This is a genomic window from Bradyrhizobium sp., from assembly GCF_036735945.1.
GTDB lineage: Bacteria > Pseudomonadota > Alphaproteobacteria > Rhizobiales > Xanthobacteraceae > Bradyrhizobium.
The window spans coordinates 1-57,111 of record NZ_DAINNI010000030.1; the positions used below are offsets into that span (position 1 = coordinate 1).

The 57,111-nt window shown below is 64.3% G+C and carries 48 protein-coding genes and 3 pseudogenes; 32 read left to right on the forward strand and 19 right to left on the reverse strand.

What is annotated here, in order from left to right; genetic code table 11:
• The first annotated feature begins 306 nt into the window (after positions 1-306).
• The 9 genes and pseudogenes from V7E26_RS13040 to V7E26_RS13080 all read left to right on the forward strand — a co-directional run.
• Positions 307-1,578 (forward strand): cytochrome P450, encoded by a 1,272-nt coding sequence (locus tag V7E26_RS13040; protein ID WP_324416458.1) that lies wholly within the window; start codon positions 307-309, stop codon positions 1,576-1,578.
• 42 nt (positions 1,579-1,620) lie between these two features.
• Positions 1,621-2,895, forward strand: a complete 1,275-nt coding sequence (locus V7E26_RS13045) for a cytochrome P450 (RefSeq protein WP_324416460.1) — start codon at positions 1,621-1,623, stop codon at positions 2,893-2,895.
• A gap of 231 nt (positions 2,896-3,126) precedes the next feature.
• Entirely contained in the window at positions 3,127-3,639 is a 513-nt protein-coding gene (locus V7E26_RS13050; protein ID WP_324416462.1) for a hypothetical protein, read from the forward strand.
• A gap of 500 nt (positions 3,640-4,139) precedes the next feature.
• The gene (locus V7E26_RS13055; RefSeq protein WP_324416464.1) at positions 4,140-4,841 is read left to right on the forward strand and encodes a c-type cytochrome; all 702 of its coding nucleotides are present in this window, start codon (positions 4,140-4,142) and stop codon (positions 4,839-4,841) included.
• Positions 4,842-4,851: 10 nt separating this feature from the next.
• Positions 4,852-6,108, forward strand: coding sequence for a c-type cytochrome (locus tag V7E26_RS13060; RefSeq protein ID WP_324416466.1), 1,257 nt, complete (start codon positions 4,852-4,854; stop codon positions 6,106-6,108).
• A 7-nt stretch (positions 6,109-6,115) separates the two neighbouring features.
• On the forward strand, positions 6,116-6,295 hold the full coding sequence (locus tag V7E26_RS13065; RefSeq protein WP_324416467.1) for a hypothetical protein: 180 nt from the start codon (positions 6,116-6,118) through the stop codon (positions 6,293-6,295).
• Positions 6,292-6,855 carry a cytochrome C oxidase subunit II gene (locus V7E26_RS13070; protein ID WP_324416469.1) on the forward strand — a complete coding sequence of 188 codons (564 nt, stop codon included), beginning with the start codon at positions 6,292-6,294 and terminating at the stop codon, positions 6,853-6,855. Before V7E26_RS13065 ends, V7E26_RS13070 begins: the two co-directional genes overlap by 4 nt.
• Positions 6,842-7,450: pseudogene (locus V7E26_RS13075) on the forward strand (cbb3-type cytochrome c oxidase subunit I); the annotation flags it as partial. The gene V7E26_RS13070 and the pseudogene V7E26_RS13075, both read left to right, overlap by 14 nt.
• Positions 7,443-8,015: pseudogene (locus V7E26_RS13080) on the forward strand (c-type cytochrome); the annotation flags it as partial. The pseudogenes V7E26_RS13075 and V7E26_RS13080, both read left to right, overlap by 8 nt.
• Positions 8,016-8,045: 30 nt before the next feature.
• Here V7E26_RS13080 and V7E26_RS13085 read toward each other — a convergent pair.
• The 3 genes from V7E26_RS13085 to V7E26_RS13095 all read right to left on the reverse strand — a co-directional run bounded on the left by V7E26_RS13085 (position 8,046) and on the right by V7E26_RS13095 (position 9,773).
• A complete protein-coding gene (locus tag V7E26_RS13085; RefSeq protein WP_324416471.1) occupies positions 8,046-8,177 on the reverse strand; it encodes a hypothetical protein in 132 nt (43 codons plus the stop codon).
• A 156-nt stretch (positions 8,178-8,333) separates the two neighbouring features.
• Positions 8,334-8,510 carry a hypothetical protein gene (locus V7E26_RS13090; RefSeq protein WP_324416473.1) on the reverse strand — a complete coding sequence of 59 codons (177 nt, stop codon included), beginning with the start codon at positions 8,508-8,510 and terminating at the stop codon, positions 8,334-8,336.
• A 42-nt stretch (positions 8,511-8,552) separates the two neighbouring features.
• A complete protein-coding gene (locus V7E26_RS13095; RefSeq protein ID WP_324416475.1) occupies positions 8,553-9,773 on the reverse strand; it encodes an ABC transporter substrate-binding protein in 1,221 nt (406 codons plus the stop codon).
• Positions 9,774-10,084: 311 nt separating this feature from the next.
• Here V7E26_RS13095 and V7E26_RS13100 point away from each other — a divergent pair, with 311 nt between their 5' ends.
• A complete protein-coding gene (locus tag V7E26_RS13100; RefSeq protein WP_324416477.1) occupies positions 10,085-11,653 on the forward strand; it encodes a DUF3300 domain-containing protein in 1,569 nt (522 codons plus the stop codon).
• Positions 11,654-11,795: 142 nt separating this feature from the next.
• Here the strand turns inward: V7E26_RS13100 and V7E26_RS13105 are convergent, their stop codons facing one another.
• Both V7E26_RS13105 and V7E26_RS13110 read right to left on the reverse strand, forming a co-directional pair.
• Positions 11,796-12,059 (reverse strand): hypothetical protein, encoded by a 264-nt coding sequence (locus tag V7E26_RS13105; RefSeq protein WP_324416479.1) that lies wholly within the window; start codon positions 12,057-12,059, stop codon positions 11,796-11,798.
• Positions 12,060-12,289: 230 nt separating this feature from the next.
• Positions 12,290-13,642 (reverse strand): tetratricopeptide repeat protein, encoded by a 1,353-nt coding sequence (locus V7E26_RS13110; protein WP_324416481.1) that lies wholly within the window; start codon positions 13,640-13,642, stop codon positions 12,290-12,292.
• Positions 13,643-14,054: 412 nt separating this feature from the next.
• Here V7E26_RS13110 and V7E26_RS13115 point away from each other — a divergent pair, with 412 nt between their 5' ends.
• Complete coding sequence (locus V7E26_RS13115) at positions 14,055-18,287, forward strand: VCBS domain-containing protein (RefSeq protein WP_324416483.1); 4,233 nt, start codon at positions 14,055-14,057, stop codon at positions 18,285-18,287.
• Between the two features lie 133 nt (positions 18,288-18,420).
• Here the strand turns inward: V7E26_RS13115 and V7E26_RS13120 are convergent, their stop codons facing one another.
• Positions 18,421-19,344, reverse strand: coding sequence for a LysR family transcriptional regulator (locus V7E26_RS13120; RefSeq protein WP_324416485.1), 924 nt, complete (start codon positions 19,342-19,344; stop codon positions 18,421-18,423).
• 129 nt (positions 19,345-19,473) lie between these two features.
• On the opposite strand from V7E26_RS13120, the gene V7E26_RS13125 reads away from it, so the two are divergent.
• The 6 genes from V7E26_RS13125 to mdlC all read left to right on the forward strand — a co-directional run bounded on the left by V7E26_RS13125 (position 19,474) and on the right by mdlC (position 27,233).
• On the forward strand, positions 19,474-20,640 hold the full coding sequence (locus V7E26_RS13125) for an acyl-CoA dehydrogenase family protein (RefSeq protein ID WP_324416487.1): 1,167 nt from the start codon (positions 19,474-19,476) through the stop codon (positions 20,638-20,640).
• A 9-nt stretch (positions 20,641-20,649) separates the two neighbouring features.
• A complete protein-coding gene (locus tag V7E26_RS13130; RefSeq protein ID WP_324416489.1) occupies positions 20,650-21,777 on the forward strand; it encodes a CaiB/BaiF CoA transferase family protein in 1,128 nt (375 codons plus the stop codon).
• Entirely contained in the window at positions 21,774-22,634 is an 861-nt protein-coding gene (locus tag V7E26_RS13135) for an FAS1-like dehydratase domain-containing protein (protein WP_324416491.1), read from the forward strand. The genes V7E26_RS13130 and V7E26_RS13135 overlap by 4 nt, the downstream gene beginning before the upstream one ends.
• Positions 22,635-22,779: 145 nt before the next feature.
• The gene (locus V7E26_RS13140) at positions 22,780-24,516 is read left to right on the forward strand and encodes a flavin-containing monooxygenase (protein WP_324416493.1); all 1,737 of its coding nucleotides are present in this window, start codon (positions 22,780-22,782) and stop codon (positions 24,514-24,516) included.
• A gap of 32 nt (positions 24,517-24,548) precedes the next feature.
• Positions 24,549-25,511 (forward strand): dihydrodipicolinate synthase family protein, encoded by a 963-nt coding sequence (locus tag V7E26_RS13145; RefSeq protein ID WP_324416495.1) that lies wholly within the window; start codon positions 24,549-24,551, stop codon positions 25,509-25,511.
• 99 nt (positions 25,512-25,610) lie between these two features.
• Complete coding sequence (gene mdlC, locus V7E26_RS13150; RefSeq protein ID WP_324416497.1) at positions 25,611-27,233, forward strand: benzoylformate decarboxylase; 1,623 nt, start codon at positions 25,611-25,613, stop codon at positions 27,231-27,233.
• Positions 27,234-27,359: 126 nt separating this feature from the next.
• Here mdlC and V7E26_RS13155 read toward each other — a convergent pair whose 3' ends face one another.
• Together V7E26_RS13155 and trhA are read right to left on the reverse strand one after the other, a co-directional pair.
• Positions 27,360-28,154 carry an SDR family oxidoreductase gene (locus V7E26_RS13155; RefSeq protein ID WP_324416498.1) on the reverse strand — a complete coding sequence of 265 codons (795 nt, stop codon included), beginning with the start codon at positions 28,152-28,154 and terminating at the stop codon, positions 27,360-27,362.
• A gap of 27 nt (positions 28,155-28,181) precedes the next feature.
• The gene (trhA, locus tag V7E26_RS13160) at positions 28,182-28,880 is read right to left on the reverse strand and encodes a PAQR family membrane homeostasis protein TrhA (RefSeq protein ID WP_324416500.1); all 699 of its coding nucleotides are present in this window, start codon (positions 28,878-28,880) and stop codon (positions 28,182-28,184) included.
• A 208-nt stretch (positions 28,881-29,088) separates the two neighbouring features.
• On the opposite strand from trhA, the gene V7E26_RS13165 reads away from it, so the two are divergent.
• A complete protein-coding gene (locus V7E26_RS13165) occupies positions 29,089-30,552 on the forward strand; it encodes a YcjX family protein (protein ID WP_324416502.1) in 1,464 nt (487 codons plus the stop codon).
• Positions 30,549-31,580 carry a YcjF family protein gene (locus tag V7E26_RS13170; RefSeq protein WP_324416504.1) on the forward strand — a complete coding sequence of 344 codons (1,032 nt, stop codon included), beginning with the start codon at positions 30,549-30,551 and terminating at the stop codon, positions 31,578-31,580. Before V7E26_RS13165 ends, V7E26_RS13170 begins: the two co-directional genes overlap by 4 nt.
• A gap of 111 nt (positions 31,581-31,691) precedes the next feature.
• On the opposite strand, the gene V7E26_RS13175 is transcribed toward V7E26_RS13170, so the two are convergent.
• A complete protein-coding gene (locus tag V7E26_RS13175; RefSeq protein ID WP_324416555.1) occupies positions 31,692-33,191 on the reverse strand; it encodes a glycosyltransferase family 39 protein in 1,500 nt (499 codons plus the stop codon).
• 303 nt (positions 33,192-33,494) lie between these two features.
• On the opposite strand from V7E26_RS13175, the gene V7E26_RS13180 reads away from it, so the two are divergent.
• From V7E26_RS13180 to V7E26_RS13190, 3 genes are all read left to right on the forward strand, one after another.
• Entirely contained in the window at positions 33,495-35,225 is a 1,731-nt protein-coding gene (locus V7E26_RS13180; RefSeq protein WP_324416506.1) for an adenylate/guanylate cyclase domain-containing protein, read from the forward strand.
• 201 nt (positions 35,226-35,426) lie between these two features.
• Positions 35,427-35,669, forward strand: coding sequence for a hypothetical protein (locus V7E26_RS13185; RefSeq protein ID WP_324416508.1), 243 nt, complete (start codon positions 35,427-35,429; stop codon positions 35,667-35,669).
• 353 nt (positions 35,670-36,022) lie between these two features.
• Positions 36,023-36,223, forward strand: a complete 201-nt coding sequence (locus tag V7E26_RS13190) for a cold-shock protein (RefSeq protein WP_028351035.1) — start codon at positions 36,023-36,025, stop codon at positions 36,221-36,223.
• 144 nt (positions 36,224-36,367) lie between these two features.
• Here the strand turns inward: V7E26_RS13190 and V7E26_RS13195 are convergent, their stop codons facing one another.
• Positions 36,368-37,027 (reverse strand): hypothetical protein, encoded by a 660-nt coding sequence (locus V7E26_RS13195; RefSeq protein ID WP_442893398.1) that lies wholly within the window; start codon positions 37,025-37,027, stop codon positions 36,368-36,370.
• A gap of 245 nt (positions 37,028-37,272) precedes the next feature.
• Between V7E26_RS13195 and putA the strand changes: the two genes are divergently transcribed.
• The 3 genes and pseudogenes from putA to V7E26_RS13210 form a co-directional block, all read left to right on the forward strand.
• Positions 37,273-40,284, forward strand: coding sequence for a bifunctional proline dehydrogenase/L-glutamate gamma-semialdehyde dehydrogenase PutA (putA, locus tag V7E26_RS13200; RefSeq protein WP_324416519.1), 3,012 nt, complete (start codon positions 37,273-37,275; stop codon positions 40,282-40,284).
• Positions 40,285-40,381: 97 nt separating this feature from the next.
• The gene (locus tag V7E26_RS13205; protein ID WP_324416521.1) at positions 40,382-41,587 is read left to right on the forward strand and encodes a CaiB/BaiF CoA transferase family protein; all 1,206 of its coding nucleotides are present in this window, start codon (positions 40,382-40,384) and stop codon (positions 41,585-41,587) included.
• An 11-nt stretch (positions 41,588-41,598) separates the two neighbouring features.
• Positions 41,599-41,709 (forward strand): annotated as a pseudogene (locus V7E26_RS13210) (glutathione S-transferase); the annotation flags it as partial.
• Here V7E26_RS13210 and V7E26_RS13215 read toward each other — a convergent pair.
• From V7E26_RS13215 to V7E26_RS13225, 3 genes are all read right to left on the reverse strand, one after another.
• The gene (locus V7E26_RS13215) at positions 41,702-41,869 is read right to left on the reverse strand and encodes a hypothetical protein (protein WP_324416523.1); all 168 of its coding nucleotides are present in this window, start codon (positions 41,867-41,869) and stop codon (positions 41,702-41,704) included. The pseudogene V7E26_RS13210 and the gene V7E26_RS13215 overlap by 8 nt on opposite strands.
• 53 nt (positions 41,870-41,922) lie before the next feature.
• Positions 41,923-43,434 carry a hypothetical protein gene (locus V7E26_RS13220; RefSeq protein ID WP_324416525.1) on the reverse strand — a complete coding sequence of 504 codons (1,512 nt, stop codon included), beginning with the start codon at positions 43,432-43,434 and terminating at the stop codon, positions 41,923-41,925.
• Between the two features lie 90 nt (positions 43,435-43,524).
• On the reverse strand, positions 43,525-44,532 hold the full coding sequence (locus tag V7E26_RS13225; protein WP_324416527.1) for a hypothetical protein: 1,008 nt from the start codon (positions 44,530-44,532) through the stop codon (positions 43,525-43,527).
• Between the two features lie 240 nt (positions 44,533-44,772).
• Between V7E26_RS13225 and V7E26_RS13230 the strand changes: the two genes are divergently transcribed.
• The 3 genes from V7E26_RS13230 (at position 44,773) to V7E26_RS13240 (ending at position 46,698) form a co-directional block, all read left to right on the forward strand.
• Entirely contained in the window at positions 44,773-45,147 is a 375-nt protein-coding gene (locus V7E26_RS13230; RefSeq protein ID WP_324416529.1) for a Crp/Fnr family transcriptional regulator, read from the forward strand.
• Positions 45,144-45,956 (forward strand): MBL fold metallo-hydrolase, encoded by an 813-nt coding sequence (locus V7E26_RS13235; protein ID WP_324416531.1) that lies wholly within the window; start codon positions 45,144-45,146, stop codon positions 45,954-45,956. Before V7E26_RS13230 ends, V7E26_RS13235 begins: the two co-directional genes overlap by 4 nt.
• Before the next feature lie 127 nt (positions 45,957-46,083).
• Entirely contained in the window at positions 46,084-46,698 is a 615-nt protein-coding gene (locus V7E26_RS13240; RefSeq protein ID WP_324416533.1) for a glutathione S-transferase family protein, read from the forward strand.
• 97 nt (positions 46,699-46,795) lie between these two features.
• On the opposite strand, the gene V7E26_RS13245 is transcribed toward V7E26_RS13240, so the two are convergent.
• Both V7E26_RS13245 and V7E26_RS13250 read right to left on the reverse strand, forming a co-directional pair.
• Complete coding sequence (locus tag V7E26_RS13245; protein ID WP_324416535.1) at positions 46,796-47,104, reverse strand: hypothetical protein; 309 nt, start codon at positions 47,102-47,104, stop codon at positions 46,796-46,798.
• 1 nt (position 47,105) lies between these two features.
• The gene (locus V7E26_RS13250) at positions 47,106-47,399 is read right to left on the reverse strand and encodes a hypothetical protein (RefSeq protein ID WP_324416537.1); all 294 of its coding nucleotides are present in this window, start codon (positions 47,397-47,399) and stop codon (positions 47,106-47,108) included.
• 314 nt (positions 47,400-47,713) lie between these two features.
• On the opposite strand from V7E26_RS13250, the gene V7E26_RS13255 reads away from it, so the two are divergent.
• Complete coding sequence (locus tag V7E26_RS13255; protein ID WP_324416539.1) at positions 47,714-50,770, forward strand: AAA family ATPase; 3,057 nt, start codon at positions 47,714-47,716, stop codon at positions 50,768-50,770.
• An 11-nt stretch (positions 50,771-50,781) separates the two neighbouring features.
• Here V7E26_RS13255 and V7E26_RS13260 read toward each other — a convergent pair whose 3' ends face one another.
• From V7E26_RS13260 to V7E26_RS13270, 3 genes are read right to left on the reverse strand one after another with little or no spacing between them, the layout of a single operon-like run.
• On the reverse strand, positions 50,782-51,279 hold the full coding sequence (locus V7E26_RS13260) for a TPM domain-containing protein (RefSeq protein ID WP_324416541.1): 498 nt from the start codon (positions 51,277-51,279) through the stop codon (positions 50,782-50,784).
• 1 nt (position 51,280) lies between these two features.
• Positions 51,281-52,168 (reverse strand): TPM domain-containing protein, encoded by an 888-nt coding sequence (locus V7E26_RS13265; protein WP_324416543.1) that lies wholly within the window; start codon positions 52,166-52,168, stop codon positions 51,281-51,283.
• A gap of 21 nt (positions 52,169-52,189) precedes the next feature.
• Complete coding sequence (locus V7E26_RS13270) at positions 52,190-52,798, reverse strand: LemA family protein (protein WP_324416545.1); 609 nt, start codon at positions 52,796-52,798, stop codon at positions 52,190-52,192.
• Positions 52,799-52,971: 173 nt separating this feature from the next.
• Here V7E26_RS13270 and V7E26_RS13275 point away from each other — a divergent pair, with 173 nt between their 5' ends.
• Genes V7E26_RS13275 through V7E26_RS13285 form a run of 3 tightly spaced genes read left to right on the forward strand, consistent with a single transcriptional unit; the run spans position 52,972 to position 56,202 of the window.
• A complete protein-coding gene (locus V7E26_RS13275; protein WP_324416547.1) occupies positions 52,972-53,820 on the forward strand; it encodes an enoyl-CoA hydratase in 849 nt (282 codons plus the stop codon).
• Between the two features lie 21 nt (positions 53,821-53,841).
• On the forward strand, positions 53,842-54,990 hold the full coding sequence (locus tag V7E26_RS13280; RefSeq protein WP_324416549.1) for an acyl-CoA dehydrogenase family protein: 1,149 nt from the start codon (positions 53,842-53,844) through the stop codon (positions 54,988-54,990).
• Positions 54,991-55,005: 15 nt separating this feature from the next.
• On the forward strand, positions 55,006-56,202 hold the full coding sequence (locus V7E26_RS13285; protein ID WP_324416551.1) for an acyl-CoA dehydrogenase family protein: 1,197 nt from the start codon (positions 55,006-55,008) through the stop codon (positions 56,200-56,202).
• Between the two features lie 40 nt (positions 56,203-56,242).
• Here V7E26_RS13285 and V7E26_RS13290 read toward each other — a convergent pair.
• Positions 56,243-57,111 (reverse strand): xanthine dehydrogenase family protein molybdopterin-binding subunit (locus V7E26_RS13290; RefSeq protein WP_324416553.1); only part of this gene is annotated, 869 nt, incomplete at its 5' end.

A 57,111-nucleotide genomic window follows, 5' to 3' on the forward strand; every position in this document is an offset into this window, starting at 1 on the left:
AACGCATGCACCGTCTCGCGGATCGCATCCGCGGTCTCGCCGAGGTCGAAATTGAACATCCGATGGGCGTTGGAGATCATGGTCGCCTCCCGGCGGTATCAAATGATGTTTCAAACAGACTTATTCCGCGGAAATGCCGTTGTCACGCGGCGAAATGCGCTCCGTTTGCCCAACGACAGGGTTCGGCGCCGAAGCGGCCGAATTCACCCAACTCCTGCTTGCGCCGGCGCACGGCTCGGGATGTAATAGGGTAAAACATCGTGCCGCCGGCGCGCTTCGGCGGAACAACGGTCAGGGAGGAAGCGGATGCAGGGAACCATCGATCTCGCCGGGGACGCGCAGGCGCGTGATGCGCGCGAGAAGGCCAATTCACTTGCCCTCGCCGATTTCGACGTCGGGAATCCCGAGTTGTTCAAAACCGATACGTTCTGGCCGTATTTCGACCGGCTGCGCCGCGAAGAGCCGGTGCATTACTGCAAGGACTCGATGTTCGGCCCCTACTGGTCGGTGACCAAGTACAACGACATCATGGACATCGAGACCAACCACGCGGTGTTCTCCTCGGCGTCCCTGCTTGGCGGCATCACCATCCGCGACATCGCACCGGACCTGCGCCGCGAGAGCTTCATCTCGATGGACCAGCCACGCCACTCCGCGCAGCGCAAGACGGTGGCGCCGATGTTCACGCCGACGCATCTCGACCAGCTCGCGATCAACATCCGCAAGCGCTCTGCCGAATGCCTGGACCATCTGCCTGTTGGCGACGAGTTCGACTGGGTCGACCAGGTCTCGATCGAACTCACCACGCAGATGCTCGCGGTGCTGTTCGATTTCCCATGGGAAGATCGCCGCAAGCTGACGCGCTGGTCCGACATCGCGACCACCATCCCCGGCTCCGGCGGCCTCGTCGCCACGGAAGAGGAGCGCATGGCGGAGCTTTCGGAATGCGCGGCCTATTTCGCGCGTCTCTGGAAGGAGCGCGTCAACCAGCCGCCGAAGAGCGACCTGCTGTCGATGATGGCGCATAGCCCCGCCACGCGCGACATGAACCCGAAGAACTTTCTCGGCAATCTGATCCTTCTGATCGTCGGCGGCAACGACACCACGCGCAACACGCTTTCGGGCAGCGTCTATGCGCTCAACAAGAATCCGGACCAGTATCGCAAGCTGCGCGACAATCCCGATCTGATCGACAGTTTCGTCCCCGAGGTGATCCGCTGGCAGACGCCGCTGGCCCATATGCGCCGCACAGCCCTCGAAGACATCGAATTCCGCGGGCGGCAGATCAGGAAGGGCGACAAGGTCGTGATGTGGTACGTCTCCGGCAATCGCGACGAAGAGGTGATCGACCGGCCCTACGAATTCATCATTGACCGCTCCCGCCCCCGCACCCACCTTTCCTTCGGCTTCGGCATCCATCGCTGCGTCGGGATCAGGCTGGCCGAGCTGCAACTCAGGATAATCTGGGAAGAAATTCTCAAGCGGTACGAAAATATTGAGATGGTCGGGGACCCGAAGCGGGTATATTCGAGTTTCGTCAAGGGTTACGAGACCCTGCCGGTCCGCATCGCCGCCTAGCCGTTCTCGTCTGCTTTCAGCGCCACCCGGGATGATCGAACCATGAACGTCCAGACATCAATCAGAGCCGACAGGAAAGAGCTTCTGCGTGCCGCGCGCGAAGAAGCCTATTCGACGCCGCTGAAGGATTTTCATCCCGGTGCGCCAAGATTATTCCAGAACGACACGCTGTGGCCGTGGTTCGAGCGGCTGCGCAAGGAAGAGCCGGTGCATTATTGCACCAATGCGCCGATCGAGCCCTACTGGTCGGTCACCAGATACAACGACATCATGCATGTCGACACCAACCACGGCATCTTCTCCTCCGATTCCACCCTCGGCGGCATCTCGATCCGCGACGTACCGCCCGGCTACGACTATCCGAGCTTCATCGCGATGGACCAGCCGCGCCACTCGGCGCAGCGCAAGACGGTGTCGCCGATGTTCACGCCGACGCACCTCGACGAACTCGCCAAGCTGATCCGCGAGCGCTCGCAGAAGGTTCTGGACAACCTGCCGCGCAACGAAACCTTCAACTTCGTCGAGCGCGTCTCGATCGAACTGACCACGCAGATGCTGGCGACGCTGTTCGATTTCCCCTGGGAGGAACGGCGCAAGCTGACGCGCTGGTCCGACGTCTCGACCGCACTGCCCAAGAGCGGCGTGGTGGACTCGCCCGAGCAGCGCCGGCAAGAGATGGACGAATGCTACGCCTATTTCTCGAAACTGTGGAACGAGCGCGTCAACGCGCCGCCGAGGAACGACCTGCTATCGATGATGGCGCATAGCGACGCGACGCGGCACATGGACCCCGACAATCTGATGGGCAACATCATCCTGCTCATCGTCGGCGGCAACGACACCACCCGCAACACCATGAGCGGCTCGGTGCTGGCGCTGAACGAGCACCCGGACCAGTACCAGAAGCTGCGCGAAAACCCCGCACTGATCGACACCATGGTGCCGGAGGTGATCCGCTGGCAGACCCCGCTCGCGCATATGCGGCGCACCGCTCTGGTCGACACCGAGATCGGCGGCAAGAAGATCAGGAAGGGTGACCGCGTCGTGATGTGGTACGTCTCGGGCAACCGCGACGACGAGGTGATCGACCGTCCGGAGGAGTTCATCATCGACCGCGCACGGCCGCGCATCCATTTGTCGTTCGGCTTCGGCATCCATCGCTGCGTCGGCATGCGCCTTGCCGAGTTGCAGCTCAGGATCGTCTGGCAGGAAATGCTCAAGCGCTTCGACCGCATCGAGGTGGTGGGCGAGCCGAAGCGGGTCTATTCCAGCTTCGTGCGCGGCATCGAGCAGCTCCCGGTGCGCATTCCGGGCTGAGCCTGCGGCCCTCGCTTCTCGTCGAAACCATGGTTAACGCCGAGCGCGGCATGCCACGCGCGCTTACTGCCCTGCGCGGTTCCAGAATTAACCGCCCTCGCCGCTATCAAGGTTAAAAGACAAGATTACCAAAGGGTTTCAGTTTGCTCCATTCGGCGGGCGAGCTAACGGTCTAGCTTGCAATTAGAGAGATTGTTGGTCTCTTCTCGCGTTTCATTCAGGAGCACCTTCATGGCAAAGAGCACGCCGAATTTGAATACGATCGATCTTGAACGTGAGATTGAGCAAGAGTTTCGCAAACTGCCGCCGGTTCGCGAATCCCAGCCGATCGATTACGCGCCGCCCTCCGTGCGCTCCCCGGAGCTGGGGATGCCCGATTATGTCGAGCATAGCGACGGCGCCACCGAGATCGGCAGGCTGTCGGCCGAAGCCGTCGTCCGCGAATATGAAGCCGCGGCAAAGGACATCGAGGCGCTAGGCGTCGAGCTGATCGAGCACGTCAAGCAGTGCGAGGCGATGACCCGCGAGGCGCTCGCCGTGACCGAGGAGCTGAAGCAGACCGCGGGGCGCTATCGAGAGGAAGCCAAGCGCGTCTTCCAGGAAATCGAGAACTGCTCGCTTGTCACGGCCGAGGTGCGCAAGAGCTGCGCCGCCATGCGGGACAAGATCGCGGCCCCGACCCCGATCAGCGTCAAGGCCGAAGAGAAGCCGAAGACCGCGATCGAAGGGCCTGCGAAGCTCTGACCGTCCGCACCGGCATCCATTCCGGTGTCGGAGAACGATGGCTGTATCGCAAGCAGCCGTCGGAGAAGTTCTGACGGCTGATTGCTGTCAGAACATCGTCCTCCGCAACGTCGCAAACACGATCGGCCTCGCAGAGCCTGATCGCCGCGGCGGCAATGCATCCATTCCCACGAAGCCGGCGAACATCATCGCCCATATCGATGGCTCGGCCCATCGGGGCCGGGCCTGCGACCGTGCGCTTTCAGGAACATTGTCTTCCTTCTGACATCGGAATCTGATCAGCATCGCCGCGTTCGACGCAGTGAAGCCGGCTTGACGCCCCGCGCCTGGGTCCGCAACAGTGGCGCTCGCCAGCTTGCGACATGATCCGGGAACGGTGCGGGGAATCTTCCGGTGCATTTCACTGCATTTGCCATCCTGGAAGCCCTGTCGTCAGGAACAAGCTTTGGTTCGCGGCGTTTAGCAGCGTCATTTGCGCAGCTTTGGGGTGGTCAGTGCGGATGCGAATTGTGATTGCCCTGTTCGGGCTCGGGCTGGCGGTCGGAGCGTCCCCTGCGCGCGCCCAAGCGCCTGCTCAACCGCCGGATACGATGGCCGCACGGGTCGAGGCCTGCACACCCTGCCACGGCAATCAGGGCGAAGGCACCAGCGACGTCTACTTTCCCCGTCTTGCCGGCAAGCCCGCCGGCTATCTCTACAACCAGCTTCTCGCCTTCAAGAACGGCCGGCGAAGATATCCGCCGATGAACTATCTGCTCGAATATCTCAGCGATCCCTATCTGCAGGAAATGGCGGAGTACTTCGCCGAGCAAACTCCGCCGCTGCCCGCCCCGGCGCCCGGCGACGTCAGCGCGCAGATCTTGCGGCAGGGACAGGCGCTTGCCACTAAAGGCGATCCTGCGCGCCAGATTCCGGCATGCGGCAGCTGTCACGGCCTCGGCCTGACGGGCATGGAGCCGGGCATTCCGGGATTGCTTGGGCTGCGTCCGAACTACATCAGCGCGCAGTTGGGCGGCTGGCGCTATGGCACACGGACCGCGAAGGCACCGGACTGCATGCAGCTCGTTGCGGCGCGCCTCACCGAGGCCGATGTCACCGCGCTCGCGGCCTGGCTCGCCAGCCGCCCCGCTCCGGCGAACCCCGCGCCGGCGCCCAAGGGTGCCTACGTGCTGCCCTTCGCCTGCGGAAGCCAGCCGGATTGAGGAGGCTTGGATGTTCTCACGCTCACGAATCCTCGCCTTGCTCCTGGTGCCGTTGCTGGCGGGCGCCGCGCACGCGCAGCAACCAGGTGCTGCTCCCCGCGTCAACGAAATCATCAAGCGCGGCGAGTACCTTGCCCGCGCCGGCGATTGCATCGCATGCCACACCGCGCCGGAGGGCCGCATCTTCGCCGGCGGCCGGGCGATGCCGACGCCTTTCGGCGCGCTCTATTCGTCCAACATCACGCCCGACCGCGAGACCGGCATCGGCAAGTGGAGCGCCGATGATTTCTACATCACGATGCACCGCGGCCGTTTCCCGGACGGCGGCCTGATCTATCCGGCGATGCCGTTCGCGTCCTACACCAAGGTCACCCGCGCCGACAGCGACGCGATCTTCGCCTATCTCAAGTCGATCCCGCCGGTGAATCAAAGGAACCGGGAGCACGATCTGCGCTTCCCCTACAACAACCGGCAACTGATCCTCGGCTGGCGCACACTGTTCTTCAGCGAAGGCGAGTACAAGCCGGACCCGTCCAAATCGGCGGAATGGAATCGCGGCGCCTATCTGGTCGAGGGGCTCGGCCATTGCGGCATGTGCCATTCGCCGATCAACGCGCTCGGCGGCTCGTCGCAATCCGACGCCTTCAAGGGCGGACTGATCCCGATGCAGAACTGGTACGCCCCCTCGCTGACCTCCAACCGCGAGGCCGGGCTCGGCGACTGGAGCATCAAGGACATCACCGACCTCCTGAAGACCGGGGTCTCGGCGCGCGGCGTCGTCTACGGCCCGATGGCCGAAGTCGTCCATAACAGCCTGCAATATCTGAGCGACGAAGACACCAGGGCGATGGCGATCTATCTGAAGAGCATCGCCGAACCGGCGTCGCGGCCGCCGGCGAGTTCGACCCTGCCGACATCGGAGAGCAGCCTCCTGATCAGCCTCGGAAAGACCGTCTACGACGCGCGCTGCGCGAGTTGCCACGGCGCGCAGGGCGAAGGCAAGCCGCCGCACTGGCCGCCGCTCGCCAACAACCAGTCGATCGAGATGCAGTCGGCGGTCAACGCGATCCGCATGGTGCTGAACGGTGGCTACCCGCCAAGCACCGAAGGCAATCCCCGCCCCTACGGCATGCCGCCGTTCGCCGGCATCCTCTCGGACAACGAGGTGGCCGCGGTCGTATCCTACATCCGCACCGCCTGGGGCAATGGCGGGGCACCGGTGAGCGCACGCGAGGCCAACGAATTGCGCTCGGCGCCGCTGAACTGAGGCAGACATGATCAACTCCGATCTCCCCGAGCAGGTTGAAGCCACCGCCGACGAGCGCGTGAACAGGATCGTGGCCGGCGGTCCGGGCGGCGCCCTGGTGCTCGCCGGCATCTCGACGGCCTGCGTCATCGGCATGTGGCTCGCCTTCTACCTCCTGGTGTTCCTGCCGCGCGGAGCGCTGCAATGACAGTGCAGGACGGCAATCACGGCGCCGAGATCGCCGAACGGACCGAGCGGCGCTGGGCGGTGATCTCTGTCGTCATCGTCGTCGTTCTCGCGCTGCTGGCGGCCTTCGCCGGCATCCATCGCGCGACGATGCCGCAACCGCGCGTCGAGACCATCGACCCGACCCGGCTGCACCTCTCGGGCGAGTTCGTCGAATCCAATCTCGGCAGCGTGCTGGAGCCGAACGGCGCCGTGACCGTCCGCGCGATCGGCCAGCAATACTCGTTCACGCCGGCCTGCATCCTGGTGCCGGCGCAGACGCCGATCACGCTGCGCGCCACCAGCGCCGACGTGGTCCACGGCATCCTCGTCCAGGCGACCAACGTCAACACCATGCTGGTGCCCGGCCATGTTTCGGAACAGTTCATGCGCTTCGAGAAAACCGGCGACTACCTGATGCCCTGCCAGGAATTCTGCAGCTTCGGCCACGAGGGCATGTGGGGCAAGGTGCGCGTCATCGACAAGGCGGCGTTCGAGCAGCGCGCGAAGGACGGCAGGAGGCTGAGCTGTGTTGGAGAATAGAAAGCTCATCCTCGCGCATTTCTGGCTCGCCTTCGCCGCCTTCGGCCTGGCGCTGTTTCTGGGCGCCTGGCAGATGTTCGTCCGCAGCCCTCTCTACACCTGGATCAGCAATCCCGAATGGTATTACCGCTCGCTGACCGCGCACGGCACCGTGATGGGCTACGTGTTTCCGACGCTGGTCGCGATGGGCTTCGGCTATGCGATCACCGAGGCCGCGCTGAAGCAGCGCCTGGTCGGCGTGCGCTGGGCGTGGGCCGGCTTCTGGCTGATCGTGATCGGTGCGGTGATGGCGATGATCCCGGTCGGGCTCGGCCGCGCCTCGGTGCTCTACACGTTCTATCCGCCGCTGATCGGCAATGCCTTCTATTACATCGGCGTCGTTCTCGTCGTGGTGGGTTCCTGGATCTGGGTCGCGCTGATGTCGATCAACCTGCGGGTCTGGCGGCGCGCCCATCCCGGCGAGCCGGTGCCGCTCGCGATGTTTGCCAATGTCGCCGGATCCTATCTCTGGGCCTGGACCGCGGTCGGGGCCGCGCTCGAACTGCTGCTGCAGAACATCCCGGTGGCGCTCGGCTTCAAGACCACGATCGACGCTTGCCAGGCCGAGCCAGGAATCGATCGGCCGCGGTGCGACGCTGGCGCAGCGCTGCGCCATCTGCCACGGGCCGACCGGCATCAGCCGCGCCGACTCGCCCAATCTTGCGGGCCAGTATGCTGCGGTCATCTACAAGCAGCTTCTGGATTTCCGTTCCGGCGCGCGCGCCAACGCCGTGATGTCGCCGTTCGCAACCGGCCTGACCGACCGGGAGATCGTCGACCTGTCGGCCTACTACGCCTACCTGCCGCGGCTGCCGGCGTACCATCCGACGCCTCAACTGCCGAAGCCCCGCATCGTGATCTACGGCGCGCCGATCCGCGGCATCGCGCCGTGCGGCTCCTGCCATGGCAGCCTCGACAACAAGACCGGAAGTCCGTGGCTGGAGGGGCAGTCCGAAACCTACATGAAGGCGCAGCTCGAGGCCTTCGCAACCGGCGAACGCCGCAACGACATCAGCCAGCAGATGCGCAACATCGCCCGCGCCATGACACCGCAGGAAATCAGCGAAGCCGCGGCTTACTATGCGTCACAGCCGCCGGATGTCGTGAAGGCAGTGGATTAGATCGCGGCCGGCGGCCCTGCTGCCGGTACCTCAGCCGAAAAAGCCCCTTGCGACGGCCTTGACAAACAGCGGCAGGGATTCGACGAGCCGCCCCGCGAACAGAACGCGGTCTGCCAGCGAAAAAACAATGCAGCAAACGGAGGCGGCGACGATGGCTTTCATGGGCCCAAGATGACAGCTTGCGCCTAATGATCGTTTAAAAACTCCGCAGATAACCGATCCGTAGTTTTACCCTTGATTTGGTGCACTTCTGCACACAGGCCGCATCGCAGCCCCTTGCTCGAATGAACGGCGCGCGGGCGCTCGCGCCTGCCCGCTTCAATCCGGCTTGCGCTGACGCCGCTCGAGACGCTCGCGCTGTGCCCTCATCCGCTTGATATCCTCATCGAGCACGTCCATCTCCTCGTCGCGGCGCTCGGTCCGGGTTTTCGGCGCATCCTCGGCGCGGATCTTGTTGAGCGCCTTTTCCACCGAGAGCTTGTTGGTTTCGGCCATGACCTGTGTGCTCCTGCTTGAGAAAGCCTCTTTCGGAAATGTCTATTTGTCGGTGCCGGCAAACGCGGTTTCGAGGACGTCACCGATCGGCTGCCAAGTATGGCCGTCGAACTGCACGAGCCGCATGTGCTTGATGGGGCGGAAGTTCCACGGGCCGGTGCTGATCTTGATGCCGGGCAACAGAACCGAGCCTTGATAATCTTTCAGCGCCGCGGCCTGCTTCATGACGCTCTCTCGCGTCAGATCGTTGCCGCATTGCCTGAGCACCTGCGCCAGCGTCTCGGCGGCCGCGTAGCCGAACATGGCGGCGCTTTCGTCCCTGCCGCCGGCGCGACGGTAGATTTCCAGGAACGACTGCCAGTCGGCGCCCGACTGTTCGTCCTTCCAGGCCGGATCTCCGGCATCCTTCAGATAGGCCGCGGTCGTCACGCCCACCGCGTTCTCGAGGCCCGCGGGTTTCAGTCCGTCGCCGATCGAGGAGGCCATCTGGTTCATGATGAACACCGGATGCCAGTCGAGGCTCGCCGCGAGACGGATGACCTTCGCGGCGTTCTCGGGCACGCCCGCGAACACGAGAATCTCCGCGCCCGACCGCTTCAGGATCGATACATGCGTATCCAGATGCTCATCCTTCAGATCATAGGCGATGCCGACCCTGATCATCCGCGCGACCGGACCAAGGCCGTCCTCCATGCCCTTGATGACCTCGCGGCCGAAATAGTCGTTCTGCCAGAGCGCGACGATCCGCTTGCCCGGATAGAACGCCTGAATGTAGTTGGCGTAGATGCGCCCCTCCTCGCGGAACGAGGGCTGCCAGCCCATGGTCCACGGAAACAGCGAGGGATCGCTGAGATGATCGTCGCCGGACGCCACGAACAGCTGGGGAATCTGCCGTTCATTGAGATATTTGCGAACCGCGAAATTGCCCGGCGTGCCGAACGAGCCGAACATCAACAGCACCTTGTCTTCCTCGACCAGGTTCCGCGTCAGGCTTAGGGCGGAAGCCGGATCGGATTTGTCGTCATAGGAAATGAAGCGCACCTTGCGGCCATTGATGCCGCCGCGCCGGTTCAGCATCTCGAAATAGGCTGCCTCGGCCTTGCCGATCGCGCCGAAGATCGCAAGGCCCCCGCTGTAGGGCATGAGATTGCCGATGCGGATCTCGTCATCGGTCACGCCCTCCTGGCGCACGCTTTCGGAAATGGCGCCGAGCGATAAAAGCGCGACGACGATCGCCAGCAGGGTCCGAAGCAGCATGGCCATGGCAGGAACTCGACTTGATACGGAGCGCCGCCAAGATTTCGAATCCACTGGATCGATCGCTTGATCTAGATCAACGGGCGGCTGGTTCCCGACGGAAGTAAGATCGGCACCCTGCCCGTTGTCGGCGCCGATATTCATTGAGGCGGTTGGCGTTTCGTTGACTTACGTCAATCGTCTGCTCCGACAGCGCCGCAGGCTGCGCCCGGTCAGCATCATCCGCTGGGAGGGACGCACCATGGATATCGATGCGACCGACCTCAGGGCGGCGGCCGCGTGCCGCCGCCCCCGTGATCAGTGGGAGGCACGAGCTCATGCTTGCATTGAAGACGATCCGCTTGCTTGCCGTTCTCGGCGCGTTGCACTTCGCTTACCCCGCGCTTGCCCAGACCAGCGACCAGACCGCGCCGCCGCCGCCGGCTGCTGCGCCATCTACGCCTGCGCCATCCGCACCGGCGCCTGAACTGCTCAAGCCGGCCGAGCTCGATGGGCTGGTTGCGCCGATCGCGCTTTATCCGGACACGCTTCTCGCCAATGTGCTGATGGCGGCGACCTATCCGCTGGAGATCGTCCGGGCCGAACGATGGCTCAAGGACAACAGCAAGCTGCAGGGCGACCCGTTGAAGGCCGCGGCCGAGCAGCAGAGCTGGGACTCCAGCGTAAAGGCGCTGATCGCAACGCCGTCCGTGCTGGAGATGCTGAACGAGCGCCTCGACTGGACACAAAAGCTCGGCGAAGCATTCCTGGCCCAGCAACAGGACGTCATGGACGCCGTGCAGCGGCTGCGCGCGAAGGCCCATGAGCGGCAAAAACTTGTCACCACCCCACAGCAGATCGTGTCGGTGCGGCAGGAGCAGAACCGGCAGATGATCTACATCGAGCCTGCCGTACCTGACAGCATCTACGTGCCCTACTACGACCCGCCCGTGATGTTCGGCGACTGGCCCTACTCGGACTATCCGGCCTACCCCTACTATTGGGGCTATCCCGGCTACATCGCCGCCGGCATCATTGCGACCGGTCTGGCTTTCGGTGCGGCCTATGGGCTGGGACGATGGGCCACCGGCGGATATTGGGGCCGCGGCGGCTATTGGGGCGGCAACCGCGTCAACTGGGCCGGCGGCGGCATCAATATCAACCGCGGCGCCCGCGTCGAGCACTGGCAGCACAATCCGGCGCATCGCCAGGGCGCCCGCTACAACAACGCGAACCTGCAGCAGAGATTCGGCAATCCCAACCAGCGTCCCGGCGGCGGACGCCAGGGAGTGGGCCAGGGAGCCAATCGACCGGGTGTCGCCGATCGCGCCCAGGGCGTCGGCAATCGCGCGCAAGGCATTGACCGTGGCCGGCAGGCGGGCGCCGCAAGGACGGCTGCCAGCCGGCAAGCCGTCGCCCGGAACCGCGCGGCGGCCGGACGCAGCGCGCGTGCCGGTCGGGTCGCGGCGCGGCCGCCTTCGCGCGCCGGACACGTCAGGCCCTCGGCCGGCATGCGCTACGGCGGCGGCGCCGGACGCTTTGCCGGCGGCGGCGGACGCGTTGCGTTTCGCGGTGGCGGCGGTGGTGGCTTCCGTGGCGGCGGCGGTGGATTCCGCGGCGGCGGCGGTGGACGTGGCGGCGGACGGCGGTCGGACATCGCACTCAAGCATGACATCGTATTGCTGGGCCGTCTCGAGAACGGATTGGGCTACTACCGCTTCGCCTACAATGGCAGCGAGAAGGCCTATGTCGGCGTGATGGCGCAGGAGGTCAGCGTCGTGCGTCCGGATGCCGTCGAGCGTGGCGGCGACGGATATCTCCGCGTCCATTACGACAGGCTCGGCCTGCCCTTCCACACCTACGACGATTGGGTCGCAGCGGGTGCAAGGATGCCCAGGATGAGGTGAAATGACATGGCGGTCTGGCCCGCCGTGAACTGCGCTGGCACAGATCAGGTAGTGACCGAGGCCGCTCCGCGCATTTACCGGAGCGGCTCACCTGCGATTCCACGAATTTCGTGAGGAAGAATGATCGAAGCCGGCTCCGAATCTATTTCGGAAGACATTCCACGTTGTAGGCGATGATGATCTGCGAGGGGTCGGCCTTGCCGATGGTCTTGAGGTCCTCCAGCCCACTTTTCAGCCGCGTCCCTGCGTCCTTGAGGCTGCCTTCAAGCGTAGCCTTGGCGGTCTTGCACCGCTCTTCATTCGAGAACTCCTGGAAAACCACCGTCGGGCGCAATCGCCATTCCGCCCGGTCATTGGTGGCGGCCGGACTGATCGAGTAAGAGAAAACATACATCAGGACCCACATCGCTGTTCCCCCCTTTGGTTGCCCCGGCGGCTGACGACGTCACCAGGCCAGCGCTGTACTTTCGACGTTCGCCCCGGCAAGCAGCACATTGCACAATGCCTGAACGCGCGGGCCGCGGAGTTGTCGCCGGCATGTGTGGGCGCGCTCAAATCGGCGGAATGAGAAGTAACCGGCCGGGCTCGCCGTCCATGCCGCCGCGTTCAATTCGTGCCTTGTCGCAGGATCAGTGACTACCTGATACCGTATTGCACGAACTTGTCGGCGACGTCGGCGTCGATCGACCTTGCCAATGCCATGTCGTCATTGCCATCGGCCATGCCGCCGGTTCTGAGCCTGGCAAACCCGCGGCCATAAAGTGCGCTCGCCAGCTTCGGATCAAGACGTAGCGCGGAATTGAAGTCGGTGATCGCGGCGTCGAGTTGCCCCATCTTCAGGTGGATCAGCCCGCGCGAATCATGCGTCAGGGCGCTGTCAGGATCGGCCTGGAGCGCCTTGTCGCAGTCCTCCAGCGCCGCCTGCAATGCGCCGAGGACGGCCCGGCTCCAGCAGCGGCCGCTCCAGGCGGCTCTCAAACCAGGATCGATCCGGATGGCCTCGTCGAAGTCCCTCGCCGCACGATCGTACTCCCTCTGCTTCAGGTGGGCTGTCGCACGGTTGGCGAAGGCCTCGCCATAGTCCGGCTTGAGCCTGATCGCCTCGTCAAAAGCCCCGATCGCGAGATCGTATTCGCCCTTCCTGAGGTAAGCTACGCCGCGATTATTGAACGGCTTGGTATAGGTCTGATTGAGCTTGATCGATTGGTCGAAATCCCTGACGGCGCGGTCGTAGTCTCCCTTTGCGACATACGCGTTGCCGCGATTGTTGTAGGCGATCGGCAGTGCCGTCGCGTTGCCCTGAACCGTCTGGATGAGTGCCGTGCAACCTTCAATCCGGGCTTCAGGCGACGCGGCATTCTTGCTGTTGCACGATTCGGCATTCTTCAAATAATCGGTCTGCTGCCGGTCTGCCGCCGGCCTCCTGGAAACCTTATCCTTCCCCGCCTCGATGAGCGTCGAAAACTTCACCGCGCCGTCTTCCGAAACTTCGATATGCGGCGTCGTGCCGCGAATGCCCATCGTTGCGACCGGCGTATCGACTTTCATGTCGCCGCTTTTTGCAATGGTGCCGGCCACGAAAGTCATCGTCCCGTTCGTCAGATTGAAGAGGGTCGAATTCGATCTGCTGTTTGGATCGTACACGAACTCGTCCAGCGCCATGCGCGCGTTGCTCGACAAATTGAACGAACTGCCATCGGCAAAGTTGATGCCGATCCGACCATCAGCGCCTGTCTTGACCACATCCCCCTGATAGACGGGGTCGCCAACCTTGATCTCTTGCCCTGAAGTACTTGCCTGAACAACCACCGCGCCTGCCCGCTCAATCGAAACCGAACCGCTGGCGACGACAACCTTGCCGATCGCCTTCGAAGGCGAATCCTGAACAACCGCCCGCTGTCCGCTTTGGGCTTGAGAAGAATCTGGGAAACAGCTTGCCAGGGCCAAAACAAAACCGGCCAGCAAAGCGATGTTCTCATGCTTGCACATGATCCCCCTCTGGAGAAGATCTCGTTCGCGTAGCAGTCCGCTGGTTCGTCCAGAGACAACCGGGCGCTGCATCGCGTCTAGTGCGCGTAGTTCAATGCAATGCGGTGGCTTGGCGCCAGTATCGCTTTCAACTCTACTCCCGGGGCTTGCGCGGAGCTACAAAAAAGGCGCATGCTTGTTCCGCAAGATGAATTCAATAATTCTTGAAGGGCCGGACGCGTTCGCTGCGACACAAGAGCTTGCTTGACGTCGCCCTGAGCACGCCTTCCTCGAGAAGATACCAGACTATTTGGATCAAGCGTTTTCGGCGGGCAGCCGTGGGCTGGCCGGCGCCAGAAAATTTGGACCTCCGGCGTCCGGAAAGCCAAAGCGAGAAGACGGCGGCGCCACGCTGGGCAGCAAGGTCAGGCCCATGTTTGTTGCGTCCCACATCGCGTCCGAGCAGCAGGCCGTTGCGGCCGAGCTTCCGCAGATCATCGGCAGCATTCACACGGCGATCGGTCGCGGCACGTTGAGGCGCGCGGGTGCAGCGACTGAAGTGAAGGCCGGCGATCCCGTTCGCGAAGGGGATGTGATCGAGACCGCCCCCGACGGGCTGATCGCAATTGACCTGCTGGACGGCGCCCGGTTTGTGCTGTCGCAGGGCACGCGGGTGATCCTGGACGGCCTGGTCTGCGATTCCGACAGCGTCTCACCATTGGAGTTGTTCGCGCTGGAGAAGGGATTATCCGCTTTCGATCGGATGGCAAGAACCGGTTCGCCGATTGAAAACCTTCGCAGCAGAGCCACTACTGGCGGGTTTGGCATGCTGTCGCTCACAGCACTGACTTTCGCAACGATCAGCGATGCGAGGGCTGCTGACCCGGACGCGACATTCCTGGATGACGACAATATTGCGTACAAGGATTTCGAACACGGTGCGTTCGAGCTCTGGACCAAGGAAGCGGTGCCGCGGCAAATCCTCGTCGAGGATCCCGGCGAGACAATCGTGCTCACCAAGAAAGGCTCCTCGGTCAGTGTGAGCGCGTTCGCAAACTCCGCGGCTCGCATGGAGGAATTGCAGGCGGCCCAGCAGGCCGTCCTGTCCAATTACGCGAAGGGCTATGGCCCGGGCGGATCCAGCACGCCCAATTTTTTGGATCTGCCGAAGCCGCAGCCGATCAATTTCGTGCCGCCCGGCGGCACGACAACGCAAGGCGTGCTCCCGGCGCTGCCGGAGGGCCCGCGCCCGACAATCGAGCCGTTCATTACGCCTGTGGTGGTACCCGAGCCGCCGACCTTGAATACGGCGATCGGCCCGACCCTGATCGACACCTCGACGCTCGATCATTTCGCCGCGTCGGGTGGAAGGTTCCTCGCGAACAGTTCCCAGGGAGGCGCCACGCTGGCCTTCGGCATCGGCGGCGGCTCCGCCGGCAGCACGGTGATAGAGGGGACTACATACAATCTTTCGAAGACCGGCCTCTATGGCACGCTTTACCTCAACAGTACGAGTGGCGCCTTCGTCTACGTTCCGGACGATGCCGCGATCAACGCGCTGACTGCGCCGACGACCGAGAGCTTCACCATCACGGTTTCGGACGGCACGCTCTCGGTCAGCGAACCGTATACGGTCATTCTCAATGGCGTGAACGACGCGGCGATCATTACCGGCTCCGCGAACGGCACCGTCATCGAGGCTGGCGGCTCGGCCAACGCCGCGTCTGGCGCGCCAACCGCGACCGGCACGCTGTTCGATACCGACGTCGACAATCCGGCGAATACCTTCAGTGCCGTCAGCTCCCCGACATCGAGCGAAAAGGGTTACGGCACCTTCACCATGACCGCGGCCGGCGTGTGGACCTACACGGTCAACAATACCAACCCCGCCGTGCAGGCGCTTAACGTTGGCGGTACGCTGACCGACACATTCATGGTTACCACCGTGGACGGAACGAAGCAGGTGGTGACCGTCACGATCGCTGGCAGCAACGACGCGGCCGTCATTTCGGGTGCCACCACCGGCTCGGTCATCGAGGCTGGCACCACAACCCCGGGCACGCCGGTTGCGACCGGCACGCTTACCGATATCGACGTCGACAATGAGGACAACAGCTTCATCGCCGTGACCTCAGCGACGGCGAGCAGCAAGTGCTACGGCAAGTTCACCATCACCGCGACTGGCGAGTGGACCTTCACGGTCGACAACGCCAATCCGGCAGTGCAGGCACTGAATGCCGGCAAGACGCTGACCGACACCTTCACGGTGAAGACCGTGGACGGCACCGCGCAAGTGGTGACGATCACCATCATTGGCACCAATGACGCCGCCGTCATCTGCGGCACCACCAGCGGCTCGGTGACCGAGGCCGGCACCACCAAGCCGGGCTCGCCCATCGCGACCGGCACGCTCACGGATTTCGACCCGGACAACGCCGCCAACACCTTCTCAGCCGTCAGTTCGCCAACGACGAGCAGTCACGGTTACGGCAGCTTCACCATGACGGCGGCTGGGCTGTGGATCTATACGCTCGACAATACCAACCCGGCAGTGCAGGCGCTCAATGTCGGTTGCACGCTGACAGACACCTTCACCGTGACCACGGTGGACGGCACGAAGCAGGTGGTGACGATCACCATTGACGGCGCCAATGATGCGGCCGTCATTTCCGGCACCACCACCGGCTCGGTGACCGAAGCCGGTACCGGCACGCCGGGCATGCCCGTTGCGTGCGGCACGCTCACCGACTTCGACGTCGACAATCAGGACAACCGTTTCGCGGCCGTCCATTCGCCGGCCGCGACTGACAAAGGTTACGGCACTTTCGTCATCACCGCCGCCGGCGTGTGGACCTACACGCTCGATAACAGCAACTGTGCAGTGCAGGCGCTCGATTTCGGACAGTCCCTGACCGACACGTTCACGGTCACCACGATAGACGGCACCGCACAGAAAGTGACAATCGTCATCCGCGGCAACAGCGATGCGGACCCCAACGATTTCGACAATCTGGCGCTGGGGCACCACGTCATCACCGTTCCGCCATACGTGCACGGAACTCCTGGCAGCGACACGATCGCAGGAGGCGGCGATAAATGCCAGATCGTCTATGCCGGCGCCGGCAATGACACCGTCAACGGCACCGGCAAGGACGACATCCTGTATTCGGGATCCGGCAACGATACGATCAAGGGAAATGACGGCAATGACGTCATCTATGGCGGATCGGGAAACGACACCGTCAACGGCAACAACGGCAACGATACCATCACCGGCGGATTTGGCGCTGACAGGCTGACCGGCAGCAATGGCAACGACGTCTTCGTCTATCTGTCCGTTGCCGACTCCAACTCCAGCCAGTTCGACACCATTACCGATTTTGCATCAGGGGCGGACAAGATCGATCTGGCAGCCCTCGGCGGGCTGACGCTCCTGCATCTCTCGTCGACGAGCACGCCGGTGCCGCCGCACACCATCGCCTGGATATACAGCAGCACGAGCAATGAAACCATTGTGTATGTGAATCCGACCAGCGTCGCCCGCACTGCTGGCGATTTGGCTCTCCTGGAAATTCACTTGCAGGGAGTTGTGTCCGTTCACGAGTCGGATTTCATCTATCAGGCGGCGGCAAACGCTGCCGGTGCGGCGGGCGAAGCGATCGGCTCGGCGCTTGAGTCGATCGCAGCCGAGGGCACCGTTCCGTCGGCGGCCAGCGCCGGAATGTCCTCCGAAACGTCCGCCGCCTCGACCGACGTGAGTGCTGGCGCTACCGTCGGCGGGCTTCTGCGAGCAGCCGACGAGGGCTTTAAGTTCCATTTCGATCGAGATACCGGGTCGACCGGCTTCGTCAGGCTTGCCCAGCTTGAGGAAACTTCGAAGCACGCGGCGGTGGATGACAACGGCGAGGGGCTCGTTGCGCCGGCAAGCGGATCACCAGTCGAGCTCTGGCACGAACACACCGCGACGCGGGCGGAAGATCATTTTGCGTTCCATCACGAGCCGGTCCGTGCCAGCACTATTGCGATCGGCGAGCCGGTGGTGCCGTTTCCTGCCAGCGTGATCTCGCTTGCCGGCTTGACGGTTGCGAATGCAGTCGCCACATCGCAGCCCACCCAGTTGGAAGGTTCGCACGGCAACGAAGCGGGCCCTCACCAGTCCGAGCATGAGCCGCACACTCCTTCTGATGCGGCGGCGAATGCAGTCCCTGCCTCCCAGCTTGTCGAGCATGGGGTGTCGCCGGGCGGCGGTGCGAGCCACAATCATCCGCAGCATGAGCCGCACGCGGACTCTCACCATGCCAGCTTCAACGATCCTCATTCGGTGGCGAATGCGCTCGCCGCACCACAACTTGTCCAGATTTGGGGAACACCGGGTGGCAGCCCGGGCCAGCATCCCGCTCCCGCGAGCATCAGCCACGCGAAGGACCCCGGCCACGGTAGTTCATTCCATTTCAAGGATGAGGTCGCCGCTTCCAATCATTCCGAACCCATCGTGCCGATAGAAGTAGGCCCTGCCGTTCCGAGTACCCATGGACACGGCGCAGGATACGCCGGATTGGCGGCGCTCCTGGAAATAGCAGCGGCGGTGTTCTCACCGGCCGAGGAACACACTCACCACGCCAATGTCCATGCTTTGGGCCACGGGCCGCATGAGCTGTTGGTGTGACAGGGTTTGCCTGGGCCTCGTTCCTTCACCCAACGCCGCCCCCTATACAATTGCGGCATGGCAGAAGTAGCCAGATGAGAATGCCGTCGCCGGCCGTTTTGCTCTAAGCCATCCTGCAAGGCCCGATATCGGCTCAGGCGAGCTTGATGTCCCAGAGGCCCTCTTCGCGGCAGGCGATCAGCTCGTCGCGAAGCAACTCGCTCACCAGCGCAATCGCAGTCGAGCCGGGATGATCGATGGGAGACGCAAGGGTCAGTTCGCGCATCGGCGATGGTTTTGCGATCGCCGCGGTTTCCAGCCGTCCGGTAGCGACTTCGCTCCGCACCGAGGACGGCGGCAGCAGCGTATATCCCAGCCCCTCCTCGACCAGGCTGGTCAGCACGCGGAACGAATCCGCTTCCAGCTTGACGTCGAGCTTCAGCCGCTTCTTCGCCGCCGCCTGCTCGATCAGCGCCCGGAGGCCGTGCGAATGACTGGGCAGCACCAGGCGCTGCTTCAGGAGCCAGCCGATATCGACCTGCTTCTTCTGCGACAGCCCGCTGCCGCGCGGCCCCACGGCAACGATGGGATCGCGGCCGAGGCTCTGCACGGACAGATGCAAATCGCTCGACGGCCCATAGATCAGCGCCAGATCCATCTCGCCGCGATGCAGCCATTCCGTCAGGTGGCCGCTGTAGCTTTCGACGATGCAGAGCGAAATGCCCGGATAGGCGTCGACGGTGCGGCGGGCGAGCCGCGCCGAAATCACGCAGCTCACGGTCGGCACCAGCCCGAGCACCACGCGGCCGGAGGGCGGGCCGCCGGCGGACTGGATCTCGTCGCGCACCTGGTCGATCTGCCGCACGATGCCGGCGGTGCGCGCCAGCAGCAGGCGGCCGGCGTCGGTCAGCACCATGCCGCGGCCGTTCCGCGTGAACAGCTCGGCGCGCAGTTCATGCTCGAGCAGCTTGATCTGCCGGCTCAGCGCCGGCTGCGCCACGCGCAGCGTATCCGAAGCCTTGCTGAGGCTGCCGAGTTCGGCGACACAACTGAAGGTCCTGAGCTGGCGGATATCCATCTCTTGCCATTCTTCGAAGGCAGGTTCATACGCTATAACAATTCAGCATAGGGGACCTGCTGCCGCGGCACAACGTTCCCCTTCCACAGCCAATTGACATCAACCCGCATCCACGCCCAAAAAAATCAAATGACCGCATCAGAACAGCAAGACGAATTCCACGACATCCGCGACGCCGTCGCCAAACTCTGCGCCCAGTTCCCCGGCGAATACTGGCGCAAGCTCGATCGCCAGATGGCGTATCCGAAGGAGTTCGTCGACGCGCTGACCGAAGCCGGCTACCTCTCGGTGCTGATTCCCGAGGAATATGGCGGCTCCGGGCTGAAGCTGTCGGCGGCTGCCGCGATCCTGGAAGAGATCCAGCGCGCCGGCTGCAATGGCGGCGGCTGCCACGCCCAGATGTACACGATGGGTACCGTGCTGCGGCACGGCAACGACGCCCAGAAGGCGAAATACCTGCCCGGCATCGCCAGCGGCAAGTTGCGGCTGCAGGCGTTCGGCGTCACCGAGCCGACCAGCGGCACCGACACCTCCTCGCTGAAGACGGTCGCCAAACGTGACGGCGACCATTACGTCGTCAACGGCCAGAAGATCTGGACCAGCCGCGCCGAGCATTCCGACCTGATGGTCCTGCTCGCGCGCACCACGCCGAAGGAGCAGGCCAGGAAGCGCACCGACGGCCTGTCCGTGTTCATCGTCGACATGCGCGAGGTCAAGGGCAACGGGCTGGAGATCCGCCCGATCCGCACGATGATGAACCACGCCACGACCGAAGTGTTCTTCACGGACATGCGGGTGCCGGCCGAGAATTTGATCGGCGAGGAAGGCAAGGGCTTTCGCTACATCCTCTCGGGCATGAACGCCGAGCGCATTCTGATCGCCGCGGAATGTATCGGCGACGCCAAATGGTTCATCGCCAAGGCCACCAATTACGCCAAGGAGCGCGCCGTGTTCGGCCGCCCGATCGGCATGAATCAAGGCATCCAGTTCCCGATCGCAAAGGCCTACGCCCAGATGCGCGCCGCCGAACTGATGGTGAAGGAAGCCACGCGCAAATACGAGGCCGGGCTCGATTGCGGCGCCGAAGCCAACATGGCCAAGATGCTGGCGGCGGATGCGTCATGGGAAGCGGCCAATGCCTGCGTGCAGACCCATGGCGGCTTCGGCTTCGCCGAAGAATACGACGTCGAGCGCAAGTTCCGCGAGACGCGGCTCTATCAGGTCGCGCCGATCTCGACCAACCTGATCCTGTCCTATGTCGCCGAGCATGTGCTCGGCCTGCCCCGCTCCTACTGAGAACATAGCATGCTGCCGTTAGAGGGATTGATCGTCGTCTCCGTCGAGCAGGCGGTCGCCGCGCCGTTCTGCAGTTCGCGCCTGGCGGATGCCGGCGCCCATGTCATCAAGGTCGAGCGTCCCGAGGGCGATTTCGCCCGCGGCTATGACGCCGCCGCCAAGGGCCAGAGCAGCTACTTCGTCTGGCTCAACCGCGGCAAGAATTCAGAAGTGATCGACCTCGCGACCAAAGAAGGCCGCGCCGCGCTCGAAGAGTTGATCGGACGCGCCGACGTGCTGCTGCAGAACCTCAAGCCCGGCTCGATGGACAAGCTCGGCTTCTCGCTGGAGCGGCTGCGCAAGGAATACCCCGCGCTGATCTGCTGCACCATTTCAGGCTATGGCGACAGCGGTCCCTATGCCGAGCGCAAGGCCTATGATCTCCTGATCCAGGCCGAGAGCGGCCTTGCCTCGATCACCGGCGGCCCTGAAGGCCCGTCGCGGGTCGGCATTTCCGTGGTTGATATCGCAACGGGCGCCACCGCGCATGCGTCCATTCTCGAAGCGCTGATCGCGCGCGGACGCACCGGCAAGGGCGCCGATATCCGCATCTCGATGTTCGACGTGATGGCCGACTGGATGGCGGTGCCGCTGATCAATTCGGAAGCCGGCAACCCGCCGACGCGGATGGCGCTGGCCCATCCCTCGATCGCGCCGTATGGCGTGTTCAATTCCAGGGACGGCAAGGGCATCCTGATCTCGATCCAGAGCGAGCGCGAGTGGAAGAAGCTCTGTGCCGAGGTGTTGGGACAGCCTGACCTGCCGAACGATCCGCGCTTCGCCAACATGGTCGAGCGCGTCCGCAACCGCTCACTCACCGACCAGACGGTGGCCGACAGTTTTGCCTCGATGGACCGCGTCGAACTGCTCAAGCGCCTCGACGACGCCGACATTGCGTTTGCCGAGGTCAACACCATGGCCGATCTCTCGGTGCATCCGCATCTGCGCCGCATCGAAGTCGACACGCCGAACGGCAAGGTGAGCTATGCCGCGCCGGCCGCGATCTTCGTCGGCGAGGACCGGCGTTACGGCGCCGTGCCCGCGATCGGCGAGCATGCCGAACTTCCGAAACCCGAGAAGCAAAGCCTGAAGTCATGACCGACGCCGCCACGAAGCTCGACCTCGACCATCTGCGCCAGTGGATCGGCCGCAGCACGGAAGCAACCGACACCGTCACCGCGCAGCTCGTCAAGGGCCTGCGCGCCACGCTGTTCCAAGACATCGGCGAGCCGAAGACCGGCGATGCCGCGCCATGGACCGCGCACTGGTGCCTGGCGCAGCCGGTGTTTCCGATGTCGATGCTCGGGCCCGACGGCCATCCGACCCGCGGCGGTTTTCTGCCGCCGGTGCCGTTGCCGCGCCGGATGTGGGCCGGCGGCGAGATCGCGTTCATCGAACCCTTGCGCGTCGGCGATGAATCGACGCGCACCTCGCGCATTACGGATGTGACGGTGAAGAGCGGCTCGACCGGCCAGCTCTGCTTCGTCTCGGTCGAGCACACCGTGACGACGCCGCGTGGCACAGCGATCCGCGAGCGCCAGGACATCGTCTATCGCGACATGGGCGGCGCGGCTCCCGCTTCGCCGAAGGCCCCTCCTCCGCCGCCCGTTGCAAAACACCGCGAAACCCATGTCAGCGATCCCGTGCTGCTGTTTCGATATTCGGCGCTGACCTTCAACGGCCACCGCATCCATTACGATCGCGACTATGTCACCAAGGTCGAGGGCTATCCGGGCCTGATCTTCCACGGCCCGTTGCAGGCCGCGCTGATCGTCGAATTCGCCGCAAAACTTCATGGCGGCACCGCGCCGAAGAAGTTCAGCTATCGCGGCGTGCAGCCGCTGTTCGAAGGCAGCGAGTTCTCTGTCAATGCCAACGAAACCGGCGCCGGCCTGGAACTATGGACGGCCAATGCCGAGGGACAGCCGACCATGAAGGGCACGGCGAGCTGGTAAGCCTACACCAGAGCGCTCTTCTTTCGCCGCCGCGCGCAGCATAGGTGCCATTCGGCACCGCGCAACCGCTTGCCCACATCCGTGCCCCCGCCCTAATCTTGTCAACGGAAACGCGACAAGAAATAACAGAGGGAACAGACGGGCCATGGCTCAGGCGGATGCAGCACGCGCTCCCGAAACGGGGGTCTTCGACGCGGTCGTGGTCGGCGCGGGTTTTGCCGGCCTGTACATGCTGCACCGGCTGCGGGGGCTGGGGTTCACCGCACGGGTTTACGAGGCCGGCAGCGGCGTCGGCGGCACCTGGTACTGGAATCGTTATCCCGGCGCGCGCTGCGACGTCGAAAGCCTGCAATATTCCTTCTCGTTCTCCGAAGAGCTCGACCAGGAATGGAGCTGGTCGGAGAAATATTCGCCGCAGCCTGAAATCCTCGCCTACGCCAACCATGTCGCCGATCGCTTCAACCTGCGCAGCCAGATCGTGTTCGATACCCGCGTCACGGCGGCAACGTTCGATGAGGAGACCAATAGCTGGCTGATCGAGACCGATCGCGGCGACAGGGTCACGGCAAGGTTCTGCATCATGGCGGTCGGCTGCCTTTCGGCGCCGAACCGCCCGGCCTTCCCCGGCATGGACGACTTCCGCGGGCCGATCTATCACACGGGCGAATGGCCGCATGAGGGCGTCGACTTCAGCGGCCTGCGCGTCGGCGTGATCGGCACCGGCTCATCCGCGATCCAGTCGATACCGATCATCGCGCAGCAGGCCTCGCAGCTCACCGTATTCCAGCGCACCGCGACCTGGTCGGTGCCGGCGTGGAACGAGGCGCTGTCGGAAGACTATCTGAGGGAAGCCAAGGCGCATTATCCGGAATTGCGCGCGAAGGCCCGGGCGCGTCCGACCGGCTTCTATTTCCCGTTCAATATGCAGCCGGCCATGGAGGCGAGCGCGGACGAGCGCGAGCAGCAATATGAAGCGGCATGGCAGCGCGGCGGCCTGCCCTTTCTCGGCGCCTTTGGCGATCTGCTGTTCGACAAATCGGCCAACGACACCATCGCCGAGTTCGCGCGGCAGAAGATCCGCAGCATCGTCACGGATCCGGCGACCGCGGACCTGCTGTGCCCGGAGAATGTGTTCGGCTGCAAGCGGCTCTGTGTCGACACTGATTATTTCGCAACCTACAACCTGCCGCATGTGAAGCTGGTTGACGTGTCCAGGACGCCGATCGAGCATTTCACCAGCCATGGCATCGTGGTAGACGGCACCGAATACAAATTCGACGCCGTGGTTTCCGCGACCGGCTTTGCCGCCATGACCGGCTCGTTCGACAAGGTGAAAATCACGGGCCGCGGCGGCCGCACGCTCGCCGAGAAATGGCGCGCCGGCCCGCGCGCCTATCTCGGCCTTGCTTCAGTCGGCTTTCCGAACCTCTTCATGATCACCGGCCCCGGCAGCCCGTCGGTGCTGGCGAGCATGATCCAGGCGATCGAGCAGCATGTCGACTGGCTGGCCGATTGCCTCGGCCACATGCGCGACATCGGCGCCGGCAGCATCGAACCGTTGCAGGGGGACGAAGACGCCTGGGTGGCGCACGTCAACGACGTCTCGACGGTCTCGCTGCGGTCGACCTGCAGCTCCTGGTACGTCGGCACCAACATTCCCGGGCGCCCGCGCGTGTTCATGCCCTATATCGGCGGCTTCCCGGTCTATGTGCAGAAGTGCAACGAGGTCATGAATAACGCCTATGAAGGCTTCGTGCTGAAGGGCGCGCGGTCGAGCAACGCAGCGCCGCAGGTGCGCTTCACCGAACGCTGGCACGTGCCGCTCGATATCGAAGTGATTTCGCCGGCCGCCGTGGCGGCGAAACGCGTACCCGTCGTTTGAGCCATGACGTTTTAGCCGCAAGGAGACGAGACATGAGCCGCCATCCTGATTTCGTGCCCCAAGGCGTCATTCCGGCAGTGCTGCTGCCGTTCCACGACGATCTCTCGATCGACGAGCCGAGCTTCCGCGCCCATCTGCGCGACGTCGCCGCCGTGCAGGGACTATCCGCCATCACGGTCAACGCGCACTCGACCGAGGTCGCATCCTGCACCCGCGACGAGCAGCGTCGCGTCATGGCGATATCAGGCGATGAAGTCGGCGGCAAATTGCCGATCGTTCACGGCGTCTGGGCGGACGGCAGCCTGGAGGCGGCGCGGATCGCCCGCGAGGCGCAGGCCGGCGGCGCCTCGGCGCTATTGGTGTTCCCGCCGGCGCCGTTCACGCTTGGCCAGTCGGCCGAGATGGCGCTGGCGCATTTCAAGACCATCGCCGATGCCACCGATCTGGCGATGATCGTGTTTCAATACCCGCTGGCCACCGGCCAGGGCTATCCGGCGTCGACACTGGAGCGGCTGTTCGACGAGGTGCCGACCATCCGTGCCATCAAGGACTGGACGCAGACGGTGCCGCAGCACGACAGCCAGATTCGCGCGCTGCAGGGACGCGCGCGTCCCATCAACGTGCTCTCGACCAACAGCGCGTGGCTGCTGAGTTCGCTGGTGCTCGGCTGCAACGGCCTGCTTTCCGGCAGCGGCAGCGTCATCGCCGACCTCCAGGCCAGGCTGTTCTGCGCCGTCAGGGACAACGACCTCGCCGAAGCCCGCCGGCTGAACGACCGGATCTATCCGACGGCACGCGTGTTCTATGCCGATCCTTTTGTAGACATGCACAACCGCATGAAGGAAGCGCTGGTGCTGCTCGGCAAGCTGCCGCGCGCCGTGGTGCGCCCGCCGCTGGTCAAGATATCGGAGGCGGAAATTGCGCGGATCCGCGACGCGCTGATCGAGGCAGGGCTGCTCGACACCACGACGGCGCTGGGCCGCAACGCGGCGTAGCCGCCTGCATTGCGCCGAGACCCCGATATCCGTGCTGCTTGACTTCGCGGGCCAATCCATCGACAGGTGGATCGCTTCATCAGTACTGGGAGCCGCCCGATGTCGTCCCGCAAGCCAGCCAAGGCCACCACCACGACCGTCAAGGACGCCACCTTCGGCCTGCTCCGCGCCTTCGGCGTCGACAAGGTGTTCGGCAATCCTGGGTCGACCGAACTGCCGTTCCTGAGCGACTGGCCGGAGGACATCGAATACGTGCTCGGCCTGCAGGAATCCTCCGTGGTCGGCATGGCCGACGGCTATGCGCTCGCGACGCGCAATGCCGCGTTCGTCAATCTGCATTCGGCGGCCGGCGTCGGCCACGCACTCGGCAACGTCTTCAACGCCTACCGCAACCAGACGCCGATGGTGATCATCGCCGGCCAGCAGGCGCGTTCGATCATGCCGCTGCACGCCTTCCTCTATTCCGAGCGCGCCAGCGAATTCCCGCAGCCTTACGTCAAGTTCAGCGTCGAACCGGCCCGGGCCGAGGACGTGCCGGCGGCGATCGCGCGCGCCTATTACGTCGCGATGCAGCCCCCCTGCGGCCCGACCTTCGTCTCGGTGCCGGTCGACGACTGGGCCCGGCCGGCGCAGCCGATCGAGGCGCGCCAGGTCAGCCGCGAGCTCGGCCCCGATCCCGCCGCGATGAAGGCGCTCGCTTCGGCGCTGTCGGCGAGCAAGCGCCCTGCCCTCGTCGTCGGCCCCGGCGTCGATCGCGCCGAGGCGGTCGAACTGATGGTCAAGGTCGCCGAGAAGGCGCGGGCCGCGGTCTGGGCCAGCCCGTTCTCGGCGCGCTGCTCCTTCCCCGAGCGCCACGCGCAATTCGCCGGCTTCCTGCACGCCTCGCCCGGCCAGCTTTCGGACGCGCTGCGCGAGCATGACCTCGTCGTGGTGATCGGCGCACCGGTCTTCACCTTCCATGTCGAGGGCCACGCCGCGATCTTCGACGGCGCGGCCACGCTGTTCCAGATTACCGACGATCCCGCAGCCGCCGCGATCACGCCCGCCGGCAACAGCATCATCGCCACCATGAAGCCGGCACTTGCTCTGCTGCTGGAGCTGCTGCCGGACACAAAGCGCGCCGTGCCGGCCGGCCGCACGCTGCCGCCGCCACCGAAGGCCTCTGATCCGATCCCGGCCGATTTCCTGCTGCACGCGCTGTCATCCGCGATGGGACCCGACGACGTGCTGGTCGAGGAAATCCCCTCGCATCGCCCGGCGATGCAGAAATTCATGCCGATGCGCGGCCAGGACAGTTTCTACACCATGGCGAGCGGCGGCCTCGGCTACAGCCTGCCCGCCGCCGTCGGCATGGCGCTCGCACCGCGCAAGGCGCGCACCGTCTGCCTGATCGGCGATGGCTCGGCGATGTATTCGATCCAGGCACTGTGGACCGCCGCCCAGCGCAAGCTGCCGCTCACGGTCGTCGTCATCAACAATCAAGGCTACGGCGCGATGCGCTCGTTCAGCCAGGTGATGCAGGTGCGCAACGTGCCGGGGCTGGAGCTGCCCGGCATCGACTTCGTCAAGCTCGCGGACAGCATGGGCTGCCACGCCGTGCGGGTGACGAAATCATCGGAGCTGTCAGGCGCGCTGAAACAGGGACTATCGCATGCCGGCACCAGCCTGATCGAGGTGATGGTGGATTCCGCCGTGCCGCTGCTCTACGCGCAGAAGAGTTGAAGGCAACTCTCTCGCGGCGAGCAATCACTTCGTAGCCCGGATGAGCGATAGGTGCATCCGCTGATGGGCTGGTCCCGGATATCGCTTCGCTCATCCGGGCTACGCAGCGTCGCTCTCCCCCTCACATCACTTCCCGTAAGCCTCCCGCATCTTCGTCTGGATCTTCGCCATGCCCGATATCCAGCGGTCGTAATTCTCGGTCTTCTTGCGCATGTAGCCGAGCACCTGCGGGTGCGGCAGGATCGCGAAGGTCTCATCTTGCAGTCCCTTGAGCACGTCCCGCGCCACCTGCTCCGGCGACAGGTCGCCATCGCCGGATTGCGGGCCCTTCGGGATCGAGCGCAGCATGTTGGTGTCGACGCCCTGCGGGCACAGGATCGAAACGCGGATGTTGTCGGCCTTGTGCGAGATCGCGAGATTCTCGGCAAAGCCGACCGCGGCGTGCTTGGTGGTCGAATAGGCAGGGCTGCCGACCTGCGACAGCAGTCCCGCCGCCGAGATCGTGTTGAGGAAATAGCCGCCGCCGCGCGTCTTCATGCGCGGGATCAGGTGTCGCGCCGCATAGACATGCGCCATCACATGAACGGCCCAGCTGCGCTGCCACGGTTCGTCGGAGTTTCCGCCGGCATTCACCGACAATGGATCGAAGCCGCCGCCGATGCCGGCATTGGAGCAGAACAACTCGATCGGGCCGAACTGGCGCTCGGTCTCCTCGATGACGTGATGGATGTCCTTCTCCTTTCCGACATCGCATTTGAAGGCCGCCCCGCCGATCGGAGTGGCGACGGCCCGCGCACCGTCGGGATCGATATCGGCGACAACGACCCTGGCGGCGCCTTCGCGGTGGAAGGCCTCGCACATCGCCTTACCGATGCCGTTGGCACCGCCGGTGACAACCACGACTTTGCCCGTCACCTGCATGGCAGTTTCTCCCGTTTATTCTTGATCCTACGCCAGGATCATCATATCGAGAATAGCCGTATAATGGCAGGTGGCGCCGAGCAGGACGAAGCCGTGCCAGATCGCGTTCTGGAAGCGCAGCCGCTGCCAGGCGTGGAAGATCACGCCAAGGCTGTAGAGCACGCCGCCCGCGACCACCAAACCCAGCGCCAGCGGCGGAACCGCCTTCACCGCGGCATCGTAGATCATGACGCCGCTCCAGCCGAGCGCGAGATAGAGCCCGATGGCGAGACGATCGTACCGCCCGGGCCGCGTCAGCTTCAGCGCGATCCCGGTGATCGCGACGCACCACACCCCGATCAGAAGCGCGATCGCCAGATAGCTTTCCCGCAACTCGACGATGAACGGCGTATAGGTGGCGGCGATCAACAGGTAGATCGCGGAATGGTCGAAGCGGCGCAGCAGCCATTTGGCGCGCGACACCGGCCAGAGATTATACATCGCCGACAGGGTCAGCATCGCGAGCAGGCCCGCGACGTAGACCGACACCACGGCAATCTCGAACGCGCTGGCATAGACCGCCGTCAGGACGATCAGCGCGGTGGCGGCGACCAGCCCGAAACAGACCCCGACGATATGCACGACGCCGTCGGCGATCAGTTCGGCACGGTCGTAGTTCCACTGCATCGCGCCGGCGGCTGAGTTGATCGATGTCGAGGCGAGTTGTTTCAGTGTGAAGATCGTCATGCAGCCCCGCGAGATGCTGATCAGGAAGCGGTATAACATGGCTATCGCGGCATTTTCGTGCTGAGGCCTGTTCCGTCATGGCCGGGCTTGTCCCGGCATGACGAGCTTGGGCCCGGGATCAACCCGATCACAAGCGCTTGATTTTGGCCCGCCAATCGCCACCTTGCAGGCATCGCTTAACCTACCTGCATCGAGCCTTCCCGCCCGCATGGCCCCCAGTTTTTCAGACATCGTCGAGGAAGCGCGCCTGTCGGCGCGGGCGCTTCTGGATTACGGCGACAGCTTTTTCAATCCGACCGTGCGGCTGGGGGTCACAGGCCTGTCGCGCGCCGGCAAGACCGTGTTCATCACGGCGCTGATCCACGGCCTGACCCGTGGCGGCAGGTTTCCGGTGTTCGAGCCCTATGCCTCGGGCCGGATCGCCAGCGGCCGCCTCGCGCCGCAGCCGGACGATGCCGTGCCGCGCTTTGCCTATGAGAACCACGTCCGCAGCCTGATCGAGGAACGGCGCTGGCCCAACTCCACCACCGACATCTCTGAATTGCGGCTGGTGATCGACTACCAGCGGCAGAACGGCGCCGACCGCACGCTCACCGTCGACATCGTCGACTATCCCGGCGAATGGCTGCTCGACCTGCCCCTGCTCAACAAGAGCTTTGAGCAATGGTCGGCCGAGAGCCTGGCGCTGGCGCGCGAGGGACCGCGCGCCAAGCTGGCGGCGCCCTGGCACGAACACCTCGCGACGCTTTCCCCTGAAGGCCGCGAGGATGAACAGGCGACACTTACGGCGGCAAAGCTGTTCACCGATTATTTGCGCGCCTGCCGCGACGAACGCTTTGCGATGAGCCTGCTGCCGCCCGGGCGCTTCCTGATGCCGGGCAGTCTCGCCGATACGCCGGCGCTGACCTTCGCGCCACTCGATGTGGCGATGGATGGTACCGCGCCCGACGGTTCGCTGTGGGCGATGATGCGGCGGCGCTATGAAGCCTACAAGGACGTCGTGGTGCGCCCGTTCTTCCGCGACCACTTTGCGCGGCTCGACCGCCAGGTCGTGCTGGTCGATGCGCTCGCGGCGTTCAATGCCGGGCCCGAGGCGCTGCACGATCTCGAAGCAGCGCTCGCCGGCATTCTCGACTGCTTCCGCGTCGGCCGCAGCACGATCCTGAGCACGCTGTTTCGTCCGCGGATCGACCGCATCCTGTTTGCCGCCACCAAGGCCGATCACCTGCACCATTCCAGCCACGACCGGCTGGAAGCGGTGCTGCGCCGCGCCGTCGCCAAGGCGGCCGATCGCGCCGAGTATGCGGGTGCCGCGATCGACGTCGTCGCGCTCGCCGCCGTGCGCGCGACGCGCGAGGCGACGGTGGCGCGCGGCCGCGAAAAACTGCCCTCGATCCTCGGCACGCCCGCCCCCGGCGAGACCGCCAATGGCGACACCTTCGACGGCGAGACTGAAGTGGCGACCTTCCCGGGCGACCTGCCCGCCGATCCCGAAGCGCTGTTCAATGGCGGCTTTCGCGGGCTTTCCAGCACGGCACACGAAACGGCAGATTTCCGCTTCCTGCGCTTCCGCCCGCCGCTCCTGGAACGCAACGCCAAGGAGGAGCCCACGCTGCCTCACATCCGTCTCGACCGCGCGCTTCAGTTCCTGATCGGAGACCGACTGCAATGAGCGAGAAGACGCCCCATCGGCGGCCGGCGACGTTCAAGCTCGGCGATCCCAACGTGGTCGTCATCGACCCCGACGAGAGTGCGCGACCTGCGCGCGGCACCGTGCAGATCAAGCCGGAGGCCGATCCCGCGACCCTGCCGGTGCCGCTCGACAAGCCGCTCCTCCCGGCGCGGCGCGGCTTCCGCTGGGGCACGCTGTTCTGGTCGGCGCTCAGTGGGCTGGTACTGCTCGGCAGCGGGCTCGGCGTCGTCAACCTGATCGAGGATTTGTTCGCGCGCAGCCAGACGCTGGGCTATGTCGCGCTGGCGTTCGCGATCGCCGCGGGGCTCGCGCTATCGGTGGTGATCGGTCGCGAGGCGTTCGGGCTGGCGCGGCTCGCCGCGATCGAGAAGCTGCACCGGCGCGCGATCGACGTGCTGCGCAGCGACGACCGCGCCGCGAGCCGCGAGGTGGTCAGCGACTTGCTCAAGCTTGCCCACCAGAACCCGCAACTGGCCCGCGCCCGCGCCACGCTCGTGAGCCATGCCGACGACATCATCGACGGCGCCGACATGATCAAGCTGGCGGAGCGCGAATTGATGGCGCCGCTCGATGAGGAAGCGCGCCGGCTGGTCTCGACGGCAGCCCAACGCGTCTCGGTGGTGACTGCCGTCAGCCCGCGCGCCCTGATCGACGTACTGTTCGTGTTCGTCGCCGCGATGCGCCTGATCCGGCAGTTGGCGCGGCTCTATGGCGGCCGGCCCGGCACGCTCGGCATGATCAGCCTGTTGCGGCACGTCATCGGCCACCTCGCCATAACAGGCGGCATGGCCGTCGGCGACAGCCTGGTGCAGCAGGTGCTCGGCCACGGCATCGCGGCAAGGCTCTCGCAGCGGCTCGGCGAAGGCGTGCTCAACGGCCTGCTCACGGCACGGCTGGGCCTGGCCGCCATCGACGTGACGCGCCCGTTGCCGTTCACGGCCTTGCCGCGGCCCGCGCTCGGTGATCTCGCGAAGGATCTGCTGAGCAAGCGGGATGATGAGGCATGAGGTCTCGTGGCGTGGGCGCAAGCGTCGCCAGTTCAATCCGTAGCCCGGATGAGCGCAGCGACATCCGGGACAACTCTCGCACCGTCCCGGATGTCGCTGCGCTCATCCGGGCTACGAACTGATCGCACCGCTCCCGTCACGCGCCGCCAGCACGCGCCAGCGGAACAGCGGCGAGCCCGGTGGCGGGGAAAGTTCTGGTGTCCATCCCGTCAGCGTCTCCAATGCGTAGGTATCCATCACGGTCCCGCGCCAGACGCGCTGGACCCGATCCAGCGGTTCGCGTTTGGCACCGACGAGAGCCCACAGCGGCATGCGATCGTCGGGCTCGCGCCCGACGTAAAGACCAGGATGATCCTTGATCAATCCCATGCCCGGATCGGCAAAGCCCTGAAACCTGCCGCGCTCGTTGATCTGGACCACCGGCACCTCACCCCTGAAATGCCAGCGCAGCATCGCGTAGGTGCGATAATCGGTCGTGGCGATCCAGGTCGCGCCGGTCTTCTGCAACTGCGCGCGCGCGCGCGCCGCGACCTGTTCGTAGCCGGCCTCGCCGCCGACCGGATCGGTCCTTCCGATCAGATTCCAGGGCGCCGCGACGTAATAGAAGAACACGACGACGACGAAGGCGATTCCGGTGACGACCGCCACCCGCGCCCAGTGCAACGTCGACCTGACCAGCCGCTCCGAAAAACCCTCACGCGGCAGCATCACGAGGTTGATCGCTGTGGCGGCGAAGCCGGCGGGCCACAGGAACATCGGCCAGGTGTCGCCGACGCGCAGCGTCAGCGACTTCCAGAGGAAATAGAGGAACGGCACCAGCACGGCGGTCGACAGCAGGATCGCGACAGGCTCGCGGGTACGATAGCCGCGCCATGCCGTCAGCGTCACGCCGGACAGCACCACCGGCAGCAGCACGAAGCCGACAAGGCCGAACTGCAGGCCGATGAATTCGCCGAGGGTGCGGAACGAAAACGGATGGGTGGCGACCGCGCGCACGAACTGGAAGCGGAACGAGGCCCAATCGTGCTGCGCGTTCCAGAGCAGGACCGGCAGGAACACGATCATTGCGATCAGCGCCCCGGCCCATGGATACGGGCTGAGCAGCCAGCGTCGCCGCCAGTCCGGCACCAGCAAAAAAGCCGCGACCGCCGGCAGCAGCAGGACCGCGGTGAATTTCGACAGCAGCGCCAGTCCCGCGAACAGCCCGGCGGCCAGCCACCAGCGCGGGTTGCCGCTCTCGGTGAGCCGCACCAGCGCCCACAGCATCGCGACCGCGCACGGGATCATCGCCGTATCGGGCGCAACCTTCGCCATCAACAGCCCGTAATAGAGCGCGGCCTCCGGCAGCAAAACCGCAAAGATGACGGCGCGCGCATCCTGTGTCACACGGCGGACGATATCGGCGAGCAGAAGCTGCGTGACCAGCATCGCGACGATGCCACCGAACCGCACGCCGAGACTGGTGTCGCCGAAGATCGCGGTGCCGAAACGGATCAGCCAGGCGATGCCGGGCGGATGGTCGAGAAAGGCGAGCGCACTCTCCTTCGACCACGTCCAGTAGTAGGCCTCGTCGGTGCGCAGATCGAGCACGCCGGCATAGACCAGCCGCATCGCCGTCAGCGCCGCGATCAAGAGGATCACGGCAAGCCATCGCGGCGCGGCGGGACTGACCGATTTAGTGCTGGCTTTATCGGGCGGGGCTATGATCACGGCGCTTTCTCTCTGACTACCCCGGGGGTGTCAACGTGCCATGAACGCAGGGACCCATAACCACCGATTGTGGTAAGGAAAATCGCATGGACCACGGCACGACCGGAAAGCCGCGGCGTATGGGTCCCTGCGTTCGCAGGGACGACGTGGTACTAACCGATGGAATAAAGCACCGGTATCGCCGATATAGCCACTATGGATCGCATGGCCGCCTTTTCCCGAGAACGACTGACCAACGCCCTTCGCGGCATCAGCCTGCGGCAGGTCCGCCTTGTCAGCGGCGTCATCCTGTTCGCCTATCTGGTCAGCCATTTCCTCAACCACGCGCTCGGCAACATCTCGCTGGAGGCGCTGGCGACCGGCGTCACCATCCACACCGCGTTCTGGCAATTCCTCCCAGTCACGATTGTGTTCTATGCCGCCTGCGTGGCGCACACCGCGCTCGGCATCTGGGCGCTCTATGAACGCCGGCAATTCCGCTGGAGGGCGATCGAGCCGCTGCAGCTTGCGCTCGGCCTCAGCATCCCGATGCTGATCATCGCCCATGTCATCGGCATCAGGCTTGGGCAAACGCTGTTCGGACATGACAGGACCTATCCGCAAGTCCTGTTCCTGTACTGGATCTGGGCGCCATGGCGGATCTGGACGATGCTGCTGGTCATGACCATCGCCTGGGTCCATGGCTGCATCGGCCTGTATTTCTGGCTGCTGATGCGCGCGTTCTACAGGCGCGCCGCGCCGTACCTGCTTGCCGCGGCGGTGCTGGTGCCGACGCTCGCGATGCTCGGCTTCTATCAGAGCGGCCGCATGGTGATCGATCTCGACAGCGATGAATGGCGCGCGGAGACCCAGTCGCCGAAGCAGATCGGCACCCGTGCCGAAGCGCAAACGCTCGAACGCATCACGGACATCTTCCTGATCGGCTATTTCGGCCTTCTCGGCATTGCGCTCTTGGCACGCGGCGCCCGCGCCATCAACGAGCGCCGCCGCGGCATGATCAACCTCTCCTACGGCAATGGCCGCACGGTGCGCGTGCCGCGCGGCCTCAGCGTGCTCGAGGCAAGCCTGCGCAACAACGTGCCCCACGCCAGCGTCTGCGGCGGCCGCGCACGCTGCTCGACCTGCCGCATCCGCATCATCGGCGATTGCCACGACCTGCCGAAACCCTCGCAGCGCGAGGCGTTCGTGCTCGGGCGCGTCGCCACCTCGGATCCCTCGATCCGCCTCGCCTGCCAGTTGCGGCCAGTGTCCGACCTCTCGTTCTTCCAGCTCTTCCTGCCGCATACCTCCGCCGACGGCCACGAGTCGAACCCGACGCGCGTCGGTCAGGAGCGCTACCTCGTCAGTCTGTTCGTGGACATGCGCGGCTCGACGCAGCTTGCGGAAAAGCGCCTGCCGTTCGACACGGTGTTCATCGTCAACCGCTTCCTCGGCGCGGTATCGCAGGCGGTGCTCGAGAGCGGCGGCATGCCGAACCAGTTCGTCGGCGACGGCATGCTGGCGCTGTTCGGCCTCTCGACCAGCCGCCGCGAATCCTGTCGCCAGGCGCTGCGCGCGGCGGCAATGATCGCCGCCAATGTCGATGCGCTGAACAAGTTTCTCGAACACGATCTGCGCGAGCCGATCCGCTTCGGCATCGGCATCAATGGCGGCGAGGTCATCGTCGGCGACATCGGCTATCGCGACCACATGGTGTTCACCGCGCTGGGCGATCCCGTCAATGTCGCGGCGCGCCTGCAGGACATGACGAAGATTCTGGCCTGCGAGCTCGTGGTCTCGGATGAAGTTCGCGCGACCGCGGGACTTGCGGAAGATGCGCTGCCGGCGCAGGAAGTCGCGATCCGCGGACGCAACGAGCCGATGATCGTGCGCACCGTCGCCGATGCGCGAACGCTGCCGGAACTGGTTAACGGCGAGCAAAGCGCGGCGGCCTGAAACAGCTTCAGCGATAGCGGTTCAGGGCCTGTGTGATGTTTTTCACATCTGAATGATCGTTCAGAAAATTGTCGGCGAACGCGGCGCGGATTCGTCGAACCCGCGGTTTCGGGCATGCGACTGATTGGCGATGGGTAAGACTGAAACTTGAACCCGCGCCACGACAAACAGTCGAACGCGCATGCCAACAGGAGAACGACCATGTTTCGCAAAGCTACTCTCGCACTTGCCGCCGCCGCCTCCCTCAGCGCGATGGCGCTGGCTCCCACCAGCGCTTCGGCGGGCGGCTTCATCTGGCCTGGCTACCATCATCATCACCATCACTGGGGCCATGGTTTCGGCATCGGCTTCGTCGGCGGTGGGGGCTATGACGGCTGCTACGTGACGCGCCGCGTGCTGACGCGCTACGGATTCCGGTGGCGCACCGTGAACGTCTGCTACTGATCAAGTCGCGACGTTCGGTGCAAGGACCCTGGTCGCTGACGCGGCCGGGGTTTTCCATTCGCGGTTGCAAAGTCGGTCCAAGGCTCCTTGCAAGACACGCGGATACCGCTGGCGCGCAGCGCGTCGGGACGATCCGTCAAGTCGGGAATTCCCGCCATCCGGTCGCCAAAATCGGAGCGAAATCGGCAAAAACAGCCAAAATCGGCGGCAAATCGAGGCCTTTTCGCCGAAACGGCCGTTCCGTTTGCGCTATTCAGCCTGCCCCAACCCGCGTATCCTTGATGAACGGGCATGCCGGTTAGTGCGGGGACCGGCGGCTCGTTTATTTTTTTGATTCCGCGGAGACGACGTGAATGGCTAAAGGTACGGTGAAGTGGTTCAATCCGACCAAGGGGTACGGGTTCATCCAGCCCTCGAGCGGCGGCAAGGACGTGTTCGTTCATATTTCAGCAGTTGAGAAAGCTGGCCTTTCGACACTCAATGAAGGACAGACCGTCGAGTACGAAGAGATCGCTAACCGCGGCAAGACTTCGGCCGAGAACCTCAAGGTTTAGCGCAAGCGCTATCGGTAACGGCACACTCTCGGAATGAATTCCGAGAGTAGGCTGAGAGAAACTACCCAAAAACTGTGAGCGTTCGGCGGAGCGGGCACCGCTTCTGCACGCGCGACGACCAGGTCGTGCGCAAGAACCGGCCGCTCAATCTTCCGTCACCCATTGCTGGACCGTCATCACGTCCGGTGGCTGCAGATAGCCACGCGGCCAGAGATCGACTACCCATTCGACCTTGCTGGCGCGATCGACCAGCACGGCGGTGTTGTGCGGCGTCTGCAGCACCAGCGTATTGCCGCGATAGTGCGGATCCCCGACCGCGTGATGCTTGAGCAGGCCCCACTCCTGCAATATCAACAGCAAGCTGGTGGTATTTCGCGTGGTGTCCCAGCAATCGTAGTTGTGCTTGTCGTCGAAGTAGCGGAAATCCGCCTTCGCCACGCGCTTGTTGGTGCCGAGGATCGGCCCCATGCGGCGGTCGAACCATACCACCACCTTCTGCACCGCGGCGCGTTCCGCAACGGCCGAGGCGCGCCCAGCCGCCATGATCTGGGTCAGCGCCTTGCGATCGGCGTCGCTGAATTCGAGAATCTCGCGGCGGCGGCAGACGAAGCCGTAGCACACCGTCATGGATCTGGCGTTGGGCGGATTGATCGATACCGACTCGTAGAGATAGCTGATCGCCGAACTCATCCCGGCGGCGGACGCGGCCGCCGAACCGAACGTCACGCCAAGGAGCACGCCAAGCACGGCCGCGCAATTGTTGCGCGTGCGGCCTCCCCTTATCGGCAGAGCGGCGTCTCCCATCATTACCTGCGAGTTCCCGGACGGCGGCGGCGGTGTCTGACGATTAGCGCGGCATTCCCGCGCTGCCAACCGGCTAGCCTGCAATCCAGGGGGCGCGCGGCGTAAATTTGGCTGGCTGTGTTTTTCGTGCGCCAGTCGTACGTTCCCGAGGCTGACGATCAGGATTCTCGACTGGTCGGAGAGGAATTTGCGGCCTGTTCCGGCCACCTTTGGCCCGGTAAACTGGCCGAAGCTAAGAGAACCCCATGCCGATTCCCGCCCCGCTTCCGCCGTCCTTCAGCGCACCCTACGCTCCCGATGATGGGGTCATGGCCATCAGCCTGCTACCGGCCGCGCGGCTCGATCCGGCGCAGGAGGCGCGCATCGACCGCACGGCGACGACACTGATCGAAGCGATCAGGTCCAACGACGATCCGCTCGGCGGCGTCGAGGACATGCTGCGCGAGTTCGCGCTGTCGACCAAAGAGGGATTGGCGCTGATGGTGCTGGCGGAAGCGCTGCTGCGCGTGCCGGATGCCCGCACCGCCGACCAGTTCATCGAGGACAAGCTGGCGCAGGGCGACTTCGTCCATCACGAGACCAGGTCGAGCGCCTTCCTGGTCAACGCCTCGGCCTGGGCGCTCGGCATGTCGGCCCGCGTGATCCAGCCCGGCGAGACGCCGCGGGGCACCATCGGAAGGCTGACCAAGCGGCTCGGCGCCCCGGCCGTGCGGGCGGCGACGCGGCAGGCGATGCGGCTGATGGGCAACCACTTCGTGCTCGGCGAGACCATCGAGGCCGCGCTGGCGCGGGCGCAGCCGCATGCCTCGCGGCATCAACGCTACTCCTTCGACATGCTCGGGGAAGGCGCGCGCACCGCCGACGACGCCACGCGCTATTTCAACTCCTATTCAAGCGCGATCGAAGCCATCGGCCGCACTGCCGGCGACAATCCCCTGCCCGACCGCCCCGGCATCTCGGTCAAGCTCTCGGCGCTGCATCCGCGCTTCGAGGCAGTGAGCCGCGCGCGCGTGATGAGCGAGCTGGTCCCCCGGCTGCTCGAACTGGCGAGACAAGCGAAATCGTACGATCTCAATTTCACGGTCGATGCCGAGGAAGCGGACCGGCTGGAATTGTCGCTCGATGTGATCGCAGCAGCGCTCGCAGATCCATCGCTGGCCGGTTGGGATGGCTTTGGCCTCGCGATCCAGGCCTATCAGAAACGCGCCGGCGACGTGATCGATTACGTCGATCGGCTCGCGCGCAGCCAGAACAGCAACATGATGGTGCGGCTGGTAAAGGGCGCCTATTGGGACACCGAGATCAAGCGCGCGCAGGAGCGCGGGCTCGATGGCTACCCCGTCTTCAGCCGCAAGGCGATGACCGATTTGAACTACCTGGCCTGCGCGCAGCAATTGCTGGCGCTGCGGCCCCGGATATTTCCGCAATTCGCCACCCACAATGCGCTCACGGTCGCAACCATTCTCGAACTGGCGACCGACAGAAGCGGATTCGAATTCCAGCGCCTGCACGGCATGGGCGAGGCGCTCTATGCAAGGCTCGGCGAAGATCATCCCGACATCGCCCATCGCACCTACGCGCCCGTCGGCAGCCATCGCGATCTCCTGGCCTATCTGGTACGGCGGCTGTTGGAAAACGGGGCCAACTCGTCCTTTGTCGCGCTCGCCGCCGACGAGACGGTGCCGGTATCGCAACTGCTGCGGCGGCCGGCCAACATCATCGGCCGTGCCGACAATGCAAGACATCCCAACATCCCGTTGCCGCGCGACCTGTACGGACTTCAACGGAAAAATTCCCGCGGCGTCGAACTCGGCGAACGCACCGCACTCGCGCAACTCGTTTCTGATATCGCCGCGGCCTCGGTGCCCGCGGCAGGCAGCATTCCCGACGCAACCGAGAGCGAGGCCAATGCGGCGATCTTGGCTGCACGAGTTGGCTTCAGGCACTGGGCTGCAACACCGGCTGGGATGCGCGCAGCCGTATTGGAGAAAGCCGGCGATCTCCTGGAAGCGCGTGCGGCGCATTTCATCGCGTTGCTGCAACGCGAGGGCGGCAAGACGCTCGATGATTCGATCTCGGAAGTCCGCGAGGCCATCGACTTCTGCCGTTACTATGCGACGCAGGGCCGCGAGCTGTTCGGCGAAGGCAATCCGATGCCGGGACCGACTGGCGAAAGCAATGTGCTTCGCCTCCGTGGGCGCGGCGTATTCGTCGCGATCTCGCCATGGAATTTTCCGCTGGCGATTTTCCTCGGCCAGATCACCGCGGCGTTGATGGCCGGCAACGCGGTCGTGGCCAAGCCTGCCGAGCAGACTCCGCTGATCGCTGCCGAGGCGGTGCGACTGTTGCATGAAGCGGGGGTACCGGCGTCAGCGCTGCATATGGTCGCCGGCGATGGCAGGATCGGCGGCGTGCTGGTGGCGCATCCCGATATTGCCGGGGTCGTCTTCACCGGATCGACCGAGGTGGCACGCACGATCAACCGCGCGCTCGCTGCCAAGGATGGGCCGATCGTGCCGCTGATTGCCGAGACCGGCGGCATCAATGCGATGATCGTCGATGCCACGGCCCTGCCCGAGCAGGTATCCGACGACGTCGTGACCTCGGCGTTTCGCTCCGCCGGCCAGCGCTGTTCGGCGTTGCGGCTGCTGTTCCTGCAGGAGGACGTCGCGGGCCGCATGATCGAGATGATCGCGGGCGCCGCGCGCGAGCTCGTCATCGGCGATCCCTTGGACCCGGCAACCCATATCGGTCCGGTGATCGACGCCGAAGCCAAACAGCGGCTGGACGCACATATCGACCGCATGAAGAAGGAGGCGCGGGTGAACTTCGCGGCTAACGCGCCGCTTGGCAACTATATCGCACCGCATATTTTCGAACTGTCCGATGCCAGCCAGCTTGCGGAAGAAGTGTTCGGCCCGGTGCTGCATGTGGTGCGCTACCGCGCCGACCGGTTCGACCAGGTCCTGCAGTCGATCGAGCGCTCCGGCTACGGGCTGACGCTCGGCATCCATTCGCGGATCGACGACATGGTGGAGGACGCGATCGACAGGCTCCAGGTCGGCAATATCTATGTCAACCGCAACATGATCGGTGCGGTCGTCGGCGTGCAGCCGTTCGGCGGCCATGGGCTGTCCGGCACCGGGCCCAAGGCCGGCGGACCGCATTACCTCGCACGCTTCGCAACGGAACAGACGGTAACCATCAATACGGCGGCGGCCGGCGGAAATGCAGCGCTGATGTCGGGCGGCGAGTAGTTGCATCACCCTGCAAGATGGGTCAAATGACGTTCGAACGGGATCGCGAGAGAGCGATAATCAACAACACCGGGAAACGTCACGGAGCGACGCCACGATGGAAAAGGGTATCTTCGAAGGTCTCAAGGTTCTGGATTGCGCGAGCTTCATCGCCGCACCTGCGGCCGCCACCGTGCTGTCCGACTTCGGCGCCGACGTGATCAAGATCGAGCCGCCCGGCGCCGGCGATCCCTATCGCAACCTGCCGAACCTGCCGGGCTACCCGCATAGCGAGCATAATTTCGCGTGGATGCTGGAGGCCCGCAACAAGCGCAGCCTCGCACTCGATCTCTCCAAACCTGAGGGACGGGCGGTGTTGCATCGTCTGGCGGCAGAGGCCGACGTCTTCATCACCAACTATCCGCCGCAGGTGCGCGAGCGGCTCGGCATCACCCATGACCATCTGGCGCCCCACAACGAACGCCTGATCTACGCCTCCTTCACCGGCTACGGCGAAAAGGGCGAGGAAGCCAACAAGCCCGGCTTCGACTCCAACGCCTATTGGGCGCGCTCCGGCCTGATGGACCTGGTGCGCGCGGACGAACACACCACGCCGGCACGGTCGATCGCCGGCATGGGCGACCACCCCTGCGCGATGGCGTTCTACGGCGCGATCGTCACCGCGCTCTACAAGCGCGAGCGCACCGGCAAGGGCTCGCATGTCAGCTCCAATCTGATGGCCAACGGCGTCTGGGCGGCTTCGGTGCTGGCGCAGGCCAAGCTCGTCGGCGCGAAGTTCGGCGAACGCCGTCCGCGCGAACGCGCGCTGAACGCGGTCACCAATCATTACCAGTGCAAGGATGGCCGCTGGCTGATCCTTTCGCTGCTGAACGAAGACCGGCAATGGCCGACGCTGGCGCGCTGTCTCGGCCGCGAGGATCTCGTCAGCGATCCCCGCTTCGAGACGAAGAAGGACCGGCACGCGCGGTCGCTTGAGCTGATCAAGATCTTCGACGAGGTGTTTGCGGCCCGGGAGCTCGCCGAGTGGCGCAAGATCCTCGACGGCAACGGCCTGGTATTCGGCGTCGTCGGCATTCTCGACGACATCCCGAACGACAGGCAGATGATTGAGAACGAGGTGCTGGTACCGTTCGAGAACGACACCATGCTGACGATCAACAGCCCGATCTGGGTCGACGGCAGCAAGAAGGTCCAGCCGCGCAAGCCGCCCGGCATCGGCGAGCACAGCGACGAAATTCTCCGCAACGCCGGCTATGACGACGCCGCGATCAAGGCGCTGCGCGCCGCCGGCGCGGTGGCCTGAGGCCGCGCGCCATGCCGAGCTATCGCCTGCATTATTTTCCGGAGTCGGGAAACAGCTACAAGCTCGCGCTGATGCTGACGCCGTGCGGGCAGAGCTTCGAGGGCGTGTGGACCGTCAGCGGTTGAGCCACGCCCATGCGATGCCGAATGCGATGAATCCGATAACGATCGAAACCGCGATCGCCCAGACGCTGACCCGGACACTGCCGATCATCTGCCGATCGGCTTCGTTCTCCGCGATCTTGCGATTGCGTTGCCTTTGCTCCTGATCGGAAGAACTCATCGCCGGTCTCCGCTCGGCCGCTGCTGCCCTCCCTTAGCACAATTTGCGAAGGCTTAGCGGCTTTTGACGAAGCACATGCCGATCCGGGAGATCTTGCCGGCAGCCTGGCAGCTCAGGCCTTCGGCGCAGGTCCAGTCGCGAAAGCTGGCGTCGTTGCCGGCGGCCGGCTTGCCCCGCAGATAGCAATGCGCGCCCCAGCCGTCGTAGTAATTGGTTCCGGCGAGTTCGGTGCCGCCGCGCAATTGCGGACGGCTGGCGAAGCCGCGCGAATAATCGGGCGACTTGCCGTCGCGCAACGAGGCCAGGATATCACGGCGGCGGACCTGATCGCCGTAGAAGTGCGGCGACGCCGGCACGACGGTCGTATTCGACGGTTTCTCCGCCATCCAGTCGACGCCGGGAAAATGAAAGCCGCCGATGCCGCGCGTCTGGTGGCAGCCCGCACAGGTCACGTCGTTGAGGCGCCGTTCGAAGCCGGCGGGCGAGCGGATGTTCTGCAGCTTCACACCGCTTTCTGTGGCCTTCTTCAGCGCCGTCACGACGTCGGCCTCGTTGAACACGGCGCCCTCGCTTTGCAACAGTCCGAATTCAGGGCTGAGATCCGACGGATCGAATCCGATCGGTGTCGGCGCAATCGCGCCGCTCGCCAGGAATTTTTCCGGGATCAGCACGGTACCGCGATCGAACGCGGCGAGATTGGCTGTATCGAGCAGCCACGCCTTGAACTCGCGCTTGAGGCCATCGTCCGCCAGAAGCCGCGCGCGATCGATCTGGTTCTCCATCGGCCCTTCGACGAACGCGCCCGCATCGCGATTGTAGCGAAACACCTTCAGCAGATAATCGGTGCGGAAATCGCGAACCGCGGATTTCGGCGCGTGCGCGATCTGCAGATTGGTTTCGATACGGTCGATATTCTCAGGGTTGATCAGATCAAGCGGGCCGCTCGGGGCCGAGAGTATTTGGTCAGGCGGCATGGCAAGCCAGCGGCCCGCTATTTCAGCACAGGTGATCGCCGCACCCTCGGCTTTCGCCTTCAACACGAGATTGAGCGTCATCGGCAGCCGCGGCGAAGCGTCGTCGCCGGCTGGCTTGTTGAGCCGCGTCAGGCGGTAGATCAGGCGGATTTCGCCGCAGCTTGCTTCAGCGGCATAAATACGGTCCATGCGGTTGACGATGCCGGCCAGCACGAACCTCGTGTCGGCCGAATAGAGCAGCGCGCGATCGAACAGCTGAAAATCAAAGCCGGTACCGACGCCGATCGTTTCCTTCGGCAGGCTCGCGTTGTGCTGTGCAATGTAGCGATCGAACTCACGGTCGATCGCCTGGCGCAGTTGTAACATCGACGGCAGCGCGAACAGTTCGCCGCCGGCGAGCGGCGTGTCAGCCGACCGCTGCGGTGACAACATGCGATCGAGGCGAAATCTTCCGCCATCGAGCTCGCGCAGCGTCACGGGATCGATGATCGCGGTGCCGCGCTCGAGCGCCGCATCCTGGGCTGCACGGGCCGGCAACGCGCCGCACAGCAGGGCAAAGGCAATGGCGAGAAATCCTGACGCGCGGCTCATGCCCTCACTAACACCGCGTAAAAAGGTCTATTCAAGGAAAAAGGCGCCTCACATCGCTGTGAGGCGCCTTGTTTTCAGTCCGTCGTCCGGTCAGCGCGCGACGATCAGGCCTTTGCTCGTCACGACGACCCAGCGGCCGTCCTGCTTGCGGATGGCATCGACGCGGCCCAGACCGGGCACGGGATCGCCGGCATAGACCTCGTACATGCCGCGGCGGCTTTCGATCAGCGCGCTGCCGTTGGCGACGTCGCGCAGTATCCAGCCTTCGACGGTCGGCAGACGGGCCACTTCAGGCTTCGGTGGCGCCGCAGGTGCGGCCGCGGCCTGCTGCGGGATGGAGCCGGTAACGTCCTTCTCCTTCGCGGAAGCCGGCGCGGCGGCAGCGGTGGTCACTGATGCCTGTGCGGTGCGGAGCTTGTCGACGGCCTCGGTGAGCTTGGCGAGCTTGGCGGCCGGCTCAGCCTGCGCCTTCTCGACCTTGTCGAGGCGGTCAGCGGTCTTGGTGTATTGGGTCGCGCCGGCCTTGGCGGTGTGTTCGATGCTGGTCTTCAGCGTCGTGATGTCGGCGTCGATCCGCGCAATCGCGGCTTCGAGCGCGGTGTCCTGGGCTGAGGCCTGGGTAGCCGGCGCTTCGGCCATCAATTTTCCAATACCCGCAGTCGCCAGCGCGCCACCCAGCGCACCCGCGACCGTAGCCAGTGCCACCAAGGCAGCCACGGCGCCGAACTTTCGCTTGCCCGACGATGCCTGCGCGGCCTTTGCCTCGGAGCCGACCCGGTCACCGGGGGACATGATCATCACATTGCCCGGGAAGCGTGGCGCCTCCGGCTTCGCGGCGTCAATCCTTGGAGTTTCCTTCGGAGGATCAACCTTGGGAGTTTCGGCCTTGGGCACATCAACCTTCGGCGCTTCCATGCTGACAGGCTCCGCCTTGGATGCATCTGGCTTTGGCGAGGTCGCTTCCTGATCGGGCGCAAGCCGGATGGCCCCGGACTCCGTCGCGGCGATCGCCGGCTCGCCGGCCGCTGGCGTCTCTGTTGCGGCCGGCCCAGGGGTTCCGGTTTCAGCGCTGGCGGGCTGGGACTGCTGATCGCTCACGTTGGATTCTCCAGAATTGATTGACCATTTGGTAACTTTTATTGCTTGCCAAAACGTTATCGGCGCCGGCCTTACCGAAATTTCAGGAACTCATCCGATCGGATCTTGAGCCCGCCACGCGGGCTGGCCCGATCCCAAATCCCCATGCTGCCTTGCGGCATCCTCATCGGTCCGGTTTGCGCCGGCCGGTTTCCCGACTAACATGGTTCGACCGACCAGCCAGAAAGGCAGGTGGCCACCATGACCATCGAAAAATGCATCAACGAGTTTGATGTAGATGACGTCATTTTTGAGGAGGGCTCGACCGGGCGGGAACTCTTCGTGGTGCTGGACGGCAAGGTCCAGATCGCCAAGATGAACGGCCTCGACAAGACCGTCATCGTCACGCTCGGCAAGGGTGAGTTCTTCGGCGAGATGGCCGTGATCGACGGCTCGTCCCGATCGGCGACGGCGATTGCGGCCGCACCGAACACCCGCGTGATGCGGATCAATCACGCCCGCTTCGTCTATCTCGTCAGCCAGCAGCCGGCCTTTGCACTGATGATCATGGATGCGCTCAGCAAGCGGCTGCGGGCCTCCAACACCGTCGTCTACAAAGGCGCGGCTGCTTCATGAGCGAGCGTCGACCGAGCCCGTTCAAGACGCTGCTCGACAGCGAGGTCTGTACGCTGATCGAGGCGGCGCCGGACGTCTATCAGGTGCGCTTCAAGAACCGCGCGGCGAACGCCTATCTGGTTCGCGGCAGCTCCCGCACCATCATGATCGATGTCGGGTTATCCTCGAACTATCCGCATTTGCTGACGTCGCTCGAGCAGATCGGCGTGAAGCCCGACGATATCGACATGGTGGTGCTGAGCCACGAGCATCTCGACCATATCGGCGCGGCCTATCACTTCCATGGCCGCGCCTTCATTGCCGCGCATCGGCTCGCCGCCAACAAGATCATGCTGCGCGACGACTTCTCGATGCTGCGCAAGATGTTCAACGAGCCGAACGTGCCGATCAATGTCGATCTCTGGCTCGAGGAAGGCAATCTGATCGACCTCGGCAATTTCCGCCTCAACGTGATGTACACGCCCGGGCACACCTCGGCCTGCATCACCCTGTTCGAACAGGACAAGGGATTGCTGTTCGCCTCCGACACGCTGATGCCGGGCGGCGTGATGGGCGGCGTGTTCGGCTCCGGCAGCATCGCCGATTACATCCAGTCGCTGGAGCGGCTGAAGGGCCTCGACTCGAAGATCCTGCTGTCGGGCCACGGCCGGCTGTCCGACACGCCGCAGGACGACGTGAGGATCGCGATCCAGCGCTCGCACGGCCTCTTGTCCGACACCGCGCAATTGTTCGACGCGCTGGATGCGCGGGCGAATTTCGAGCCTATCATGCAGTCGGTGCGCGACCTCAACAAGCTCGACGACGGCTAGCTAGGCGCCCGCCCCGCTATATTCCGCGACGCCGAATGTGATCCGGCCATTTGACAAATGGCACGGCGGCCTGTTCAACAACTGCCGATAACAGCGCTGCAAAAGAACAATCGGGAGAGACAGCACTATGAAGTTCTACGACTCGGTCGGACCGAACCCGCGCATTGTCCGCATGTTCATGGCGGAGAAGGGCATCGAAATGCCGAAGCAGGCGGTCGATCTGCGCAAGGGCGAGAACCGCGAGGCCGAACACCTCAAGCGCAACCCGCATGGCCAGATGCCGACGCTCGAACTCGACGATGGCAGCTACGTCTCGGAGATCACCGCGATCTGCGAATATCTCGAGGAGAAGCATCCCACCCCTCCGATGATCGGCGCAACGCCGGAAGAGCGCGCCGAATGCCGGATGTGGACGCGCCGCATCGATCTCAACATCTGCGAGCACATGGGCAACGGCTTCCGCTTCGGCGAAGGCCTGAAATTCTTCGAGAAGCGGATTCCCTGCGCGCCGGAAGCCTCGCCCGGGCTCAAGATGGTCGCCGCGAACCGCCTGCAATGGCTCAACAGCCAGATGGCCGACGGCCGGCAATACATCTGCGGCAACCGCTTCACGCTGGCCGACATCCTGCTCTATGGCTGGCTCGACTTCGCCGGCCAGGTCGGCCAGCCGCTCGATACAGCGAATGCCAATATCGTGGCGTGGATGGCGCGGGTGGCAGAGCGTCCCTCGACGAAGGCTTAGCCTCACACTTGCAAGCCTCACACTTGTAAGCCTCACACTTGGCCAAGCGCCGGGCAATTGGAAGCGGGCCGTGGCAGGCATCAGATCTGGCCCGCGACTAGTTCAACCGAAGACGACGGCCCTGATTGTAGACGAGTTGCCAAAGCTCGCTCGCCTTCCAGAGCTCGCTCTTCCCTTCATTGAGCTTCCTTGCCACTGCGATCGCGAAGTCGTCGGCATCCGGAGGCTCTCTGGGAATGATCCGGCAATGATCCACTGATGGGCTCGCAGGCATCGCCACCACAAGCCGCCGACAAATGCTCGCAGCCACTCTGACGGCATCGGCTGGCGGCATGCCCTGCTCCTCGCGCAACATCCGCGTGATCAATCGTTCGGCCTTGCCCGCATCAATTCGAATTTCTGCCATTTCAGCCTCCATTCGCGCATCTACGGACCGCACGGGAGCGATCCTGTTTCGAAGATCCACCGGCGTCTTGTGATGACTCGGCCCGGGAGGGGCCTGTCAGTGCGTCCCACAGCCGTCGTGCACTCATCGGCAAAAGCATCAGATGCGGCGACAGGCTGGGCAGGAGGCACACCGCGATGCTGAAGATGGCGCCCGTGACATGGCCGAGCAGGTCTGACACCCGCAAGATCATCTCCCTGGTCATCAGGAGCACCATGACCGGAGTGGCGTATCCGGCAAGATCGATCAGCCTCATCACGGCTCACCCTCCTCTGGTTGACGGACAACGCGTGATGCTGATTGGCAACCTGCGCTACAGAGCCACTCAAGTCGCGAAGCACTCGCGAAAAGGTTGCAAAATGTCTGCGAATTAAGCGGTGCGCGGCCAGCGATCGACCGGGGCGAAGTCGTTGGTATCGCGTTGACTTCACCGGGATGACGGGGTTGACTTCAGGGAGCACTCTGGCTGACGGGCAGGCAGCGATGGTCGTTGAGCGATCGGAGCCCCATCCACTTCATTCCCAGGGCGAAGCGCCCCCCGTCCGCGCCGCCGCCAGCCATGATTGGCGGATGGGGTCGCTCGTGCTGGACCCGGTTGCGCGCATCCTCATTCATGACGGCGACCCGCTGCCGCTGGGTGAACGTGCCGTTTCCATTCTGCTGATGCTGGTCGAGCGCTCCGGTCAGTTGGTCAGCAAGGAAGACCTCATTGCGTTTGCGTGGCAGGGGTTGGCCGTCGAGGACAGCAACCTCACGGTCCAGGTTGCTGCATTGCGGCGCGCGTTGGCGTTGGTCCCGGGAGGGAGATCCTGGATCGAAACCTTGCCGCGGCGCGGCTATCGTTTCGTCGGTATCGCCGTACGATCGCCGGACAATAACCCGCTCGCGTCGGATCAATCACGGCCGGCCAAGTCGTCTCCTGAAACGGGCCAGCCCGTAGACGATCAAAAATCCCGGCTCGCCGATTCACGCACCCATCACATGGTTGGGCGCAGCGCCCCGCTCGACATGCTGGACCGCATGACCGGGCGCATGCTGACCGGCCAACGACAGATCGCGTTTGTCACGGGCGAGGCCGGGATCGGCAAGACGGCTTTTCTCCAGATGGCGATGGACCGGCTGTCGCAGCAGGGCGTCGATCTCCTGTGCGGGCGCTGCACCGAGAGGTTCGGAACCGACGAAGCGTTCCTGCCCCTGATCGACGCGCTCGTAACACGCTGCCGCAGCACGAATGGAGCAGACCTGCAGGCAGCCATTCGTAGCCACGCGCCAACCTGGATGCTGCAGATCCCGGGCTTGATCGATGCAGCCGAGCGCGCCGCGTTTCAACGCGAAGTGTTCGGAGCGACCCGCGAGCGCATGCTCCGCGAATTTTGCGATCTCATTGAAGCGCTGAGCGCCGATCACCCATGGGTCGTCATTCTGGAAGACCTGCACTGGAGCGACCTCGCAACGCTCGACGCCCTCTCCCGCTTTGCACGGGGGGACGGCAAGGCGTCGGTGCTGATCCTCGGATCCTATCGCCCGGCAGACAGCATCATCGGCCAGCATCCGATCCGGCGCCTGCACCAGGATCTGGAGATACATGATCGCTGCGGCGAGTTGCGCCTCGATCGGCTGTCGCGAATGGAGGTCGAGCGTCATCTCACCCTGCGGTTCGGCGATGATGCACTGGCGGCCGCACTGTCTGCGCCCGTGTTCGAGCGAACACAGGGACAGCCATTGTTCATCTCCTCGCTGGTGAAGTTCTTCATCGATCAGCGAGCCATCGTCGAGACCGACGGCATCTGGTCCCTGTCGCCGACAACGGCGATTCCGCAAGACGGCGTACCGACCGACTTGCTCAACATGATCAACTATCAGGTAAGTCGCCTGACGGAGGATGAACGGCGCCTTCTCGAAGTCGCAAGCGTCGCCGGCGGCGATTTTTCCGCCGCGCTGGTGGCGGCCGGCTTGTCACGCGATGCGGTCGAGGTTGAACGCGAGCTGGAAGCACTCACCCGCAAGGATCACACGCTGGTCCCTTCGGGCACGTCGGAATGGCCTGACGGCACGTATTCGGGCTCATATGCCTTCCGGCATATTCTTTATCAAAACGTCGTTTACCAGCATCTCGCGCCGGGACAGCGCGTGCAAATTCACCGGCGCCTGGGCAAGAGGCTGGAACAGGCATACGGCAATCTCACCTCGGAAATCGCGCCGGTGCTGGCGCTGCATTTCGAGCAGGGCCGGGATTTTGCGAGCGCCTTGCGCTACCTGGGACAGGCGGCGGAGAGTTCTGCAAAGCGCCTCGGCCACGCGGAAGCGGCGAGCTATCTCACGCGCGCCCTCGGCATTCTCGATCGCATCGATGTGCCGGACAAGTTCAAGCTGCGCGTCACGGTGTTGCGGCATCGCAGCCTTGCGCTTCGATCATCTGGCGATCTCGCGGGCTCGGTCCGCGACCTGAAGGAGATGATTGTCTGCGCCGGACATGCCGGCGAGCTCCGGCAGGAAGTCGCCGGGCTCCTTGTCGTGAGCCGGTTCTGCCTGCACGCGGACCGGCGGGCCTGCCTTCAGGCCGCCGAAGATGTGCTGGTCAAAAGCCAGGCGATGGAGGACGACGCCTTCAAGGCCCTGGTGCAGGGCAGCAGCTCCATGATCAATCTGTATCTCAAGGGATGGCACGAGGAGGACGCCGCTCGCTGCGTCAAGGCGCTGGAGTTGAGCGCAGCCGCACAGGACCACGGCACGTTGATCCGGCGTTACGGAATCGAGGGCATCCTTGACTGCTGGCGGTCGCGATACCGGGAATGCCGCCACTCGGCGACCCTTGGAAAACGATTGGCCAGCGAATCCGGAGACGTCTACGTCTTTGTCCTTTTCAACGTGCTGGAATCCACCGCGCTGCTTCATCTGGGCGAGTGGCGGGATTTGCAGCGCGAGACCATGACGGCGCTGGAACTGGCGAACAAGAACGGAAACGAGCAGGCCAGCGCGTTGTGCCGTCTGACGCTCGCATGGCTACATGTCGAAGCGATGGATTTCGATGGAGCCCGCGCCCTCTGCGAAGGCGTCGACGAGAATACGCTCAACGAAAACCAGTTTGCGTATTTCTTCCAGCGAGCGGTCCTGGCGAAAGCCTTCGTGGGACTGGGCGATCCACAGCGGGCAAACAAGCAGTTTGTCGACGTTCAGCGCCGCCTTGAACAGGACGGCATTCCACTGGATTTTACGATATCCACGCAGCTCTATTACTGCCTGGGGGAATATTGCCTGCAGGTTGCCGAATTCGATCAGGCGAGAAGATGGGCGATCCAGCTGCGCGACTACGCGGCTCCAGCGCCCGATCAGAACCATCTCGCTCTCGCCCATGGCCTGCTGGCGCGTATCGCTTTTGCCGTCGGCGATCGGGATGAAGCACTGGAGCATCTGGGGCGCGCTTTGGCGATCGTCGACAAGGCCAATTTTCCGCTGGCTGCATGGCGAATTTATCGCGGCGCGGCGAAGATATTCGAAAGTATCGGTGAGGCGGACGATGCCACCACCTACCGGTTACGTTTCGAGAGTGTGTTACGCACCCTGGCTCGAAACTTCGACCACGGCGATGCCTTGCACAGGTCGCTGTTGAACGCTCTGGCGGCGTGATTGGCGCACCCCTAAATCACCACCGGCGCATCCGGCAGCTCATTCGGCCCTCCGCTGCTCCTGGGAAAGTGCCTCGCCAGTTCGCGCGACACCGCCTCGATGCCCTTGATGACGCCGCGCTCGAAATCCCCTGCCCTGAAATCTGATTCCATCCCCAGGCAGATTCTTTCCCAGCCGGCGTGACCGACCCGGGCGTCTATGCCGCGGTCAGCAACGATCTCGAAGTCGTGGTCGGCCAGCAGCAGGTAGATCAGGACGCCGTTGTTGTGGACGGTGTCCCAGATCCGCAATTGCGAAAAGATATCCAGCGCCCGTTCCCGCGCCGGCTGATTGCGCAACAGCGACGCGCCGTCGAGCGCGCCTTCGACCGCGAAACGCACCTGCCCGGAATGGGTGGCCTCACCCACCTTGATCGCCCGCTCGATTCTCTCCAGCGTCGCCGGCGGAAAGATGCGCCGCAGCCGCCAGCGGTGTTCGACGAGATGTCTGCCAATGCGCTTGATGCCCATGCTACCAGCTCCCCGATGCGCCGCCGCCGCCAAAGCTGCCCCCGCCGCCACTGAAGCCGCCGCTGCTGCTTGAGCTGCCACCACTGGACCACGATCCGCCGGAACCGCCAGACCAGCCGCCAGAACTGCCCCGACGGCCCGGCCCCGCTGACACGAAACCGTCGCTGATCAACACAAACAGCGACGCGATCACGCCGACCATCACCGCCGCCAGCACCGAGCCGACCAGGAACCAGGCAATTAGTGCCGTCAGCGCACCGGCGGTTGCCGAGCCCAGCAGGCGGCCCATCAAGCTCCGCAACAGCCCACCGAACACGATCGCCGGAATGATGAGAAACGGATTGAAGAGGTCTGATGGATCGAACGACTGCGAATCCTGCCAGTGCGGCGGCTCCGGCTCCGGCAGCTTCTCGCCATCGGCGACCCGTACCATCTTGTCGACGCCGGCAGCGACGCCGCCGCCGAAATCGCCCGTCTTGAACTTCGGCGTGATGTCTTCATCGATGATGCGCTTGGTGGTGGCGTCGGTCATCGCCCCTTCGAGGCCGTAGCCGACCTCGATCCTGAGGCGCCGGTCGTTCTTGGCTATGACCAGCAGCGCGCCGTCGTCGATCTTCTTGCGGCCGATCTTCCAGGCTTCCGCGACGCGAAGCGAGAACTGCTCGATCGCCTCGCCATCGGTCGTCGGCACGATCAGCACCGCGACCTGGCTGCCCTTTCGCGTTTCCAGGTCTTTCAGCGTCTGCGTCAGTGAGGCGATGTCGCCAGCCGTGAGCGTGCCGGTCTGGTCGACAACGCGGCCCGTCAGCGGCGGCACCGCGACGAGCGCCAGCGCCGAATACGCCCAGCACAACAGCAGCGCAAGAATGGAAGCTCTTGCAGCGCGCATGGCAGGCCGCCTGCTCACCTGTTACTTGGCCGGCGCGGGCGCGGGATTGAAATCCACCTTCGGCGCCGTCGAGATCGCCTTCTCGTTGTCGACCGTGAAGTTCGGCTTATCCTTGTAGCCGAATACCATCGCCGTCAGATTGTTCGGGAAAGTGCGGATGCCGACGTTATAGTCCTGAACCGCCTTGATGTAGCGGTTGCGCGCCACGGTGATGCGGTTCTCGGTGCCTTCGAGCTGCGCCATCAGGTCGCGAAACAGCGTGTCCGATTTGAGCTGCGGATAGTTCTCGGTCACCACCAGGAGCCGCGACAGGGCGCTCGACAACTCACCCTGGGCGGCCTGGAATTTCTGGAACGCGGCGGGATCGTTCAACACTTCCGGCGTCGCCTGGACGCTGCCGACCTTGGCGCGCGCGTTGGTGACACCGAGCAGCACATCCTTTTCCTGCTGGGCAAAGCCCTTCACGGAATTGACGAGGTTCGGGACCAGGTCGGCCCGGCGCTGATACTGGTTGACCACTTCCGACCAGCTCGACTTGACCTGCTCGTCATTGGTCTGGATGGCGTTGTAGCCGCAATTGGTCAGGCTCAGGCACGACAGCGTCGCCAGCACGGTCAATAATCTGCGCATCGAACTCTCCCAAACAGAAGTCAAACGCCAGCATAGCAGATTGGTCGCGCCCGGTATGCAGGCCCGAGGCTGCGTCAGGCCGATTTTGCAGGACGAATTGCCAGCGACGGCACTTGCGTATCATTTGCCGAAATAACAACATGGCGGGCAACAAGGGAAACGCGAGGGCCTGGATGCCATTCGAAACCATCGTCGTGGAACGGCCGGAGCCGCGCATTGCGCGGATCGTGATGAACCGGCCCGAGGCGCGCAACGCGCAGAACCTGCAGATGACCTACGATCTCAACGCCGCCTTCGACCAGGCGGTGCAGGACGATACGGTCAAGGTCATCATCCTCGCAGGCAACGGTCCGCATTTTTCGTCGGGGCATGATCTTCGCCCCGGCGGCAAGAACACCGCCGGCGTGGATTTTCCGCCGGTTGGAAATTGGGGTGGGTTCGCCGAACCCAACGCCCATGGCCGCTTCGCCCGTGAGCAGGAGATCTATCTGCAGATCACGCGGCGCTGGCGCAACCTGGCAAAGCCTGTGATCGCCGAAGTGCACGGCAAATGCATCGCCGGCGGCCTGATGCTGGCATGGGCCTGCGATCTCATCGTCGCGAGCAGTGACGCGGAGTTCTGCGATCCCGTCGTCACCATGGGCGTCTGCGGCGTCGAATGGTTCGTGCATCCCTGGGAGCTCGGTCCGCGCAAGGCCAAGGAACTGCTGTTCACCGCGGACGTCTGGAGCGCGGAGGAAGCGCACCGGCTCGGCATGGTCAACCATGTCGTGCCGCGCGACCAACTGTCCTCCTTCGTGATGAACCTCGCCGAACGGATCGCGGCCAAGCCTTCGTTCGCGCTGAAGCTCACCAAGGAAGCCGTCAACCGTTCGGTCGATGTGATGGGGCAGCCCGCGGCGATCGAGCAGGCGTTCGCGCTGCATCAGCTTTGCCACGCGCATAATCTGCAGGAATTCGGCATGGTGGTGGACCCCGCAGGCCTTCATCCCTCGGTTCGAAAATCGGCGCCGGTCAAGTAGAGAGAAAGCAAAGAACAGCAGATGGATCTAACCCTGAGCGACGAGCAGCGATTGCTGCGCGAAAGTGCGGAACGCTTCGTCAGCGAGACCTATACCGCCGACCACCGCCGCCGGATCGCCAACGATCCGCGCGGCTTCAGCGCCGGGATCTGGAAGCAATTCGCCGAACTCGGCTGGCTGGCGCTGCCAATTCCAGAGGCCTATGGCGGCCTCGGCGGCGGCGCGATCGAGATCGGAATCCTGATGGAGGCCTTCGGCCGCGGCCTCGTCTCCGAGCCCTATCTTTCCACCGCCGTGATTGGTGCGTCGCTGATATCGGAATGCGCTACGGAAGCGCAGAAGCAGGCGCTGTTGCCAAAGGTCGCTGACGGATCGCTGTACCTCGCCTTGGCGCATTCGGAACGCCAGGCGCGCTTCGATCTCGCCGACATCAGGACGACGGCGAGGAAGACGCCCGGCGGCTGGCGCCTCGATGGGCAAAAGACCGCTGTGCTTGATGGTAGCGCCGCGGGCCAGATCATCGTCTCGGCCCGCGTCGATGACGGCTCGGGCAAAGCAGGCAAGCTCTGCCTGTTCCTGGTGCCGCAGGACGCGCGTGGTCTCACTCTGCGCGACTACGCGCGGCTTGGCGGCGGCCGCGCCTGCAATCTCGAACTTGGTGGCATCGAACTTGCCGCTGATGCGCGGATCGGCGACGGCAGCGACGCGCTATCAGCGATCGAAGCCGTGGTCGATCGCGCAATGGCCGCGCTTGGGGCCGAAGCCGTCGGCATCATGCAGACGCTGCTCGACCAGACGCTGGAATACACCAGGATACGAAAGCAGTTCGGCCGGCCGCTGTCCGCCAACCAGGTGATCCGCCATCGTCTCGCCGACATGGCGATGCAGTGCGACGAGGCCCGCTCGATGGCCCTGCGCGCCGCGCTGATGGCGAACGCCGAGCACGTGGCGCGCAGCCGCGCCGCGTCGGGCGCGAAAGCCAAGATCGGCAAATGTGCGCGCTTCGTCGCCGAACAATCTGTGCAGCTCCATGGCGCCATGGGCGTCACCGAAGAGCTCGATATCGGCTCCTACTTCAAACGGCTGCTCGCCTTCGACACGCTGTTCGGCGGCAGCGCCCATCATTATCGCCGTCACGCCGCCCTCGGCGGCCGTGCCGTTCAGGCCTGAACAGGAGCTGAAACCATGGACCTCGCCTTCAATGCCGATGAGCGCGCCTTCGAGAGGGAAGTCCGCGACTTCATCGCCGCAAACCTCACGCCGGAAATGAAGCGCGCCACCGCGCTGACGCCCTCGGTATTCTCCGACCCCGATATCGGCATGGCCTGGCAGCGCGCGCTGCACAGGAAAGGCTGGGGCGCGCCGGGCTGGCCGGTGGCCCATGGCGGGCCGGACTGGACCCCGGCGCAGCGCTGGATCTTCGAGAGCGAAAGCGCCCGCGCCGGCGTGCCCAATGTGAACGTGATGGGGGTCAAGATGGTCGGCCCCGTCATCATCGGCTTCGGCTCGCCCGAGCAGAAGAATTACTATCTGCCGCGGATTCTCGCGGGTGAAGATTACTGGTGCCAGGGCTATTCCGAGCCGGGCTCCGGCTCCGATCTTTCATCGCTGAAGACCCGCGCGGTGCGTGACGGCGACGACTACATCATCAACGGCACGAAGATCTGGACCACGCATGCCCACCACGCCAACATGATGTTCGCGCTGGTGCGCACCAACGAGACCGAGCGGCAGCAGGACGGCATCTCCTTCATCCTGATCGACATGAAGACGCCGGGCATCACGACACGGCCGATCCTCACCATCGGCGGCGACCACGAGGTCAACCAGGTGTTCTTCGACGACGTCCGCGTGCCCGTCGCCAACCGCGTCGGCGAGGAAGGCAAGGGCTGGACCTACGGCAAGTACCTGCTCGAATTTGAGCGCGGCGCCGGCATCGCCTCGGCCAAGCTGCGCGATGCGCTGAAGACCATTTCCGATCTCGCTGAATCTGATGTCACCGGCCGCGCCATCGACGACCCTGACATCGCGATGCGGATGTCGGAGATCGAGGTGGACATCGATGCGCTCGAGATGACCGAACTGCGCGTGCTCTCCGCATTGCAGACCGGACAGAATCCCGGCGCCGTGTCGTCGCTGCTGAAGCTGCGCAACAGCGAGATACGCCAGGCGGTGACGCGGCTCGGCGTCGACGTGATCGGCAATGACGGCCTCTATGTCGAGCCGGTACGGCCGCTCTACCGCCTCAACGAGACTCCGGGAATTCCAGAGGAGATGCTTCCCGTGGTGCCGGAATATCTCAACGGCCGTGCCTACACGATCTTCGGCGGCTCGTCGGAGATCCAGCGCGATATCGTCGCGAAGATGGTGCTGGGGTTGTAGGCGCGGCGCGGCTTCGCGGCTTTCACCGTCATGGCCGGGCCTAACCCGCCACCCTCGCATCCCTGATCGCCTGCCACACCTTGGCCGGCGTCAGCGGCGTGTTGAGCTGCGTGATCCCGAGTTCGCTCAAGGCGTCCATCACGCCGTTGGCGACGCAGGGCGGGCCGCCGATCGCTCCGGACTCGCCGCAGCCCTTGGCGCCCAACGGGTTGGTGCGGCAGGGCGCTGAATCATCCAGCGTGACCGTGATCGGCGGAATATCGTCGGCGCGCGGGATGCAGTAGTCCTGATAGCTCGCGGTCAACAGCTGGCCTTCCTCGCTGTAGGCCACGCCCTCATAGAGCGCCTGTCCGATGCCCTGGGCGACGCCGCCATGGACCTGTCCGGTCACCAGCATCGGATTGACGGCGACGCCGACGTCGTCAACCGTGGTGTAGCGCACCACCCGCGTGACGCCGGTTTCGGGATCGATCTCGACCTCGCAGATATGCGTGCCGTTCGGCCAGCTCGGTCCGTCGACCTCGCCCTCGGAATTGACCGAGAGGCGCGCGCCGTCTTCCTTCTTCGCGATCTCGAACAGGCTGATGCGCTTGTCGGTGCCGACCACCGTCAGCCAGCCGTCGCGATATTCGATATCCTCGACGGCGGTCTCCAGCGCGTTCGACGCCTTCTCGCGCGCCTTGCTGATCATGTCGTTGGTCGACACCGCCACCGCCGTGCCACCGACGAACAGCGAGCGCGAGCCGACGCTGCCGAAGCCGGTGGCGAGATCGGTATCGCCCTGCACGACGTCGATCTTGTCGAGGGGGATTCCGAGCGAGTCGGAGACCATTTGCGAGTAGGTGGTCTGCAGGCCCTGCCCCATCGCCATGGTGCCGGAATGCAGGATGACGCGGCCTTCCGCCGTCG

Excerpts from the sequence above, each read along its gene's own strand:
- V7E26_RS13040 (WP_324416458.1), top strand. The coding sequence starts at position 307 with ATGCAGGGAACCATCGATCTCGCCGGGGACGCGCAGGCGCGTGATGCG.
- V7E26_RS13045 (WP_324416460.1), top strand. The coding sequence starts at position 1,621 with ATGAACGTCCAGACATCAATCAGAGCCGACAGGAAAGAGCTTCTGCGT.
- V7E26_RS13050 (WP_324416462.1), top strand. The coding sequence starts at position 3,127 with ATGGCAAAGAGCACGCCGAATTTGAATACGATCGATCTTGAACGTGAG.
- V7E26_RS13055 (WP_324416464.1), top strand. The coding sequence starts at position 4,140 with ATGCGAATTGTGATTGCCCTGTTCGGGCTCGGGCTGGCGGTCGGAGCG.
- V7E26_RS13060 (WP_324416466.1), top strand. The coding sequence starts at position 4,852 with ATGTTCTCACGCTCACGAATCCTCGCCTTGCTCCTGGTGCCGTTGCTG.
- V7E26_RS13065 (WP_324416467.1), top strand. The coding sequence starts at position 6,116 with ATGATCAACTCCGATCTCCCCGAGCAGGTTGAAGCCACCGCCGACGAG.
- V7E26_RS13070 (WP_324416469.1), top strand. The coding sequence starts at position 6,292 with ATGACAGTGCAGGACGGCAATCACGGCGCCGAGATCGCCGAACGGACC.
- V7E26_RS13085 (WP_324416471.1), bottom strand. The coding sequence starts at position 8,177 with ATGAAAGCCATCGTCGCCGCCTCCGTTTGCTGCATTGTTTTTTCGCTG.
- V7E26_RS13090 (WP_324416473.1), bottom strand. The coding sequence starts at position 8,510 with ATGGCCGAAACCAACAAGCTCTCGGTGGAAAAGGCGCTCAACAAGATC.
- V7E26_RS13095 (WP_324416475.1), bottom strand. The coding sequence starts at position 9,773 with ATGGCCATGCTGCTTCGGACCCTGCTGGCGATCGTCGTCGCGCTTTTA.
- V7E26_RS13100 (WP_324416477.1), top strand. The coding sequence starts at position 10,085 with ATGCTTGCATTGAAGACGATCCGCTTGCTTGCCGTTCTCGGCGCGTTG.
- V7E26_RS13105 (WP_324416479.1), bottom strand. The coding sequence starts at position 12,059 with ATGTGGGTCCTGATGTATGTTTTCTCTTACTCGATCAGTCCGGCCGCC.
- V7E26_RS13110 (WP_324416481.1), bottom strand. The coding sequence starts at position 13,642 with ATGTGCAAGCATGAGAACATCGCTTTGCTGGCCGGTTTTGTTTTGGCC.
- V7E26_RS13115 (WP_324416483.1), top strand. The coding sequence starts at position 14,055 with ATGTTTGTTGCGTCCCACATCGCGTCCGAGCAGCAGGCCGTTGCGGCC.
- V7E26_RS13120 (WP_324416485.1), bottom strand. The coding sequence starts at position 19,344 with ATGGATATCCGCCAGCTCAGGACCTTCAGTTGTGTCGCCGAACTCGGC.
- V7E26_RS13125 (WP_324416487.1), top strand. The coding sequence starts at position 19,474 with ATGACCGCATCAGAACAGCAAGACGAATTCCACGACATCCGCGACGCC.
- V7E26_RS13130 (WP_324416489.1), top strand. The coding sequence starts at position 20,650 with ATGCTGCCGTTAGAGGGATTGATCGTCGTCTCCGTCGAGCAGGCGGTC.
- V7E26_RS13135 (WP_324416491.1), top strand. The coding sequence starts at position 21,774 with ATGACCGACGCCGCCACGAAGCTCGACCTCGACCATCTGCGCCAGTGG.
- V7E26_RS13140 (WP_324416493.1), top strand. The coding sequence starts at position 22,780 with ATGGCTCAGGCGGATGCAGCACGCGCTCCCGAAACGGGGGTCTTCGAC.
- V7E26_RS13145 (WP_324416495.1), top strand. The coding sequence starts at position 24,549 with ATGAGCCGCCATCCTGATTTCGTGCCCCAAGGCGTCATTCCGGCAGTG.
- mdlC (WP_324416497.1), top strand. The coding sequence starts at position 25,611 with ATGTCGTCCCGCAAGCCAGCCAAGGCCACCACCACGACCGTCAAGGAC.
- V7E26_RS13155 (WP_324416498.1), bottom strand. The coding sequence starts at position 28,154 with ATGCAGGTGACGGGCAAAGTCGTGGTTGTCACCGGCGGTGCCAACGGC.
- trhA (WP_324416500.1), bottom strand. The coding sequence starts at position 28,880 with ATGACGATCTTCACACTGAAACAACTCGCCTCGACATCGATCAACTCA.
- V7E26_RS13165 (WP_324416502.1), top strand. The coding sequence starts at position 29,089 with ATGGCCCCCAGTTTTTCAGACATCGTCGAGGAAGCGCGCCTGTCGGCG.
- V7E26_RS13170 (WP_324416504.1), top strand. The coding sequence starts at position 30,549 with ATGAGCGAGAAGACGCCCCATCGGCGGCCGGCGACGTTCAAGCTCGGC.
- V7E26_RS13175 (WP_324416555.1), bottom strand. The coding sequence starts at position 33,191 with ATGCGGCTGGTCTATGCCGGCGTGCTCGATCTGCGCACCGACGAGGCC.
- V7E26_RS13180 (WP_324416506.1), top strand. The coding sequence starts at position 33,495 with ATGGCCGCCTTTTCCCGAGAACGACTGACCAACGCCCTTCGCGGCATC.
- V7E26_RS13185 (WP_324416508.1), top strand. The coding sequence starts at position 35,427 with ATGTTTCGCAAAGCTACTCTCGCACTTGCCGCCGCCGCCTCCCTCAGC.
- V7E26_RS13190 (WP_028351035.1), top strand. The coding sequence starts at position 36,023 with ATGGCTAAAGGTACGGTGAAGTGGTTCAATCCGACCAAGGGGTACGGG.
- V7E26_RS13195 (WP_442893398.1), bottom strand. The coding sequence starts at position 37,027 with ATGGGAGACGCCGCTCTGCCGATAAGGGGAGGCCGCACGCGCAACAAT.
- putA (WP_324416519.1), top strand. The coding sequence starts at position 37,273 with ATGCCGATTCCCGCCCCGCTTCCGCCGTCCTTCAGCGCACCCTACGCT.
- V7E26_RS13205 (WP_324416521.1), top strand. The coding sequence starts at position 40,382 with ATGGAAAAGGGTATCTTCGAAGGTCTCAAGGTTCTGGATTGCGCGAGC.
- V7E26_RS13215 (WP_324416523.1), bottom strand. The coding sequence starts at position 41,869 with ATGAGTTCTTCCGATCAGGAGCAAAGGCAACGCAATCGCAAGATCGCG.
- V7E26_RS13220 (WP_324416525.1), bottom strand. The coding sequence starts at position 43,434 with ATGAGCCGCGCGTCAGGATTTCTCGCCATTGCCTTTGCCCTGCTGTGC.
- V7E26_RS13230 (WP_324416529.1), top strand. The coding sequence starts at position 44,773 with ATGACCATCGAAAAATGCATCAACGAGTTTGATGTAGATGACGTCATT.
- V7E26_RS13235 (WP_324416531.1), top strand. The coding sequence starts at position 45,144 with ATGAGCGAGCGTCGACCGAGCCCGTTCAAGACGCTGCTCGACAGCGAG.
- V7E26_RS13240 (WP_324416533.1), top strand. The coding sequence starts at position 46,084 with ATGAAGTTCTACGACTCGGTCGGACCGAACCCGCGCATTGTCCGCATG.
- V7E26_RS13245 (WP_324416535.1), bottom strand. The coding sequence starts at position 47,104 with ATGGCAGAAATTCGAATTGATGCGGGCAAGGCCGAACGATTGATCACG.
- V7E26_RS13250 (WP_324416537.1), bottom strand. The coding sequence starts at position 47,399 with ATGAGGCTGATCGATCTTGCCGGATACGCCACTCCGGTCATGGTGCTC.
- V7E26_RS13255 (WP_324416539.1), top strand. The coding sequence starts at position 47,714 with ATGGGGTCGCTCGTGCTGGACCCGGTTGCGCGCATCCTCATTCATGAC.
- V7E26_RS13260 (WP_324416541.1), bottom strand. The coding sequence starts at position 51,279 with ATGGGCATCAAGCGCATTGGCAGACATCTCGTCGAACACCGCTGGCGG.
- V7E26_RS13265 (WP_324416543.1), bottom strand. The coding sequence starts at position 52,168 with ATGCGCGCTGCAAGAGCTTCCATTCTTGCGCTGCTGTTGTGCTGGGCG.
- V7E26_RS13270 (WP_324416545.1), bottom strand. The coding sequence starts at position 52,798 with ATGCGCAGATTATTGACCGTGCTGGCGACGCTGTCGTGCCTGAGCCTG.
- V7E26_RS13275 (WP_324416547.1), top strand. The coding sequence starts at position 52,972 with ATGCCATTCGAAACCATCGTCGTGGAACGGCCGGAGCCGCGCATTGCG.
- V7E26_RS13280 (WP_324416549.1), top strand. The coding sequence starts at position 53,842 with ATGGATCTAACCCTGAGCGACGAGCAGCGATTGCTGCGCGAAAGTGCG.
- V7E26_RS13285 (WP_324416551.1), top strand. The coding sequence starts at position 55,006 with ATGGACCTCGCCTTCAATGCCGATGAGCGCGCCTTCGAGAGGGAAGTC.